Here is a 57,671-nt window from a genome sequence, read left to right on the forward strand (position 1 = left end):
ATCTTCCCCTTATATGGTATAAGGTTTCCTATACAATTTATGAGGGTAGACTTACCTGCGCCATTTGGACCTACCAGGCCTAGGATTGTAGGCTTTTCTAAATCAAAAGAAATGTTTTTTAAAACCTTGTTTTTGCCATAAGATTTTTCTAAATTTTTAATAGATAGGATCATAAACCCTCCTTTACAAATCCTAATACGTTAGTATAGTAATAATATATCGTATTATTATCTTTTGTCAATATTTATCTCGTAGATAGGTCTATGCCCTACACAATTAGGAGAGATTATGAATAAAATAAGAAAAATAATAATGATTGTACTAATGTTTGCATTATTACCTTTAGTAAATGTTAATGCTGAAACTGAAGTTAAAAAAGATACAGAATTTACAACAGGTTATAAAGCTGAAAAAGCTTATAGGTCAAAAATAGTTAGAGCAATGACACGTATGGCTCCTGATAAAGTCTATTATAAAAAACTTGAAGGAAACTATCTTTATGAAGGCTGGCTTTACTATGAAAGCTTTATTGGTATAGAGGAGAGCAGTGGATTAGGGTTATTTGTATATGGCGGCTATGTAAATGCTTACCCAAAGAATGATGTAATGAATTTGACCGTTGATAGATAGTTAGATTAAGGGCATAGACTTTTCTAATATAGGAAGGAAAAATTATGAAATTTGAATTAAAAAAGATTATAAAAAATAAAATTTTCCTTATTTTTATCCTCGCTAGTCTTATCTTTGTCCTTTTTATCAATTTTATCAAAAAAGCAGATATTGATTATTTTTTAATTGACGGTTTGGAAGATGTGAATGTACTTGATAGGGTTTTAGAAAAAGATAATGATCTTAGCTTTAAACTTTCTGACACTTACCCACCTACTACGATTTGGCAAGGAGTGACAGATAATTTTAATAAAGATTACCAAAAGATTGTTGGGCAAATTGATTATGATGAAATGGTACTTTCAAGTGATGAATACCTAGGAGAAAATCCTCCTATTATGAGAGCATCTTTTTTCGAGGATATCTTAAATTTTATTGATAAGTACAAGCTTAAGACAAGTCCTCTAAATGAGCAGAAATTAATATTCTTAAGGGATTTTTATAGAAATATTGAAAGTAGAGACTTAAGCCCAGAATCTTTTATAAAAAATATAAGAAAGTCAAGTCAAAATATTTTTTATTCTAATATAAAAATATATTTCGGCTTAGTTCCTGTCCTGTTAATAAGCCTATTTGTAGGTGCAAGCCTTAGTAGGGATTATGAAAATGGTCAGGCCTTTTTAAAATTAACTTCTATCAAGAAAAGGATTTGGATTTTACTTGATAAGCTTAGTCTAGGACTTTTTCTAGCTTTTATATATTTTCTTATAATTGTACTAACATCACTTTTAATAGGTAAAATTAATGGGGATTATGATTGGATTTTTACTTTACCAATAGGAAGTTTTGGGGAAAATCAAAACCAGGTTGTTTTTGCTGGATTTCTATGGAAAACTTTTCTTATCTTTATGGCAAGAGTGTTTTTCTTTAGTAGTGCCTTTATAAGCTTAGGATTGATTTTTAAAAATACCAATATTTTTCTAGAAACAGTGGTATTTATAAGTGGAGTTTTAGGTGCTTTAACTGAATTTGCTGAAAAATTACAAACCATCTACAATCCATTTTATTTTTCCTATTATGATTTTATTCTCGGCAGCAAAAAATTAATGGGGAATATAAAAGGAAGGGTCGATTTTTCTTACCAAAGCCCAAGTTTTAAATTAAGCCTTATAGGAATTTATCTAATTTTCGGGATATTATTTTTGATAATTGCTTATGGTTTTATAAAATTTGCTAAGGGAAAGATTGGTAGAAACAAAATTAAAAAAGAAAGAATAAAGGTTAAGGATTTACTTTCTTTTGAAAAACTTAAAATAAAATCTTTTAGCAAAAATACAGGCCTAAGCTTCACTCTTATCGCACTTATATTACTAATTTTCTCTATAAATCTAAGGTCAAAAATGACAAGCAAAGATTTTTATGCTTATAAAAATACCTTTATGAAGATTGCCATGATAAGAGATGGGGCAAATTTTATTGAAAACTCTAATACAAGTGATAAAGGTGAGGATCCCAACTTAGCTTCCAAGACTCAGGCTTATATGGATAAGCTTAATGACCTGGACAGGCTAAAGGAAGCATCTGATTCGGAGAATTTTTATAAAATTTTGTCAAAAGCTAGTTTGTTTGCTGAAAGTCTTGGTGATGAATTAAACCCAAATCTTGCCGATGAGCACTTTAAGGTTTCTGAGGGAAATTTGATAAATGGAAAGATATCTGAGTTTTCAAAACAAGCCAGCCATAGTTTCAGAAAAGAGCTAATAAGTAGAGATATCAAGCCTATGAATTTAATTTTTGATAGAAGCCTTACTTATTATGATAAGTTAAAAGATGAAAGGGTTTTGGATGCTGCTATAAAGGCTCAGATACCTAAGGATACTTCTTCTTTTATACTGTTTTTAAAGCTTATAAATGAATATAAACTTCTTATCGTTCTTATAACGATATGCGTATTTATCTATGGAGGAGCTTATAAATATGAATTTATTAATGAAAATTCCTATGATTTGTTAAGGACTCAGCCTCTTGATTTAAGAAAAGTCTATGATAAAAAATTCCTAGCAAGTCTTACTTTTTGCCTTAAATTTTTACTAGTGACAAGCCTTGTGATTGTAATTTTGGGAATTTTCAATGACCCTAGGCATACTTTAAATTTTCCTATTTTAAAATATTTAGGAAGGGTAGCTGATCCGAATCTTGCTACAGACTATTCAAAGGATTTTACCTATATCTCTCTTGGCAGATATCTATTAGATACGATGATTTTAAGCCTATCTTTTCTAATGTTTTTGCTAAGCATTGTTCAATTGCTAAGCCTTATTGTTAAAGATATGTTTAAGACCTATTTATACCTTGCCTTAATAATCTTAATGATGTTTTTAATTTTATACTTGTTTAGGTCCTATTCATATTTAAATCCCCTCACTTATTTCTTAGCTGAAGAAATTGTTGATGGCAGCCTAAGTGTAAAATATGGTATAAATCATTTTGATAGCTATATAGGATCGATTTACCTTATTTTGTTGGGAGTTTTAATCTATTTAATAGGAAGGAAATTGGCAAGGAAAATTTTATAATAAGTTGGCAGCTTTTATATAAGGCTGCCCTTATTTTTTATAGAAAATTAGCCAGTCTTTGAGTATAATGACTTAAGGAATTTAAGAGAGGACTTATGACTGAATTAAAAATACCATCCCATCTTGCTATCATTCTTGATGGCAATGGAAGATGGGCTAAGAAACAAAATAGGCCTAGGACCTTCGGCCATAAGGAAGGTGCGGAAAATGTGATTAGGATTGCAAGGTCTGCCAAGAAGTTTGGCATTAAGACTTTGACTCTTTATGCATTTTCTACAGAAAATTGGAAAAGACCCGCTAGTGAGGTCGGATTTTTGATGGATTTGCTTATTAAATTTGTAAAATCCAAACTTGATGAACTTATTGCAGAAGATTGTAAGCTTAATTTCTTGGGAGATATTTCTAAGCTTCCAGAAAAAACAAGAGAAGCTTGCCTTTATGCCTTGGATAAAACCAAGGATAACAAGTCTCTGCTTATAAATATTGCCCTTAATTATGGGGGTAGGGATGAGCTTGTCCATGCCTTTAGAGAAATTATGGCCAAGGGATATGGTCCTGATGATATTACAGAAGAGATGATTTCTGATAATTTATATACATCAGGTCAATCTGACCCAGACCTTTTGATTAGACCTGGCGGTGAGCTTAGGTTGTCTAATTTTCTAATCTATCAGATGGCTTACACAGAGCTTTATTTTACAGATGTTTTGTGGCCAGATTTTACTGAGGATGATTTAAAGGATGCAATCCTTGATTTTACTAGAAGAGATAGAAGATATGGTGGCCTATGATTAAGTTTTTAAACAGGGCCTTTGGTGGTGCTGTAATATTAACACTTTTGATTTTAATAACTTACTTGGGCAGGATTCCACTTGCTCTTGGAGTGGCAGCTTTTTCTTATATAGCCCTCCATGAGATGGATAAGGCCCTTAGTAAGATTAAACTCCACCTACCAATGAAGTGCCTTTATTTTACTAATGGGATAATCATGCTTGCGGCCTTTATAAATAATTCTGATATTTATATAGCTTCCCTTGTGGTTTCGGTTTTGTATTTATTTATGTACATCATCCTAACTGGTCACTACAGCCTTTATGATGGCTTTGCTGCAGCCTTTGTTATGCTTTATGTATCATTTTTGATCTCCCATATCCTAAGGATAAAAAATGTGTCCTATGTGTGGATGCTTTATATTACAGCCTGGGGATCTGATACCTTTGCCTATCTTGTTGGCAGCCTTTTTGGCAGGCACAAGATGGAATGGATGGCTCACATTAGCCCGAATAAGACCATTGAGGGGTCAATTGGTGGAATTGCTGGAGCTACGATTTTAAATATTGTCTATTGCCATGAATTTGGCCTTGACACTTATGTTAGAGAGATAGTTATTTTTACAATTATTGCTGCGATTATGTCACAAATTGGTGACTTGATTGCATCTTATATTAAAAGACAAACTGGAATTAAAGATTTTGGTAACCTAATACCAGGCCATGGTGGCATCCTTGATAGGTTTGATTCTATCATGTTTATTGCACCTGTCCTTTATCTTTTTTCTAGGATTTAAGGAGAATTGATGAGAATATTAATAGCGGTAGTACTATTTTTGCTACTAATTGTATTTCACGAGTTTGGTCACTTCCTTGTGGCCAAACTTTCTGGAATCAAGGTAAATGAGTTTGCAGTGGGCATGGGGCCCCTTATTTTTTCTAAAGAAAAGGGAGAGACCCTTTATTCTTTAAGGCTAATCCCAATTGGTGGCTACTGTGCCATGGAAGGTGAGGATGAAGAATCGCCAGACCCTAGATCTTTTGATAGGGCACCGGCTTCTAAGAGATTTCTAACAATCTTGGCAGGCCCTGTAGCTAATCTTATTATAGCTGTCCTAGTCTTTATGACTGTGGGCCTTATGGCAGGGATAATTACTACTTCAATAGGGGATTTTACAGAAAATTCACCAGCTAAAGAAGCTGGCATGCAAGTAGGAGATGAGATAAGAAAAGTTGGAGATAAGGATATCAAAGATTTCACTGATATTTCTGCAGGAATTGCTGATTTTTATAAGGATAAGGATTATGATAAGCCTATCACAGTTCAGTATTATAGAGAAAGTTCAGATACCATCACAGCTGTAGATTTGAAGGTAGAAGTAAAAGATGATTCTGCCTATATTGGTATAATGCCAGCAAGAAAGAGGCCAGGATTTTTTGAAGCTATTGGCCTTGGTTTTAGTGAAACTTGGAAAAATATCAAGATGATTTTTACAGTTCTTGGTAGACTATTTACAGGAAAAATTGCCCTAGGAGCCCTATCAGGTCCAATTGGAGTCCTAAAGGAAATGGGCAACCAAGCCAATAACGGCCTTGCCAATCTCTTATACTTTTTAGGTTATATTTCTGTTAACCTAGCAGTTTTTAACCTACTTCCAATACCAGCCCTTGACGGGTCAAAGCTTTTGACAAGTGGGATAGAGATATTGACAGGCAAGAAAATAAACAAAAAAATCGAAGAAAGAATCACCATAGTTGGATTTATCCTCCTAATGGGACTTATAATTTTGGTAAGCATAAAAGATATAATTAATTTATTTTAAAAGGAAGGCAAAATGAGAAGACAAACTAGGAAAATTTTTGTAGGAGATGTTGCTATTGGAGGCGACTCTCCTATTTCTATCCAATCAATGACAACAGCAAAAACATCAGATGTGGATGCGGTAGTAAAGCAAATAAGGGCCCTTGAGGCTGAAGGCTGCGATATATCTCGCTCAGCCATCAATACCATAGAAGATGCTAAGGCCATCAGAAAAATTAAGGAAGCTACAAATATTCCTTTTGTAGCAGATATACAATTTGATTACAAGCTTGCCCTAGCAGCTGTAGAAAATGGCTGTGATTGCTTAAGATACAATCCAGGCAATATTGGCGGCAAGGATAAGGTAGCTCTTTTAGTTGAAGAATGCAAGAAACGCTCAATTCCAATAAGGATTGGGGTAAACTCAGGTTCTGTTTCAAGAGAAATTGTCGATCGCTTTGGGGGAGTTAATAAGGATTCCCTTGTGGCAAGTGCCCTTGAAGAGGTTAAAATCCTTGAAGACATGGATTTTCACGATATAAAAATATCTGTAAAATCATCTGATGTAAATACCATGATAGATGCCTATAGGCTCTTATCTTCAAAGGTTGACTACCCACTTCACCTAGGAGTAACAGAGGCAGGACCTCTCTATCAAGCCCTTGTCAAATCATCAATTGGTATAGGTTCTTTATTAAAAGATGGAATTGGCGATACGCTTAGGGTTTCAATCACAGGTGATATTGTTGAAGAAGTTAAGGCTGGCAAGGCAATTCTAAAGGCCCTTGGCCTAAGACGAGATGGGCTTGATATAGTATCTTGTCCAACTTGCTCAAGAACTACCGTAGACCTTCCAAATATTGTTGCAGAAGTTGAAGAAAAATCAAAGGGCCTTAAGGTAAATACTAAGGTTGCAATCATGGGTTGTCCAGTAAATGGGCCTGGAGAATCAAAGGAAGCTGACTATGGGATTTCTGCAGCAAATGGCATGGGATTCTTGTTTAAAGATGGAAAGACTATCAAGAAAGTAAAGGAAGAAGAAATAGTAGATACCCTAATAGAAGTTTTGAAAGAAAAGCAAGATGAGAATTGATCTGGGCTCTTTAATAAAAATTGAAAAAGAAATTTTTTATATAATTGAAGCTACCTATTACAAAAAAGAAAATAGGCTCCACCTTTTGATAGAAAGCGAAGACCCACTTTTAAGCAACAAGGAGGAAGACCTAAGAGAATATTTTTCTGACATGGACCTTTCTATAAGCTATAAAAAAATAGAGATAGAAGAGCCTCATGAATTAGAAAATATAAATGAAGAAGTTCCTGAAAATTTAGGTAATAATTACGATTCGTTTGTGGATGATTTTGAAGAAGAAATTGACTATATGGATATACCTCCTTATGAAGACTTAAAGCCTAGTAAGGAAGATATGCCAAGTGATAATTTTCAAAATATTGGCCAAAAGCCTGAAAAAGTAGAAGATGAGCCTTTAAATTCAAATAAGGAAGGAACTTCTTCTCAAGAAGAAAAAACAGCAACGGGAGAAATTCCTCAAAAGGAAGAAAATCCTAATGAACAAGACTCGGCAAAAGACCTAAAAAAAGCCAAGGAGGCCAAGCTCCAAAGGCAAATTGCCAATGCAATTTCTATCCAAAACTCAGCCAAGGAAAAAATCCAAAAGCAAAAGCCAGCTGAGGATGGCCTAAATTTTGGTAAAAAGCAAAGGCTAGAGCCTATAAATATAGAAGATCTTTATGATAAAAAGGGCATGGCAAATGGCCTCCTAGGTAGGATTTTTGGACTATCTTGCTTTGAGACTAAAAATGGATATTTTATCTATACCTTTGACCTTGAAGATAAGACCGATGCCATATCTTGTAAGATTTTTGCCAATAAAAATAACAATTATAAGCTTGAAGGCCTAAAAGATGGGATGGCAGTCCAGGTTGAAGGAACTCTTAACTTTGATGACTTTGCCAAGGAAGATGTCTTTACAATCAATTCTGTGAGGGAGGCTCTAATTGGTAAGAAAGTTGACCTAGCAGCTGACAAGCGTTTTGAGCTCCAGCTTCACACCAAATATACCAACCTCGATGGTTTTGTGGATGATGGAGACCTTTTAGGCACTCTTACAGACTGGGGTTGGGATACAATTGGTATAACCGATACGGAGAACCTCCAAGTCCTACCAAATATCTATGACAAGTACAAGTCAAAAGGTATCAAGGTTTTGCCAGGTGCAGAACTCCTTATGGTTGAAGATGACCTTAGGATTCTTACAAATCTATCAGAAAAGGATCCAGCAGATTTTAAAAAGCTTGAAGAAGGCTCTTTCGTAGTATTTGATATAGAGACCACAGGCCTTTTAAGATATAGGGATGCCATTACAGAAATTGGTGCAGTTAGGGTTGAAAATGGAGAAATAACCGAGACTTACAACCAGCTAATAAACCCTGAAAGGATGTTGCCTGAAAAAATTATAGAGATAACAGGCATAACAGATGCCATGCTTGCCGATAAGCCAAAGATAGATGAGGTCTTGCCAGGATTTTTAGAATTTTGTGGGGATGCAATCCTAGTTGGTCAAAATACAGACTTTGACGTTGGCTTTATTAGGGTTAATGCCCAAAAGTTAGGACTTAAATTTGACCCAGTCTACCTAGACACCTTGCCAATGGCTAGGGCACTTTTTGATGATATGGGCAAGTTCTCCCTAGATAAAATAGCTAGAAAGCTTGAAATCCCAGCTTTTAACCACCACAGGGCAAGCGATGATGCTAGGGCTACAGCCCAGATTTTCATTAAGATGTTTGAGATGATTACTAAAGAAGAGGGCATAAGCCTTCTAAATATCAATTCTCTAACGACTAATTATCCAAAGGCCAAGCACAAAACCTATTCAGTTTTAGCCTATGCCAAGGATAAGATAGGTCTTAAAAATCTCTACCAACTAATTTCAGAATCAAGGATGAACCATATAGCAAATGGCGAAGCGAGGACTCCTTTATCTACGATTCTAAAATATAGTGAGGGCCTAATTTTAGGCTCTGGTGGATCTGAAGGAATTCTTGTCGATTATCTAATAAATCAAAGATCTGATAGGGATATAGAAAAATATCTAGGGCTCTTTGATTTCTACCAGGTTGAGCCCCTATCTATCTATGAAGATATGATAGAAAGTGGGAAAATTGATTCCAAAGACCAGGTAAGGGCCATAAATGAAAAGATAATTGCCTATGGAAATCGCGATAAAAAGCTTGTAGCAGCAACCGGTGGGGTAAGATACCTAAATCCAAGGGACTATAAGCTTAGAAATATCCTAAAGAAGGGGTCCTTCTTCTTCTATAAGGAAAATCGTCCTCTTTACTACCTAAGGACTACAGATGAGATGCTTAGGGAATTTGCTTATTTAGGTGATAAAATTTCTTATGACCTTGTAATAGCTAACCCTAAAAAAATTGCAGACCAGATTGAAGATTTAAGGCCGATTCCACCTGGCACTTTCCCTCCAAAAATCGAGGGGTCTGAAGAGATGCTTAGGGAAACTTGTTTTAGAAAGGCCCACTCAATCTATGGAGACAAGCTACCAGAAATTGTCGAGGCAAGGCTTGAAAAAGAGCTTAACTCCATTATTTCAAATGGCTATGCGGTCCTTTATATCATAGCCCAAAAGCTAGTTAAAAAATCTAACGACGATGGCTACCTTGTAGGATCTAGGGGATCGGTCGGTTCATCTTTTGCAGCGACAATGGCTGATATTACAGAGGTAAACCCACTTTGCCCTCACTATGTGTGCCCAAATTGCAAGCACTCAGAGTTTTTCCCAGAAGACCTCTTGGGTTCAGGTATAGATTATCCAGATAAAGCTTGTCCAGAATGCGGGACAGAGATGAAAAAAGATGGGCACAACATACCTTTTGAGGTATTTTTGGGCTTTGAAGGAGATAAGGAACCAGATATAGACTTAAACTTCGCTGGTGAATACCAACCTACAATCCACAAATATACAGAAGAGCTCTTTGGTAGGGGCCATGTATTTAGGGCAGGAACTATCGGCAAAATCCAGGACAATACAGCCTTTGGTTATATCAAAAAATACATGGAAGAAAATAATCTAAACCTAACCAATGCTCAGATTAGAAGCTTTCAAAGGGGGCTAAAGGATGTCAAAAGATCAACTGGCCAGCATCCGGGTGGCCTTATAGTTGTGCCAAATGATATAGATGTCTTTGATATAACCCCAATCCAGTATCCAGCAGACGATCCGAGGGGAGATATAAGGACGACTCACTTCCCATATTCAGTAATGGAAGAAACCCTCCTTAAGCTTGACCTTCTTGGCCACGATGTGCCTTCAATTATAAGGGCCCTCCAGGATTTAACAGATACAGATCCCTTAAATATAAAGATGGATGATGCCAATGTCATGAAGATATTTTCATCTACAGAGCCTCTTAAGATTAAGCACGATTTTTCAAATAATGACATAGGAACCCTTGGCATACCTGAGTTTGGTACAAACTTTGTAAGGGGGATGTTAAAGGATACCTATCCTAAGAAATTTTCAGAGATGGCTAGGATTTCTGGTCTCTCCCACGGAACAGACGTGTGGCTTAATAATGCCCAAGACCTTGTAAAATCAAATACAGCATCCTTTGACGAAATAATTTCAACTAGGGATGATATCATGAATGCCTTAATCACTGAAGGCCTTGATAAGAAAAAATCCTTCCAAATCATGGAAAGGGTTCGTAAGGGAAAGGGCCTTGATGATGAGACTATTGCTTATATGAAGGAAAATGGGGTCAAGGATTGGTATGTGGAATCCTGCCTAAAGATAAAATATCTTTTCCCAAAGGCCCACGCCGTTGCCTATTGTCTGATGTCTTATAGGATAGCCTATTATAAGGTTTATTACCCAGAAGCTTTTTACGCTTCATATTTTAATTCCAAGCTAAATGACTTCTCCTATTCGACAATTCTATCCGGTTTTGATGCTGTAAGGCTTGCTCTTGATTCCTACAAGGATAGGTTTGACCTTACCCAAAGGGACAATGCCCTAAAGACAGTCTTAGAAGTGGCTGAAGAGATGCATGCTAGGGAGATAAAAATCAAAAAGGCTGACATCTACAAGTCAGATTCTAGGAAGTTCTTGATAGAAGATGGGGCAATTCTCCCACCACTTGCGGCAGTGGATGATGTAAGTGAAGCTATGGCAAAGGACATAGTAGAAGAGCGTGAAAAGGGCAATTTTATATCAATAGAAGATCTAAGGTCTAGAACTTGCCTAAATAAAAACGCCATCAAAAGCCTAAAAGACTTGGGAATCATAGATGGTATCCAAGAAGAAAATCAAATGAGCCTATTTGATGGCTTGTTCTAAAAAAAGCTGACCCTAAAGCTATTTTAGGGCCAGCTTTTTTATTTATTCTATATGGTTAAAGATAAAAGATATCTCAAGGCCAGGCTTTTTATTTGCAATAAGAAAAGCTCCGTCATGCAATTCGGCGATTTGCTTTGAAATAAAAATCCCCAAACCGTGTTTGGTTATATTGGTCAAATCTTCCTCATTAATTCTCCTTATAAGGTCATAAGAAATCCCCCTTCCTTGATCACTTATTGTAATAATCAGCCTACCATCAGGATTTGTGAGCCTAACAAGAATATTCCCTTCTGTATAAGTGAGGGAGTTTTTTAGGATATTTTCAAGCATTCTATAAAATAAATTAGCATCCATTCTAATCTTTAAATCATTTTTTTCTAGCTTATTTTCAAAAATAATTTCCCTATCAGGATTCTCATTTAGCTTATCGACAATTACTTTTCTAATAATTTTGACAGGATTTTGAGACTTAAAGTCTTTCTTATCAATATTTGAAAGGGACATGGTAAGGTTTAGGCCTTCTAGGATATTTGAAATTTTTAGGACTTGGTCTTGGATATTTTGGATATCGAGGTCATTTTTATTGTTTTTGCTAACTTCCCAAGAAATCTTAGCAAGAGGAGTTCTTACATCGTGGCTAAGGCCTCTAATCCACTTGCCTTGGGCAATTTTTAGATTGTTGAACTTTTCATTAGCCTTGTTTACAGAAACAGCAAGGTCTTTCAAGTCTCCATATTCATCTAGCCTTTCAAAATCATCTTCGTAGAGCCTATCAAGAGCATTTTGAAAGAGAAGGGTATTTTTTAAGATGTTTTTGATATCAATCATATAAAAAATATAGACAAGGGCTAAAAATAAAATTACAAATCCTATAAAGAGTTTTACATTAAAAATCAGATCCTTATAATTGTAATAATTAAAGGGAAGCTTGTCTAAGGAATTTTTAGGATAAGCAAAAAGGATTAACCCATCATCTAGGATGTAGGTAAATACAGGATAATCAGCTAGATAATATCTTGTAAAGCCTGCCACATCAGTGATTTCAAATTTATCCTTAACTTCCTTTGGCTTGGAAAAAGATTCTATGACCTTTCCATCTTTATTTATTCTTATAGCCCAAATATCATTTTCTTTTAGGAATTCCTTATTTGTATCATTAAGGTAGGTCCTAGTTTTATTAGTTTCTACATATGAAAAAACATCGTTAGGATTTGGGTATTTATTGTTAAGCCTGTAGTTTAGGTAGAGGAAGGTCATAAATAAAAATATTAGGAAAAATAGCAAGACCAATATTCTGATTACAATTTTCTTAAATCTTTTTAAAATATAGTCAAACATCTAATCCTCTTTAACAAGCTTATAACCAAGGCCCTTTATGGTTATCAAAATCTTTGGCTCTCTAGGATTATCCTCAAGCTTTTCTCTTAGTCTATAGATGTGGGTTATTAGAGTGTTTTCATAACCATAGGAATCTTCCCGGATGTGGTCTAAAATCCTATCTATAGAGACAATCATATTTATATTTTCAGATAAATAGGCTAGGATTTTGTATTGGGTGGCTGTAAGGGCGATTTCCTCGCCATTTTTGATGAGGACACCCTTGGACATATCAAAAATTACCTTGCCTAAATTTATTTTATCAACAGATTTAACTTTTTTACTTCTTCTTAAGATAGCATCTACTCTCCAAAGGAGCTCTTCAGGGAAGAAGGGCTTGACTAGATAGTCATCGGCCTTATTTTCAAAGCCTTCTTTTCTGTCATCAAGGCCATCTAGGGCAGATAAAATTATAACAGCCATGTCTGAAGTCTTTCTAATTTCCCTTAACAAATCAAAACCACTCCCATCTGGAAGCATCAAGTCTAAAACAACCAGGTCAATTTTTAAATTTGAAATTTTAAATCTAGCTTCCTTTAAGTTTTTGGCAGTATAAACTTTTTTAAATCCCTTATCTTTCAAAAAATTATATAAATTTTCTAGTAAGGTCTTTTCATCATCAACCACTAATATTGAAAAATTACTCCTTATATCCATCTAAGCCTCCTTGTTATCCTTATTATACACCAGACTCGAGCCTTATTTGCTTTTGTGATGTAAAAGTGACCTAACTAAAACTTTATCTTTATCAGGTCTTGGTATTATGGTTTTAGGAGGAATGATTATGAAAAAAATACTTGAAGTTAAAAATTTACAAAAATCATATAACAACAAAAAGGTCTTAGATATCGACTCTTTAGAAATTGAAGAGGGTGCAATTTATGGCCTAATAGGAAAAAATGGAGCAGGAAAATCTACTTTAATGAAGAGTATCTTGGGTCTTGTCAAAAAAGATGGAGGCCTTGTTAAGGTTTTTGGTCAGGAAGTAAATCCCAAGAACCAAAAAGATTTAAACAAAAATCTAGGTGCTTTAATCGAAAATCCATCCTTTTATGACCACCTAACAGGCTATGAAAATCTTGAAATAATATGTAAGCTTAAGGGGATAAAAATAGAGGAAATCCCAAAAACCTTAGCTATGGTTGGTCTTAATAATGTAGGCAAAAAGAAAGCAAGAGAATATTCACTTGGTATGAAGCAAAGACTAGGCATTGCTATGGCCCTAATCGGAAGTCCTAAACTTTTAATCCTTGATGAGCCAATAAATGGACTTGATCCTCAAGGAATAGAGGAGATGAGGAACTTATTTAAAAATCTTGTCAAAAACACTTCTACAAGCATCTTGATATCTTCACACATTCTTGATGAAATGGAAAAAATAGCTACTCACATAGGAATCCTAATAAATGGAAAATTGACCTACAATGGAAGCCTAGAAGATTATAGGAAGCTTCATCCACCATTTATATCCTTACTAACCTCAGATAATAAGAAGGCCCTAGGGCTTTTGGGCCTTGGCCAAGATAGGATGATGGATAAAAAAATTATTTTAGGTAAGATTTCAAATCAAGACATAGGAGATATTGTGAATTTCCTCCATGGCAAGGTTGATATTTACAGGATAGAGGAAGAAAAAGAAAGTCTTGAAAAGCTATTTATAGAAGAAAGTAGGTCATAAGATGGCAAACTTAGAAAGAAAAAAATATAAAAGGCTTGGAATAAATTTCTTGATGCTAATAGTATTTTTAGGTCAGATGTTAATAGTCCTAGGAGCAAGTTTTAATAAGTCTTTTCCTCAAAGCTCTTATCCACTGGCTTACATTTTAGACACCTATTTATTTATTTCCTTGCTGATAAATCCAATACTAATATCATCATTAGTAAAAAAAGTAATAGAGATTGAAGAAAAAAATAAGATGTGGCAAATGCAGATAATCCTTGGAGAAAAAGTTAATTCCATACTTTTTGATAAATTTAAGATTTTAGCTTTAAGGCTAGTTTTCTTACAAATAATAGAAGGACTAGTATTTTTAAGCCTAGCAAAAAGATCAGCTAATTTTAATTTTAGTGGTGACATGGTCTTAAGATTTGTACTTGTAAACCTAACAGCCCTTATAATAAATTTATTTTTCGTAAGTTTATTTATGATTATAGAAATGAAGAGTAAAAAAGTCTACACCCTATCATTTTTATCAATAATAGGAGGTCTTACTGGCATAATAACAATGCTTAGTTCAGAAACTTTATCTTTTGTAAATCCCTTTGCCTGGATGGCAAGTCTACTAAATATTTCTTATGTAAATGAGGGAGGTAAATTTATTCAGGTATTAAATCCGATAAATTTCTATACGTTAATCATCTCCCTAATATTTCTGCTAGGAAGTCTTTATTATTTAAAATCCATGAAATCTTATAGCTTATACAAGGACTAGGAGGAAAAATGTTAAAATTAGAAATTAAGAAAATAAAATTTGTAAATATTTTGTTAGTAAGCTTAATAATCCCCTTACTAGCCAATGCCTTTGGTCTTATAAATTATTTGGGCAATAAAGGGGCCTTAACTAAGGGGTGGCAATCTTTGTGGACTCAAGTAAGTTTGTTTTACTTTTCCTTTTTCTTCATCCCTTTAATTGCAATAATAATTGCAAGCCTATGGGCAACAGAACACAAGGCAGGCCTTAAATTTATCAGACTAAGCCCAAAGAAAAATATAGACTTTGTAATAGCTAAGTTAGGTCTAGCCTTTATCCTAGTAAGCCTTTGTCAAATATATTTCCTAGGTCTATTTTACCTTTCTGGCAAATTCATAGCAGGCTTTGCAAGTATTGACTTTAGCATATATCTTTACTATATGATCCTGTCCATACTTTTATCCCTTCCTATAATTGGGATATTTGGAGCCCTTGCTATAAGGATTAGGTCCTTTGGGATAATAGTCCTCTTATCAACTATCTTTACAATCTTTGGCTTTGCCACAGCCTTTAAGTCTTTAAAAATTGTAGGACTTAGCTTTTTGGCAATTGAAGCCAATAATTTAAGATATATCGGTATCAATGATTTGGCCTTATTAGCTCTTTTTGGCCTTGGGGAGATAATTATTTCCCTATACCTATCTGATAAATTTTTAAAATTTGAAAATAAATGATTTCAAAATAAAACTGCCCTCCTTAAGGAAATTTAGGGGGCAGTTTCATATTTTTCACAATTCTTTATCCATTAATAACTTTTAATTCCTTAACCATATCAATTTTTGAAATCTTAATCTTTTCCAGTAGTTGAACTATTATAAATATAATTAGGCTTAGAGCGATTGCTTTTATGAAGTTAGATAGGGGAATATTTACTTCTACATAGGCATCTAGTTTAGTAAGGGCATAGCTTGTCATGAGTCTAATTAAAAAGTCCATGACAGGTATCATTACGATTTCAAATAATATAAGGATTAGAAAAATAGGATTAGTATAAATAGCCGCATTTTCTTTATCTCTTATTCCAAAAACTTTAAGATAGGATATATTTGTCTTAGATTTATCTATTATTAGGCTTGTTACAAGATAAGAAATTATTAGGTAAAAAGCTAGGGAAATAAATAGCAGACTATCAAAGACTCCGCCAAAGGAATCTAGGAAATGAGTCATAAATTTATTCATTTCTTTTTTATCAATTTCGTTAACCAAGAGATTTTTGTCGATATTTAGGATTTTATCAGACCCATAGGCATTAAAATATTCCTTTTCTTGACCTATTATTTTATTTAAGTCCTCTCTTTTACCTATGATTTGGAATTTAGTATTGTTTTTTTCTATAGCTTTTACCTTTAATTTTACTTTTTTATTATTGAAGTTTTCTACAGCCTTGATTTCATCATCTATTTTTAGTTTATATACCTTAGCAAGACCATTTGAAATTATTATATCATTAGGACTAAGGTCTTTTATATTTAGGTCCTTATATTTAGAATCAGGATCTACTCCCAGACATTGGATTTTTTTCATATTAAAATCTGCTAACTCAAAACTCATCATAGAGATTTTATCGGCTTTGATGTTTGGATCAGGAGCTTTTATGAGGTAAGTATGTTCGTATTTCATCGAATCCTTCACTTTTTGTGCATAATTTGTAAAGACAGGTTTAACTCCTAGAGAATAAATTAAAAGTATATTTGCTAGGCCTATTCCAAAGATTAGACTAATAATATTTGCTTTATTTGCAAGTAAAACTCTAATTCTAAACTTGTTAATGAAGGAGAACTTATCAAGTTTTATCCTCATTTTTGCTTTAGGTGATTTTATTGTATTTCTAAGAAAGTCAATAACCTTGCCTTTAAGTGCCCTTCCAATTACAAGGTAATTGATTATTAAATATATCAAAAGTGGGATAAGACTTGTAAGGAAAAACGACCTTAAGTTAAATGAAACTACAAATTTTGGCAGGTCATAGGACTTGTAATAAAGATCTGTATAGGTCTTGTATGTATGGCTATAGGCGATTAAATTACCGATAAGGGATGAGATTAAGCTAATGAAGATTGGCATTAGCATATAGTTTTTTTCTAGCTCTCGTTTTTTATAGCCTGAAGCAAGTAGGGTACCAATTATTGGAGCTTCTTCTTCAATCATACTTTTAACCTGGATTGCACTTATAAAGGCAATGGCTAAAACCAAAACTACCATAATTGCAGTCATCATAGGCACATCGCCACCCATATCTTCTATGAAATATCTAATGCAGTGATTATCATAGTTTAATAGAGCATCTATAACCATATTTTTTTGATTAACAATTTTAATGATATCTTTCTGCTTATCTCTAGCCTTAGACTTTGGTAAATTTTCTTGGTCTTTGTAGGAATATTGGTAAGAAATTTGTTCAGATAAATCTTTTAGTCCATCTTTGCAAACAAGACCTACACCAAAATAGCCTGTATCCATTACTAGGTCGGAGTTATTTTTAAGAAGGGTTGAATAATCAGGAAGTGCTATAAGACCAACTATCTTAAAACTTTTTCCTTCAAGTTTAACCATATCTCCTACTTGTATTTTATTTGCCCTGGCATAGTTTGCAGAAATAGCTAATTCATTTTTTTCCTTAGCCAGTCTTCCATCAAGTATAGATGGAATATTTATCCTATCTCTATTTTCAAAAACTCTTATTTTTTTATTATCTGTAGACTTGGCGTTAACATAAAAATTTTCATAAAGACTGATATTTTTAGTTTCTATTTCTATTTTTGTATCTTCATCTAATTTTTCAAGGCATGTAAAGTTACCATCTTCGACCTTTCCATTTTCTATAAGTTTGTAATAGATTTTTTTTGTTGAATCTTGTGCTATAAAAAATGATGAAGAAAAAATTATTATAAAGCAAAGAGCAAGGAAAATCGGCAAGACTCTTGATGGGTGAAAGTAAATTTGCCTGTAGGCTCTTTTATAAATTGGGTTTTTCATTACCAGGTCACATCCTTTGCTAGAATTTTTTCATCATTTTTAAGGTAAGATTTAACCTTGCCATCGTGGATTTTTAGAATATAATCGCACATTTTGCTTATCTGAACGTTGTGGCTAGCAATAAGAATTGTTGATTTATATTCCTTGTTCATTTTTTCAATCAAATTCAAAACGTCTTTTGCACTTTCATAATCAAGGGCGCCTGTAGGCTCATCACAGATTAAAATCTGTGGACTTTTGATGAGGGCTCTAGCAATCGAGGTTCTTTGGGCCTGCCCACCTGATATTTCATTAGGATATTTGTATAATTGATCCTTTATTCCCAAATCTTCAACAAGCTTATCTATATCAAGGGGATTTTTTGCTAAATACTTGCCTAATTCAATATTTTCTAATACATTTAAGTCGCTGATTAGGTTGTAAAATTGAAAAACAAAACCTAACTTATCTCTTCTATAGGATTCCAAATCTTTCTTGGTCATATTAGAAAGGTTTTCCCCATAGATATCAACTTGGCCTGAATCAATTGTTTCAATACCACCTATAATATTAAGTAGGGTAGACTTGCCTGAGCCTGAAGGTCCTAAAATACAAATTATTTTACCATCTTCAATTTCAAGGTCAATATTTTTTAAAACGTCAATTTTCGATTGGCCTTGCCCATAACTTTTACATAAATTTTTAATTTTTATCATAAGACCTCCTTTGAATATGATAATCTTTATCATAATTATATCACCATTGGAATATCCCTACAATATGTAAATATATATTTTTTAATTAAGAATTTTTCGACTAAAAAAGCTATTAAATTTTACCATGTATATATAAACCGGAAAGGTTTATATGATAAGGCATTTAATTTAATAGCTTATTTTTCTACTTTTGATATTTGTTTTTTGATAAATTTGCCGGCAGCAGACGATATTCCAGCTGGATCATCTATTTTTATAAAATTGTTGCGATAAAGGACTTTAGCATTGTCTAGCTTATTGCCATTTATGATAGCCGCTATACTAAGGCCCTTTTTTCTCAGATGGGCCAAACTTTTTTTGGTATCATCAAGGGCAGGCTCTTCTTGGTAGGGTTTATTTAACTTAAAGCCATCGCTAATTAAAGGTTTTAGGTCTTGGGGATTGGCATCTGTTAGTATTAGGCTTAGGGTGTTTTTGATATCCTTATCTAAAATTGCCCTGTAGGCCCTAAAGATAAGGCCGTCCCTATTCCAACCCATGGCCTTAAAACGAAAGATTTTTTTCATCTCTGTTTTATCATCATAATCCTTGAGTATGGATAAAATAGTAAAGTCATTTACAGTTTGAAAGGCTATGACTCTGTTTAGGATATTATTATTTTCTAGAGATTTTGCTAAAATATAGGCTTCTATGGCAACCTCTGATTCCTTATCAAGGAGGGAGGCAGACCCATCTATTAGTAGATCTACCTTCATAGAAGGATTAGCCTTGAGTGTATTTTTCTTAAAAATTTTCGCCCTGTCACTAATTTCTACCTTATAGGCGAGCTTTGGCACGAGCCTTCCTCTTTGGCTTAGGTCTTGATCAAGTGAGCTGGTTAGATTTAATTTTAACTTTATTTCCTTAGATAAGACAGATATGGCCCTATTGTAGGATGCCTTATGAGCCTTAAATTTTAAAAGGTGTCTTGCTATGGTCTTTTTATTGAGGTCTTGGTCAAGGTCCTTGTCATTTTCATCGATGCCTCTAGAAAAGTAAAGTTTTGATCTTTTGTGGGAACCTGTGCACAAATCTCTTTCAATGCCAAGTCTAATCTCTTCATCAAATATTGACTTGCCAAAAGTCTTTTCTATAAATTTTAGACTTGCCTTACGTTTTTTGTTTCCATAGGCAAGGACTAGGCTAGCAAATCCGTGAGATTTTTCTCCTTTGGCCTTAAAATCAGCTGGCAAGTTTGATCTTTCAAGGCTCAGCATTCCTGCATTTTCAAAGAGAGAAATGTTTAGGGCTGGGAGGTTTTTAAGGATGTTATTTTCTTTATATCCTAAATATTTTTCAAATAAATCTTTGACCCTAGCTTCAAGATTTTCTTTATTTGTATCAGCTTCTAACCTTAGGGCCAGGTAGAGGTCCCTATCTTTTTTGGAAATTGTGGCCTTCTTAAGATTTAGAATTTCCCTCATTCTTATTTCTTCTAGGCGGTAGATTTTGTTTTGCCTTAGGGCAAGATTTCTTCTTTGCAAATCATACTTATCATCAAGAAATTTTTTGGCATAGGATTTTCTAAGAGATTCTAAAACTGGCCTTATTACGACTTCTTTATTATAGGTGAAGTCTTCTATTATATAAATAAAGGCAAGGTCGTACTTATCTCTTTTAATATTATAGGCCCAAGAGTCAAAGAGCTTTTTAATTTCAATATAACCTAGGTATTTAATTGCAAGGCCAATTATTAAATTTAGGTAGAAGTCAGGGTTTCCATCTATATTTGAACCTGAAATAAAATTATCAAAGTCATAAGACTCTGCTCCTGCCCATTGAAGGTTGTTTATTCGGTTTTCATTTATCTCTTCGTTATATTTATTCATTGGTCATATCTTTGTGATAAATATCATCCTTAAATCTTGCCTTTAGTAAATCTTCGATAAGTTCTGCTTCATAGTCATCAAAGACTTTATTTACTAGGCAGAGCCTCATAGCTTCTTTTAATTCAAGGCCTTCTTTAACTAGGTCAAGGCCATCGAACATTCCCCTTAAATCTGGAGCACTTTCAGAAATTTCGTGTGCCTCTGCCTTATCTTTTAGGTCCCTAAAAAAGTTTGTGAGGTCTTTAAGGTAGGATTCTCTTAGGTAAGGATAATGGGTTTTTATAAGATATTTTAGGTCATCATCAGATATCCTTGGCATCTTTATGATGACAAATCTTGATAAAAGGGCCTCATTTAGGTCGCGAGTTCCTTCGTAGCCGTAGTTCATGGTTGCTATAAAGCGGGTGGCAGGGTGGACTTTTATTAGCTTATAGCCAGGTATGTCAATCATTCTCCTGTAGTCTAGGATTGAGTGGAGGACTGCCATAGCCTCGTTTTTAGCCATATTTATCTCATCAAGAACCGCAAAGCCTCCATGAGTACTTGCAAGGCTTATTGGCCCTTCCCTAAACACAACATTACCTGATTTTAAAGTATCATCGCCGATTAGGCTTGAGGCATCAAGGCTTAGGTGGAAGGAAACATTCCACATAGGCCTATTAAAAAGATAGGCCAGGTTTTCTGCAAGGACATTTTTGCCTGTAGACTTCTCACCAACAAGCAAGATATTTTTGCCTGAAAGTATGGCAGAAATTGCCTGGGTTAAGACCTTATTTCCCATATACCTAAATTTAGGATTAGGAATTCTAGATTCAAGGTCATCTGCAAGAGGGTATTTGTTTTTAAAGTTTTCTATTTTTTTATAAATCTCATCCATTTTATCTCTCGATTGTGTTTATTTCATTTTTTATATAAAATTTTTTAAAAGATCCTAGGCCAAAGGCTGATATTTCAATTTCCTCATCGTCTTTTATAAAGGCATAGATATTAGGATTGACATAAATTTCAATATTTTCATCATCATATTTATGGTAGCTTTCAAGCTTGCCTACTTGCTTTGTGCTTACATCAAAATCTACAGTTCCAATTGTGCAGCAGGATTCCTTGCTATCTAGGTCAGGATTAATAAATAAGGCCTTAATGTCTTTTTTAGCTGCGAATTCTCTTCCTTTTTTATCTAATTTTATTTTCATAAGTCTCCTTTTTGAATAGAAAAAAGGTGGCCTAAGCCACCTTTAAATTTATCTTAGTCTAAAACTATTGATTCAATTCTAGATCTATTCTTCTTTCCACATCTTACTACAAACCATGCATAAGCAACGGTAATGACAGCTGCTATTGGATAAGCAATTGTGTAAGGTTGTCTAAATCCTATTGGGTCAGCATTGATTATAAATGAGAATACTATGAAGCAGTAGAACATTCCTGGTATAAGTGTAATAAAGTAGTTTTTGTTATTATACATTAGGTAAATTGTTGCAACTGCTAGGGCAAAGATTGCTACGAATTGGTTAGTAAATCCGAAGTATCTCCAAAGAATGTTAAATCCATTAGGATTTGATTTTGCAAAGTATAGGATAGCTGATGCTGGAATAAATAGACAAGCAGCTAGACCAGCTCTTTTTGAACCATTTCTTTGGTCTATATTTAATTCTTCTGAAATTATTAGTCTTAGAGATCTAAATGCTGTATCACCTGATGTGATAGGAAGTGCGATTACACCTACTACTGCTAGTAGACCACCGATATTACCCATAAAGAATTTAGAAATATTACCAACCATGATTGTACCAGCTGTATCTAGTGGAGCTTCTCCTGTTGAGAAAAGAACCATAGCACCTGCTGCCCATATCATAGCTATAAAGCCTTCTGCTATCATTGTAGAATAGAAGGTTGTCCTTGCTTCTCTTTCACTTTTTACAGTTCTAGATACAAGGGTTACTTGTGAGCCGTGGAAACCTGATAGGATACCACAAGCTACAGTAATGAAGAATGCTGGGATGAATTTTTGTCCCTTTGGATGTTGAGCTAGAAGTCCTTGGCCTTCAAAAGATAGGTGAGCTGAACCTTTCATAAAGATACCGATTAAAACACCAATAGCTGATATGATTAGGAAAGCACCAAAGATTGGGTAAATTCTACCGATAAGCTTATCGATAGGCATTACTGTTGATAGGATATAATAAGCAAATATTACAGCATATATAATCCAAATTACAGTGCCTTCTGGTTCTTTACCAAGTACAAATTTAGCAATTAAGTCACCAGGTGTATAAACAAATACAACACCAGTTAGGAGTAAAAGAACAGCAATAACAATATTGTAGAATTTTCTAACTCCATCGCCTATGTATTTACCAACTAATTTTGGAACTTGGCTACCACCATTTCTCATTGAGATAAAGCCTGTCATGAAATCATGAACTGCACCTGCAATAACACAACCTACTGGAATAGCGATAAAGGCAATAGGTCCAAATAAGATACCTTGGATAGGTCCAAGAATAGGGCCTGTACCTGCTATGTTAAGTAAGTTGATAAGCCAGTTTTTAGCCTCACTCATTACTACAAAGTCGACACCGTCGGCTTTTTTAACTGCTGGAGTTTCTCTATCGTCAGGTTCTAGTTGACTTTCAACATATTTTGAATATAGAAATCCTCCTCCAAATAAAATTATAAGTCCAATAATAAATAATGTCATAATATCCTCCTTCATTTATTATCTTATATTTATTATAAAACATTATTTTTAAAAAAGCAATAGTCTATTGTAAAATGGACCTTACAATCATTTTCATAATAATATAGAATAATGTAATATAATTCATTAATGGTCTTATAAATTATGTATAATGAATAAATTAAAATATTGAAATCATCTTGATTTAAAGTATAATTATCTTAGTAAGAAGTGGGGCGCAAATTCCACTTTTTTTTAATGTTAGGGGGAGTGGTATGAATTTAACTGAAAAATTAAAAGAATTACTAAATGATGATATAGAAAATTTAGGCTATGAACTCGTTGATATAGAGTTTATAGGACCTAAGAATGAAAAGAGACTGATTTTCTATATATATAATGAAAGCGGCATAAACATAGACGACTGTGAAAAAGTAAGTACTTTTTTGGATGAGAAGCTAGATCAACTAGATTTAATTTCTACTTCATACTACTTAGAAGTATCCTCTCAAGACTTATCAAGGCCACTAAAGACTGACAGAGACCTAATTAGAAATATGAATGAGCTACTTAAGGTAAAACTTAAAGATGGCAGCGAGTTTATAGCCTTCACAAAAGAGGTCAATGCTGATAATATTTTATTTATAAGTCAAGATGACGAGGAAATTAAAATAGATAAGTCTGATATCAAAGAAATTAAAATTGAGATAGTATTTTAAAAGGAGAAGTTATGAACAAAGACTTTATGGCAGCCCTTGATGAGCTTTGTAAGGATAAAAATATTGAAAAAGATGTAATCCTTGAAGCCCTAGAAAAGGCGCTTGTAAAAAGTTATCAAAAGAATTATGACAATCAAGAAAATGTTGATGTAGTCATAGACCACGAAACGGGTGAGATAGGGGTATTTGCCCTAAGAGAAGTAGTTGATGAAGTAGAAGATAAGGTAAGCCAAATCAGTCTAAAAGATGCAAAGGAAGTAGACCCTACTCTTAGCATAGGTGATGTGGCCAGGATAAAACTTGTGCCTAAAAACTTCGGCAGGGTTGCAGCCCAAACAGCAAGAAATATCGTAATACAAAAGATAAGAGATGCCCAAAGAGAAACCCTATTTGGGGATTATCTAGACAGAGAAAATGAGCTTATAACAGGCTCTATCCAAAGACAAGATAAATATAATGTCTATGTTAACCTTGATAAGATAGAAGGAATTGTTCCACTAAAAGAGCAAGTTCCTAATGAGGTCTATGCTCCAAATGAGAGAATGAAATTTCTTATAAAAGAAGTAAGAAACTCCGGAAAAGATCCTCAAATAGTCCTATCTAGAGCAAGCGAAAACCTAGTAGTAAGACTTTTTGAGCTAGAAGTACCTGAAATAACTGATGGTATAATAGAAATTTACTCTATAGCAAGAGAAGCAGGCTCTAGGACAAAGATGTCTGTATATTCAAATGACGAAACCATAGATGCTGTAGGAGCCTGCATTGGCTATAAGGGAGCTAGGGTAAATTCAATAGTAGAAAGTCTTCAAGGCGAAAAGATTGATATAATCAATTATTCAAAAGATGCAGAAACTTTCATATCAAATGCCCTATCACCTGCTGATATAATCAAAGTCCTAATAAATGAGAAAAATAGACAATCTCTTGTAGTAGTAGATGATAGCCAACTTTCACTTGCCATAGGCAAGGAAGGTCAAAACGCTAGACTTGCAGCAAGGCTTACAGGTTGGAAAATCGACATAAAATCAGAGTTAGAATTTGATAGCCTAAGCCAAGAAGAAATTGATGATATCTTAGGATTAAATGATGAAGAAGAAATCACTGAAAATAATGATGAAGTAAGTGATGAAAGCCTAGCTGAATCTGCCGCAGATGCTGAAGAAGATATAGTAACAGAAGAAGCTAACACAGATTTGGAAGAATCTGATGAAGATGAGGCTGATGAGGAAGATTTTTTAGAAAATATTAACCAGGCTGATGAAAGCCTTGAAAACTAGGCCTTATGCTAAAAACTTTATAAATGAATAATAAATATTCAATTTGAGGTTAAAAATGAAAAAAACTCGAAAGATACCACAGAGAAAATGTATAGTATGTGGTTCTCTAAAAGATAAAAAAGACCTTCTTAGAATAGTAAATAACAAAGAAGAAGGAATCTTGATAGATGAAAGTGGAAAAGTAAATGGAAGAGGCGCTTATGTATGCAAAGATGAAGCATGCCTAAAGGGCCTTAGAAAGTCTAATAAGCTAAACCAAGCCTTTAAAATGAAAATAGATGATGATATTTATGAGGAGTTAGAAGCTTATGAAGTAAAATGAGGTGATTAAATGGCTGACAAAATAAGAGTATACGAATTGGCTAAAGAAAATGGGATGGAATCAAAGGAAATGATTAAGATTTTAAACGAAGAGTTTAATCTAAATATCAAATCCCATATGTCAATGATTAGCGGAGAAGACCGCAAATTAATAAATGAATATCTTACAGAATTAAATGAAGATTCTTCAGAAGAAGCAGAAATAATTGATCAAAAGCCTAAGGCTAAGAAACCAGTTGAGAAGAAAAGGGAAAAGAAAAAGATTGACCCTAAGATGATAGCAAATGAAGATGACGAAGAAGCAAGACCAACTGGCAAGAATAGAAAAAAGAAAAATAAGAAGAGAAAATCAAAGAAAAATAATAGGCAAGAGAAAAATATGAAAGCTAAGAATGAATCAAGAATAGAAATACCAGAAACTGTAAATGTAAAAACTTTTGCAGATAAACTTGGAGAAAATCCAAATTCTGTAATAGGAAAACTTATAGGTCTTGGCATAATGGCAGGACTTAATGATCAAATAGACTTTGATACAGCAAATCTAATAGCCATGGATTTTGGCAAGGAAATCTTTAAAGAAGAAGCTTATGACGCCCTAGAAGAGCAATCATACGACCTGGATTATGAAGATAAGCCTGAAGATTTAGTGGAAAGACCACCAGTTGTATCAGTAATGGGTCACGTTGACCACGGCAAGACAAGTATACTAGATGCCATAAGAAATACATCTGTAACACGTGGAGAGGCCGGAGGAATAACCCAACATATAGGTGCTTACACCGTTGATATAGATGGTAAGCAAATTTCCTTCCTAGATACACCAGGCCACGAAGCTTTTACAGAAATGAGAATGAGGGGAGCTCAGTCAACAGACGTAGCAATCCTAGTAGTAGCAGCAGATGATGGCGTAATGCCACAGACCATAGAGGCTATAAACCACGCTAAGGCTGCTGAGATTCCAATAATAGTAGCAATAAACAAAATAGATAAGGACACAGCAGATCAAAATAGGGTTATGCAAGGACTCATGGAACATGGACTTGTACCTGAAGAATGGGGTGGAGATACCATCATGGTACCAGTATCAGCTCATACTGGCCAAGGCATAAAAGAACTTCTAGAAATGGTACTTTTAGTAGCTGAAGTTAGAGAGCTTAAGGCAAATCCAAACAGGGCGGCAGTAGGTATCATAATCGAAGCAGAACTTGATAAATCAAGAGGACCAGTAGCAACAGTTCTTGTTCAAAAAGGAACCCTTCATGCTGGAGATTATGTAGTAACAGGATCTTCATCAGGTAGAATAAGGGCAATGTTTAACTCAAAGGGTAAGCCAATCAAAGAAGCTGGTCCATCAATACCTGCACAAATCCTAGGCCTATCAGATGTAGCAGAAGCTGGAGATAAGATTTATGCTGTAGCTGATGAAAAAGTCGCACGTGAATATGCTGACAGGGCAGCAGAATTTAAACGTGAAGAGCGCCTAATAGCTAAGGCTAATACAAATCTAGAAGATATGTATTCAGACATAGCTGAAGGCGAACTAAAAGAGCTAAACATCATAGTTAAGACAGATGTAAAGGGTACTGTAGATGCGGTAAGCACATCCCTAACAAAACTATCAAATGAAGAAGTCAAAGTATCTGTAATAGCAGGAGCTGTAGGTGGTATAACCGAATCAGATATACTCCTTGCCCAAGCATCAAATGCTATAATCATAGGATTTAATGTAAGACCAACCCAAGGAGCCTTAGAAAGAGCAAAGGATAATAACATTGAAATTAGAACCTATAGCGTAATCTATGAAGCAATCGAAGATGTAGAAAAAGCTATAAATGGTATGCTCGAACCTGAATTTAAGGAAAATGTACTTGGTAGGGCAGAAGTAAGAGAAACCTTCAAAATACCAGGAGCAGGCACAATTGCAGGTGTAATGGTAACAAACGGCCTTGTAACAAGAAAATCTAAAATCAGACTTCTTAGAGATAATATCGTAGTATTTGATGGTGAAATCTCATCAATGAAGAGATTTAAAGATGATGCAAGTAAACTTCAAAGTGGCTATGAAGGCGGTATAGGTCTTGAAAGATTTAACGATGTTAAGGTAGGCGATGTAATGGAAGCCTACGAAATGGTTGAAGTAGAAAGAAGTTAATAGATGAATAGTAAAAGAACCGCAAGGATATCACAGGAAGTCAAAAGGGAAGTCTCTAAAATACTTAGAGATGACCTTTCTGATCCTAGACTATCAACTGAAGCAATGGTATCAATTACAGATGTCGAAGTAACAAATGACTTATCATATGCAGATGTTTATGTATCTGTTCTTGGAGATAGCAAAAACAAGGAAGATGCCATGCTGGCTCTAAACCAAGCAAAAGGATACATCAAAATCCTAATAGGTGAGAGGATGAGATTAAGGTCCATGCCTGAATTTAGGTTTAAATTTGATGACTCAATCGAGCGTGGTGCCTATATGAATAAGCTAATTGAAGAAACAATCGCAAAGGATAAAAAAGCAAATGAAAATAGACAGGATTAGTAAAGATAAATTAGAAGAATTTATCAAAATGGTAGATGAGGCAGAAACAATCGCTATAGCAAGCCATGTCAACCCAGATGGAGACAATCTGGGTTCAACCCTTGCCCTAAGAAGGTCCTTAGAATTATATGGCAAGGATGTTGAAGTAATCGCCATAGACACAATAGATGATTACCTACTCTTCCTACCAGAAATAGAAAATTATAAGGAAGCAAGCAGAGATTCTTATGATCTTTTCATAATAATGGACTGCTCAGAATTTGATAGGATAGGAAGTGCAACACCTATTGCTAGAGCTTCAAAGAAAACTATAGTAATAGACCATCACGTAGGCGGTAAAATCAATTGTGATTTAAACCTAATCTATGACACAGCGCCAGCTACATGTGAGCTAGCTTATGAAATCATAGATAAGCTTGACCTACCAATGGATGAAACCATAGGAACCTTACTATTTACAGGTCTTTGCACAGACACAGGTAGGTTTATGTATGCAAACATCAACGAATACACCTTTAATGTTGCTGGTAAGCTCATCACAGCAGGTGTAGACTATGAATATATCTACAGAAATCTTTACCAATCACAACCAGTAAAGGTAATGCAATTTCATAACGAAGTTATATCTACAGCTCAGTTTTTCGACAAAAAGGCCTTTGCTATTGCAAGCAAGGATTTAGTTGAAAAATACCATGTTCAAATGGGGGATGCTGAGTCAATTGTAAATAAATTAAGGGACCTAAAGGAAGTAGAAATATCCATGATAGTAAAAGAATATGATGATGGAGAATACAAGGTATCCTTAAGAAGTAAGTTTGCAGATGTGTCAAAAGTTGCAAGAGATAATGGTGGCGGTGGCCACATCAAGGCAAGTGGATTTTCAATCTTTGATGATTCTTTAGAATCAGCAGCTAAGAAGGCTTTGGAGATATTAAAAGAAATATGAGTCTTAAGGGAATCCTTAACATAGACAAAGAAAAGGGCATATCATCAGCAAGGGTAGTAAGCCTTGTAAGGCGTGCTTTAGATATGAAAAAGGTAGGCCACACAGGTACCTTGGACCTTGAAGCAAGTGGAGTCCTTCCAATAGTAGTTGGCAAGGCAACCAGGGTATCAGACTATATGATGACCAAGGATAAGGTCTATAAGACAGACCTAATCCTTGGTATTAGGACAGATACCCTAGATGCAGCAGGAGAAGTAACAGCAAGGTCTGATAAACCAATAAATAAAGATGAATTTATAAAAGTAATGGATTCTTTTAAGGGTCAAATAGAACAAATACCACCTATGTATTCAGCTCTAAAAGTAGCTGGCAAAAAGCTTTACGACCTGGCCAGAGAAGGCATAGAAATAGAAAGAAAAATCCGTAAGGTAAAAATCTATGACATCAAGCTCTTATCCTTTGACTTTCCGAAGGCAAGTATAGAAGTTACCTGCTCAAAGGGTACTTATATAAGGACTTTGGTAGATGATATTGGAATAAGACTTGGGACTTTCGCCCATGTAGAAAACCTAGAGAGATCTAGGGTTGGCAAACTTGATATAAAAGATTCGATAAAGAGTGCATATATTTTAGAAATTCCAAAAGAGGAACTAATCAAAAAACTAATTCCCCTAGATATAGCCCTTGACCATTTGGAAAGACTAGACATAGATAAAAAATATCTAGAAAATCTAATAAATGGGCAAAAAATCTTAACAAATAAGCAAATAGATGGGGAAATTAGGATTTATATAGACAATAATTTTATAGGCCTTGCGAAAATTGCAAGCGAAGATGGTAGAAATTTCCTAAAAATGGAGAAGGTATTTTATGAAAGATAAGATAAGAATATATGATTTAAATAGTGACTTGCCAGATCTTGAAAAAAAGGCGGTTGCCCTAGGTTATTTTGACGGAGTCCACCTGGGTCATCAAAAATTAATGGAAAAAAATATATACTTATCTAAAAAGTACGGTTTTACCCCATCTGTCTTACTCTTTAAAGAAGATGGTAAGAGGACTGTAAAAGATGAGGATAAATACCTATCAAGCCTAGAAGATAAGATTGAAATCCTATCAGAAATAGGAATAAAAACTTTCTGCCTGGTTAATTTTGACAAGACCTTTATGGAATTATCCCCTAGAGAATTTATCAAAACTGTGATAGCAGAAAAATTAAACGCAAAGGTTGTAATAGTTGGCAGTGATTACCGTTTTGGCTACAAGGCCAAGGGAACTATTGACACTCTTAGAGAATATGAAAATATCTATTCCTATAAGGCTGAAATTATTGATTTTGAACTAGAAGATGATAATAGTAAGATTTCATCAAAACATATCAGAGAGTTAGTAAAAGAAGGGGAAATTTCAAAGGCTAATAAGTATCTTGGAAGGTACTACAAGATTAGAGGGGAAGTAGTCCATGGCAAACACAGAGGCAGGACCCTAAATTTCCCAACAGCTAATTTAGAGCTTAACTTCCCTTATGTAATACCGAAAGATGGGGTCTATCTTACAAGAATACTTGTAAGAGATAAATATTATTATGCTCTTACAAATATTGGCTCAAATCCAACCTTTGAGACCAGCCAAGATAAGAAAATAGAATCTTATATCTATGATTTTAATCAGCATATATATGGGGAAAATATAAGCGTAGAATTTATAGAATTTTTCAGGCCTGATTTTAAATTTAACTCTGCTGAAGAATTAATAGAGCAGATGGATAAAGACAAGGCCCAAGGCTTAGAATATATAGAAAAACACCTAAAATAAGTTTACAAAAGAAAAATAGGGCGTATAATAGTATAGCTAGCTTTGCTGGGTATATGAAACCTCGACTAATACTCGGTAAGGCCAAATCAAATATACGGAGGAAATTATGAACGCAGAACAAAGACAAGAAATAATCAAAAACTACCAATTAGACGAAAAAGACACAGGCTCACCAGAAGTACAAATCGCTATCCTATCAAAAAGAATAGCTGACTTAACTGAGCACTTAAAAGCAAATAAAAAAGATCACTCTTCAAGACGTGGACTATACAAGATGATTAGACGTAGAAGAGGTATGCTTACTTATCTAAGAGACAATGATATCGAAAGATATAGATCAATTGTTGAAAGACTTGGACTAAGAGGTTAATTACTGGCGGGGATAACCCGCCTTATTTTATAGGAGATTAAATGATCAAAAATTACAACTACACTTCAAAAAACGGATACGAATTAGAAGTAACCATAGGTAAGTTTGCAGAACAAGCCAATGGAGCATGCTACATAAAAAGTGGGGACACCTCCCTTCTAGTAACAGCAGTAGCAAGTGAAAAACCAAGAGATGGTATAGATTTTTTTCCACTTATTTGTGATTTCCAAGAAAAACTATACGCTGTAGGAAAGATTCCTGGAGGCTTTCTAAGAAGAGAGGGTAAGGCAAGCGATGGAGCAACTTTGATCGCTAGACAAATGGATAGGCCTCTTAGACCACTTTTCCCAGAAAATTACTACAATGACGTACAAGTTATAGCTACAGTCCTATCAATGGACCATGACCACCTTCCAGACCCACTAACAACAATAGGTGCATCAATTGCTCTAGGTATCTCAGATATACCATTTGACGGACCAGTTGGGGCTTGTATGGTTGGAAAAGTTGATGGCAAGCTAATAGTAAATCCAAAAGAAGAAGATAGAAAAAAATCTGACCTTGAGTTAACTGTAGCTGGTAAAAAAGGCGCAATCAACATGGTAGAAGCAGGAGCAAATGAGCTTGATGAAGCTGAGATGCTTGAAGCAATGCTACTTGCCCTAGATGAAATAGGTGATATTTCTGACTTTATCCAAACAATCATAGATGACATTGGTAAGGAGAAAAAAGAAGTAGAAGCTCACGAAGAGACAGAACTTGATAGACTAATTTCAGAAAACTTCGAAGAAGAAATCAAAAACTCAATCAGAACAACAGATAAGACTGAAAGAGAAGATAACATCTTTAGGATAGAAGAAGAAGCTAAGGAGAAATTCCTTGAAGCCTATCCAGAAAGCGAAGATGAAATCCATAGAAGAATAGATGATATCATGAAAAAAGAAGTAAGAAGAATGATATCAATCGATAAGATAAGACCTGATGGCAGAGACCTTACTGAAATTAGGCCTCTATCTGCAGAAGTTGAAGTGCTTCCACGTGTACACGGATCAGGTTTATTCCAAAGAGGCCAAACACAAGTTTTATCTGTAGTAACTCTAGGTTCTCCAGCAGATAGTCAAATAATTGATGGCCTAAATGTAGAAGATATACAAAAAAGATACATGCACCAATATAATTTCCCACCATTCTGTGTAGGAGATGTTAGACCATTAAGAGGACCAGGTAGACGTGAGATAGGTCACGGCCACCTAGCTGAAAGAGCCCTTGTCCCAGTATTACCAGATGAAAAAGACTTCCCTTACACAATAAGAGTCGTATCAGAAGTATTATCATCAAATGGTTCAAGCTCTCAAGCTTCAATCTGTGGTTCAACCCTTTCCCTAATGGATGCAGGTGTTCCAATCAAAAAGCCAGTAGCAGGTATTGCTATGGGTCTAATCAAGGAAGATGATTCTATATCAATTCTTACAGATATCCAAGGCCTAGAAGATCACCTTGGCGATATGGACTTTAAGGTAGCAGGTACTCGTGATGGTATCACAGCCCTACAAATGGATATGAAAATATCAGGTATAACAAAAGAAGTTCTTGAACAATCTCTAGCTGATGCAAAGGATGCTAGATTTAGAATACTTGATGTCATAGAAAAAGCTATAGATAAGCCAAGAGCAGAACTTTCAGAATATGCACCAAGACTTTACACAATAGACATAGACCCAGATAAGGTGCGTGAAGTAATTGGTTCTGGTGGAAAGACCATAAATAAGATTATTGATGCAACAGGTGTAAAGATTGACACAGAAGATGATGGTCATATAACAGTAGCAAGTGATAATGGAGCAAGCGGTAAGAAGGCTATAGAGATGATAAAGGCAATAGTTACCGATCCAAAACCAGGAGATATATACGAAGGAAAAGTCGTAAGAATTATGAACTTTGGTGCCTTTGTTGAAATTGCTATCGGTAAGGAAGGTCTCTTACACATTTCACAAATTGCCCACCATAGAGTAGGCAAGGTTGAAGATGAACTAGCTATTGGCGATACAGTAAAAGTTAAGGTTACAGAAATTGACAGACAAGGTAGAATTAACCTTTCAAGAAAGGCCCTTTTAGAAAAGCCAGAAAAAGCTGAAGCCTGGCCAGTAGATGAATCACCTTATAAGAATGATAAAAAAGAACAAAACTAGTAATTAAAAAAATATACTGTCCTCTGGGCAGTTTATTTTTTGCCCTTATTACTATATAATAATAATGAGGTTAATATGACAAATAAAAATCAAGGAAGGGTAAGGAAGAAGTCATCTTCCAGAGCCCCTAACAAAAGTAAACAGAAAAAAATTAGAGAAAAAAATTTCAACCTAAAGACCTTTTCTATTGTTATGATGGGACTTGCGGTATTTTTATTTATCTTTATCATCTCATCAAACACAGGTTTTTTGGGAGATAGGATAGGCGATATATTTGCCAAGCTTTTTGGAAAACTTTCAATATTATTTCCACTTGGCTTATTTGTATCCTTTTTCATGGTTTATAAGGGAATATTTAAGCGAAACTTATCAAGGATGCTTCTCATTTATGGAATATTTCTATTAACCCTTGCCATCCTTTCTAAAGACTTTGTAAGAAATGAATTAGCCTGGTCTGTAGAATACTCAGCCTTCAAAAAAAGCCTAGGAGGTGGATGGTTTGGTGGATTAGTAGGATTCTATATTCTAAACTTCATCGGTCCACTTGGCCTATATATCCTTTATATAACACTTATAGGTTCATTTATAATAAATGTAAGTCCATATTCCTATAGGGAATTTTTCCTCAAAATTAGGGATGGCTTTATTATTCTAGGACTTGGAATCAAACACTTGACTATAAAGACTTATAATAAATTCAAGGTGTTTTTAGCTGATAAGAGAGAAGATAGGCAAATCCAAGCTAAGGAAGAACCAAGAAAAATTCCAAGGCTTGAAAAAAATCCTGATCAAGAACCACGAAAAGCTGTAAAAAGAAGAGTGGCTCAGAAAAAAGAGCCACAAGCTAAAAATATAGAAATAATCAATGATTACAAGTCTAAGCAGGTTGAATTTGCAGACCTTAATGAAGATTTAAAAAGAGAGTTTTCAAACTATTCTTATCCATCAGTTGATTTATTACATGATATTGACACGGATAAGGGAATTGATAATGACGAAATCAGAGAAAAGGCTGAAATAATCGAAGAAACCCTCGAATCCTTCGGCATAGAAGGAGAGGTTGTCCAAATAGATGTGGGACCAACAGTAACCTGCTATGAACTAAAACCACAAAGAGGGGTCAAGGTTTCAAAAATTGTAAATCTTGCAGATGACCTGTCCCTATCCCTTGCAACATCAGGCATAAGGATAGAAGCCCCAATACCTGGCAAATCCCACGTAGGAATAGAGGTGGCAAATGATACAAAGGAAATGGTTGGATTTAAGGAGATAATTTCATCAGCAAGCTTTATTAAAAGCAAGTCAGCCATACCTTTTGCTATGGGTAAGTCCATATCTGGTGAGGTAATTGTATCAGCAATTGAGAAGATGCCCCATCTTTTGGTATCAGGTGCTACAGGATCAGGTAAATCTGTTTGTATCAATACTATAATCATGTCTATTCTATACAAGCATTCACCAGATGAGGTCAAACTTCTTTTGATAGATCCAAAGGTTGTAGAATTATCAGTTTATAATGGGATTCCTCATTTGATAATGCCTGTTATAACTGATCCTAAAAAGGCTGCAAGTTCCTTGTTTTGGGCGATTTCTGAGATGGAAAAAAGGTATAAACTCTTTGAAGAGCACCATGTAAGGGATATAAAGGGTTATAAAAAGGCAAGCGAGACTGACGAATCTATGGAAAACCTACCTTATATAGTTGTTATAGTAGATGAGCTTTCAGATTTAATGATGACAGCTGCAAGTGAGGTAGAAGACTACATCACAAGGCTTGCCCAAAAATCAAGGGCTTGCGGTATACACCTTATTATAGCGACCCAAAGGCCAACAGTAGATGTAATAACTGGTACAATTAAGGCCAACATTCCATCAAGGATATCTTTTGCTGTAACAAGCCAAATAGATTCAAGGACAATCCTAGATGCCCAAGGAGCAGAAAAACTTCTTGGCAAGGGCGACATGCTCTACCTATCATCTGATGCCATGAAACCTGTAAGAATCCAAGGCGCCTTCGTATCCGATGATGAAGTTTTAGATGTGGTTGACTTTATAAAAAATAATTCAAAAGCTGATTATAATGAAGAAGCCATTGAAAAGGTAGAAGAGAAGACCAACACCGAGGAGCTAGAAGATGAAGATGAGCTTTTAGATGAAGCTATAAGGCTAATTATCGAGGATAATACAGCAAGTGTATCCATGCTTCAAAGAAAGCTTAAAATCGGCTATGCAAGAGCTGGTAGGATAATTGATCAATTAGAGCAAAAGGGACTTGTAGGGGGTTATGAAGGAAGCAAACCTCGCAAGGTCTTAGTTGATAGAACATATTTGGAGGAAGATTAATGAATATAGCAAATAAAGTAACTATGGTGAGGTTATTTTTAATACCAGTTTTTGTCATAGTTTACTATTACTATGGCACATCCTATAATGTAGCAGCTATAATATTCATAATAGCATCCCTAACAGATGCCATTGATGGACACTTAGCAAGAAGTAGAAATCTAATTACAAACTTCGGTAAATTTGTAGATCCACTTGTAGATAAGGTATTAACTCTTGCAGCCTTTATAGTACTTGTAGAAAGTAAAATAATTCCCGCTTGGGCAGTAATAATAATTGTAGCAAGAGAGCTAATAATTACAGGTTTTAGGACTCTTGCAGCTGATATGGGTATAACCATAGCGGCAAGTGTATGGGGCAAGGCCAAGACCATAAGCCAGATGGTATCCTTAGTCCTCTTGCTTCTAGAAAGTGAATTTACCCATATGATTGGAATATACGTATTTTACCTAGCAGTAATCCTTACAATTATATCTGGCCTTGACTATATAATTAAAAATAAAAAGGTCCTAGACCTAGAAAATATTTAGAAAAACTATATTTTTTACAAAAAAACTTTAATAAAGAAAAAATAAGTATATAATAGTACTAACGATTAGACATTTAATGTATAAGGAGAAAATATGGATAAAGAAAAACAAAAAGCCCTGGACCAAGCTTTTAAGCAAATAGAGAAAAAATACGGAAAAGGTTCTGTAATGAAGATGGGAGATGCTCCTAAGATTGAAATTGAAGCAATACCAACTGGAGCTATCAACCTTGATATAGGTCTTGGTATAGGTGGTCTTCCACGTGGTAGGGTAATAGAAATCTATGGACCAGAATCATCTGGTAAGACAACCCTAGCCCTTCACGTAATAGCTGAAGCCCAAAAGCTTGGTGATACTTGTGCCTTTGTCGATGCTGAACATGCTCTAGATGCTGAATATGCTGCAAATCTTGGTGTAGATATAGACAATCTTATCATGAGTCAGCCAGATACAGGTGAGGCAGGACTTGATATAGCTGAAAGTCTTGTAAGAAGTGGGGCGGTTGGCCTAATTGTAATAGACTCTGTAGCAGCTCTAGTACCAAAGGCAGAAATCGAAGGAGAAATGGGAGATAGCCATATGGGTCTACAAGCTAGACTTATGAGCCAGGCCCTAAGAAGACTAACAGGTATCATTGCCAAATCAAATACTACAGTTATTTTTATTAACCAATTAAGAGAAAAAATTGGAGTAATGTTTGGAAGCCCTGAGACAACAACAGGCGGCCGTGCCCTTAAATTCTATTCATCAGTAAGACTTGATATAAGAAGGATAAAGACCATCACTGAGGGAGATAACTCAATTGGATCTCGTACAAGGGTCAAAATTGTTAAAAACAAGGTAGCCCCACCATTTAAGGTAGTAGAATTTGATATAATGTATGGTAAGGGAATCTCTAAAGAAGGAGTACTCCTAGATACTGCGGTAGATTTAGATATAATAGACAAGGCAGGATCATGGTTCTCCTACGGTGACCAAAAACTTGGCCAAGGTAGGGAAAATGTAAAGAAAATGCTAGAAGATGATCCAGAATTTGCCAAAGAAATCGATGCTAAGGTAAGAGCGGCCTTCAAAAAGGACGCAAAAGCTGAAGACTCATCAGAAGAAGCCGAAGAAGATAAACAAGAATCATTACTTGAAGATAAAGAATAAAAGAAAAACCAAGTCATCCACAAAAATGGATATGACTTGGTTTTTTTATAAAAAGGTAAGTTGGTCAATGTCCCTATCCGATAAATTTGAAAGGGAAATACCGATAAGCCTTAGATATTCACCTTCAAAAACCTCATCAAAAAGACTTATCGCTTCATTGTAAATATCACTTGCCTTATAAATGGGCTCCTGAAGTGTATAAGACCTGGTTCTGTTTTTAAAATACTCATCTTTAAGTTTGATAGAAACGGTCTTAGCTTGGATTTTCTTATCATCCATCTCTTTTTCAATGAGACTTGCAATCTTTTTAAGATAGGATTTAAGGAGAATTTTATCATTGGTATTCTTACTTAGAGTCCTCTCCTTGCCGATAGACTTTCTAAGTCTTGAAACTTCAATCGGTCTATCATCAATTCCCCTAATTACATGGTAAATATAATCCCCACCCTTGCCAAAAAGGTCTTCTAAAAAGACCCTATCAAGTTTTAGAAGGTCACAAACCTTATAAATCCCAATTTGATTAAGCTTGGAAGCTGCTTTCTTACCAATGCCGTGGACCTTTCCAACAGCAAGGTCTGGTAAAATTTTATCAGCTTCTTCTTTATCAATATACTTTATTCCAAAAGGCTTATTCCAGTCAGAACCGAGCTTGGCAAGAAACTTATTATAGGAAATACCGATGGAAATTGGAATGCCAGTCTTATCTATGATTTCCTTTTGTAAGTCCTTGGCAAAGGAAATTGGGTCATCCAAATAAATTTGTATATAGGACTCATCTATTGAAACTTGCTCGTAGATTCTAGAATAGGACCTAATTATACCAAAGACCTCCCTGGACTTTTTCCTGTAATAATCATGGTCAACAGGGACAAGCTTAAGGTCAGGACAGAGGTCCCTTGCGATAAAAACAGGCATAGCAGAGTGGATGCCATATTTTCTAGCCATGTAATTGGCAGTCGTAATGATAGACTTATTTGTAAGGCCACCCACAGCCATAGGAATATTTTTAAGTTTTGGATTTCTAAGCTCCTCGCAGGATGCGTAAAAAGCATCGCAGTCGATGTGAAATATGTACTTCATACCTATACTATACTAATTTTTGGCTAAATACCTATTATTGAATAAGATATAAGAAAAAGTACAGTTATGTTATGAGAGTAGATAAATTTTTAAAGAATTCAAGAATAATTAAAAGAAGACAAGTAGCAAAAGAAGCTTGTGAAAACGAGAGAGTAAAGATTAACGATAAAATAGCAAAGCCAGGCAGCGAGGTAGAAATAGGCGATATAATTGAAATAACCTTCGGTAAATCTGTTTTAAAGGCAAAAGTTCTAAGCCTGATAGAAGGAGCTAAGAAAAATAATGCCGAGAGCATGTATGAGGTAATAGATGGCGAATAATAGGAGAAAGGCTAGGAAAAATTCCTACCTTAAGCAAAGAGGCAAGAAGAATAAGAGGTTTTTGCTAACAGCCTTTGGTCTTGTGATTTTTTCTGTAATTGGCTTTTATTTTTTAAATTCAAATTTAAATGCTGATATGAATAAACTCGACCAAGATATAGTTTCTAGCAAGAAAAAGCTTGAAAATGTCAAAAAAGAAATCGATAGCCTAAATAAAGACTACGAAAATAGGAATACTGACCAATTTAAGGAAAAAGTCGCTAAGGAAAAACTAGGTATGGTCAAGAAATCTGAAGTCAAGGAAGAAAATTCAGGCGTAATCAATAAAATTGACCCAAATGATAATAAAGAAGGTCAAGAAAATAATGAATTAGTAGCAAATCCTGACCAAGGCCAGGGAGTAGATCCTAATAATGAAGTAGAAAGCCAAGAAAATACAGAAACCAAAGAGAATACAGAAACAAATGAAAATGGAAGATAGGTTTTTAGAAACTATTAGAAAACATCAGCTAATAGAAAAAGGCGACACGATAATTGTTGGAGCAAGCGGTGGACCAGATAGTCAATTTTTAATCTATATGCTAGATAAACTTAGAAAAGAAATTGACTTTGAGATAGTACTTGCCCATCTTAACCACCTCCATAGGAAAGAGGCCGCAAAGGATGAAGACCTTGTAAGAAATACAGCAAAAAATCTTGGCCTTAAATTTTTCTCAGAAGCAAGGTCTATGGATGATTTAGCAAAGAAAGAGAAAATTTCATCAGAAGATGCAGGTCGCAGGCTGAGATATGATTTTTTTAACCGCTTAGCAGGAAAATTTCCGCATTCAAAGATTGCAGTTGCTCATAATAAGGATGATCAAGCAGAAACTGTCCTTATGAGGATAGTAAGGGGAACAGGCCTAGATGGCTTAAAGGCCATGGCTTATAGGTCTGGAAATATTATAAGACCAATTCTAGATATAAAGAAGAAAGATATCTTAACTTATTTAGGTAAAAATAACATCCCCTACGCAATAGACCACACTAATTTTGAAGCAGACTACACTAGAAATAAGATAAGGCTAGAAGTAATACCTCTTCTAGAGGAGATAAATCCTAGATTTATTGACCAAGCAGCAAGACTAAGTGACCTTGCCAAGGATGACCTTACAATCATAGATGATACTATAGGAGAGATTTTTGATAAAATATGTGATAGGTCAGTTAGGGCAATAAAATTTAGAAAAAATGATTTTGAAAGTTTAAGAAAGCCCTACCAAAATAGGCTCATAAGACTTGGGATTGAAAAGTTAAAAGGGACTATCAAGGATATTTCAAAAGATAATATAGATGAATTTTTATCTCTAATTACTCTTGCCAATGGCAAGGAAATAATAAAGGATGATCTAAGATTTAGAAAGTCTTACGACTATTATATTTTAGAAGATGCCAAGGACTTTAAAAATGAAAGCGTCTATGATTTATACGCCGAAGATGAGATTGACTTTGATGGTAAAATCATAAAATCAAGTATAATTAATAGTAAGATTTACACAAGGGATAGATCAAAGGCTTACTTTGATTATGATAAGCTTAAATTTCCCCTAAAAGTTAGAACTAGGCGAAATGGCGATAGGTTTATCCCCTTAGGAAGTAAATCTAATAAGAAGCTTAAGGACTTTTTTATCGACCAAAAGATAGATAGGGCTAAAAGAGATAGACTGCCAATAATTTTATCGGATGATAAGATTATATGGATAACAGGTCTAAGGATGAGCGGAGAATTTAAGGTCACAGACCTTACGAGCAAAATACTACAAATCGAGGTATATGATGAAGATTGACAGCAATGATCTTATAGAGAAAGTACTCATTGATGAAGAAAGTTTGAACAAAAAGATAAGAAAATTAGCTAATACTCTAAATGAACATTACGCAGACAAGGACGAACTAATTCTAGTTTGCATCCTAAAGGGATCAGTGATGTTTGTAAGCGAGCTAGCTAAATATCTAAATGTAGAATGTAAGATGGAATTTATGTCAGTTTCATCCTATGCTGACAATACTTATTCTTCAGGCAATGTTAAAATCTTAATGGATTTAGACATGGATATAAAGGATAAGGAAGTACTTATTATAGAAGATATAATAGATACTGGCTACACCCTAAAGAAGGTTAAGGAGAACCTACTTCAAAGAGGTCCAAAGGATTTAAAGATTATAACACTTTTAGACAAACCTGAAAGGCGTGAAGTTGACTTAAAATCTGACTGGGTTGGCTTTAAGATACCAAATGAATTTGTAGTAGGTTTTGGTCTTGACTATAACCAATTATATAGGAATCTTCCTTATATTGGCGTAGTTAAAAGATCAGTATACGAAGACATAGAAGAGATGAAATAGGTCGCTTGGCCTATTTTATTTTGAAAGAAAGGAGAATATATGGGAAGTTTTGACAATATGATACTAATTTTATACGGGGTAATAACTGTATTTTTTATCTATAGGATTTTTAAGCAACAAAGAGATAAAAAACACCTTGGGAGTGATATAAAGTCCTTCAAAAGACCAATATCAAGCATGGAAGCAATTTTATTTTCCATTCTAATTGTAACAGCCATTGTAAATTTATACCAAGGTTATAAGGTTTCAAACAAAAACTCAATGATGGTAGCATCCATAATGATAGTTCTTGCTCTAGTATTTGCAATTTATTCAACCACAAAGCTTTATATAGCAGATAACGGTATGCTCATAAATACAGGCTTTGTAAGCTTTAAAGAACTTAAAAAATGGGGCTTTGACCAAGAAAGAGGAGACCTTGTTATGGCTATCAAAAAAGATGGCAATACAAATAGGGAATCCACAAAGGTAAGAAAAGAAGATATAGAAGAGATAAACGACCTAATAAGAAAGCATAAATTAGGCAAATAATCTTGAAAAAACGTCTAAAAACCGTATCATATAAGAGTTAAACAAGTAAAAAGGGGATTATATGTTACTGGTTATAGATATTGGCAACACAAACACTGTAATAGGTGTCTATGATGATGAAAATTTAAAGGCTAGATTTAGAGTGGCAACTGACTTGAAAAGCACCAGCGATCAATTAGTTGCTACTTTATTTAATATGTTTATGATTCATGGCTTTGATATAAAAAATATCAACGACACAATCATATCATGTGTAGTACCAGATGTGCTCTACAATTGGCAATCTGCAAATAGGAAGCTATTTGACAAGGAAGCTAAGGTAGTAGATCATACTACCTACACAGGAATTAGCATAGCCTACGAAAATCCAACAGAGGTTGGGGCTGACAGGATAGTAGATGCTGTAGCAGCCTATGAAAAATACGGCGGTCCATCCATAGTAGTGGATATGGGTACAGCCATAACCTTAGATGTTATAACAGGTGATGGTAAGTATCTTGGTGGATCAATTGCCCCTGGCATAAGGATTGCCCAAGATGGATTATTTGGAAAAACAGCTAAGCTGCCAAAAATAGAGCTTAAACAACCAACTACAGCCATCACAGAATCAACATCAGAAGCCATCAACGCAGGAATTGTAATAGGTTATATAGGAATGATTGATAAGTTAATAGAGACAATAGAAGATGAAATCATAGAAAGACTCGGTATCAAAAGAGAAGATATCAATGTCATAGCTACTGGTGGATTTTCAGAATTAATTTCTCAATCAAGTAAATATATAGAAACCATAGAACCAGATTTAATGCTTGAAGGGCTTAAAATAATCTATGACAGAAATATTAACAGATAAAAAAATAATGCTAGCTCCTCTGGCAGGAGTCACAGATACAGCCTTTAGGATAATATGTGAAAGGCATGGGGCAGATAAGACCTTTACTGAAATGGTATCAGTCAACGCCCTAGTCTATGACAACAAGGCCACAGAGGATATCATGTACATATCAGATTTAGAAAAAAAGGCCAACATTCAAATATTTGGTTCTGATATAGACAAGATTAAAAAGGTAGTTGAGGAAAAAATAAATCCCCTTAAAAATATTGAGGAAATATCCTTTAATATGGGCTGCCCAGCTCCAAAGATTTTTAATAATGGCGAAGGATCAGCCCTTCTAAAAGATCCTAGAAAAGTTTATCAGATTACAAAGGCACTTAAAGAAGCAACTGATAAGAAGATAAATATCAAATATAGGCTTGGCGTAGATGATGACCATATAAATTATCTAGAAAATGGTAAGGCCATGGAAGAGGCAGGAGCTGACTATCTAATCCTTCATGGAAGGACTAGGAAGGCCATGTATTCAGGAAAGGCCGACTGGCATGCTATTGGAAAGCTTAAAGAAGCTGTAAAAATACCGGTAATTGCAAATGGTGACTGCTTCAGCGTAGAAGATTTTATAGAAATTATTAATACAACAAAAGCTGATGGAGTCATGCTTGCCAGAGGTGCAATGGGTAATCCGTTTATATTTTCTTATATAAAAGACTATATAAAAACTGGTTCTTACACAAAAGCAAGTTTTGATGATATAATAAATCAGATAAAAGATCACTACGAACTTGCCCTAAGATTTAAGGATGAAAGACTTGTAATAAATCAAATGCGCAAGCATGTTGGCTGGTATATAAAAGGCCTATATATGTCTAGCGAATACAGAGATAGGGTAAATAAGATATGTACAAGCAAGGAAATTTTTGACCTGCTTGACGAATATAAAGAAAAATTAGGTGAATATAATGACAGAGAAAAAAGAAGTAATATTAACTAAAGAAAAATTAGAAAAATTAGAAGATGAACTAGAGTATTTAAAAACCAAAAAGCGTCCAGAAATGGCAGAAAAAATCAAGATTGCTAGAAGCTTTGGAGACCTTTCAGAAAATGCTGACTACGATGAAGCAAAAAATGAACAGGGTGAAGTAGAATCTAGGATAATGAAAATTGAGGATATGATCAGAAATGCCAAAACTATCGAAGTAGTAGAAAACTCTGATATAGTTGGAGTCGGAAATACTGTAAGGCTTTTTGATGAAGAATTTGAAGAAGAAGTAGAATACAAGATAGTAGGAACAGCTGAATCAAATCCTCTTGAAGGATATATTTCAAACGAATCACCAGTTGGAGAAGCTATTATTGGCCATAAGGTTGGCGATAGGGTAGAAGTTGAAACTCCAAATGGTAAAATGTATTTTGTAATTAAAGGTATTAAATAAGGAGAGAAAATGGCTGATAACACACAAGATTTAAATGAAATGCTTCAGATCAGAAGAGAAAAGCTCCATGATCTAAAAGAAGAGGGCAAAGACCCACACAGAATAGTAAATTTTAAAAACAGAACAGACTCAAAAGAAATCAAGGATAACTTTGATAAATATGAAGATCAAACTGTAAGAGTAGCCGGTAGAATTCTTGCCAAAAGAGGCCACGGAAACATGAGCTTTATGGATGTGCAAGATGAATCTGGCAGAATTCAAGTAGTAAATAGAAAAAATGTTATCGGCGATGACTTCAAATATGTCAAAAAATACGATATCGGTGATATAATCGGTGTTGAAGGAAAGGTATTTAAAACCAACCAAGGTGAAATATCAATAGAAGTAGCAAAAAGCGACCTTTTAACCAAGGCCCTACAAATGCTACCAGAAAAATGGCACGGCCTAAAGGACCCAGATTTAAGATATAGACAAAGATATGTAGACCTAATAGTAAATCCTGAAGTAAAGGATGTATTCATGCAAAGGTCAAAAATCATATCCGCAATCAGAGAATTCTTAGATAATAGGGGCTTCTTAGAAGTTGAAACTCCAATCCTAAATACAATAGCAGGTGGAGCTACAGCTCGTCCATTTATAACCCACCACAACACCCTTGATATAGATATGTACCTAAGAATAGCAAACGAGCTTTACCTAAAAAGACTTATCGTTGGTGGCTTTGATAGGGTATATGAAATAGGCAGGATGTTTAGAAACGAAGGAATGGATGCAACCCATAACCCTGAATATACCGCTATGGAATTATACCAAGCATACGGAGACTATGAAGACATGATGGAAATCACCGAAAACATGGTTGAATTCATTGCTAAAAAGGTAAAGGGCACAACTGTAGTAGAATTTGATGGCCAAGAAATAGAACTAAAGGCTCCATGGAAGAGAATTCCAATGATAGAAGCTGTCAAAGAATATTCTGGTGTAGACTTTAATGAAATTAAAACTGACGAAGAAGCAATAGCTATTGCTAAGGAAAAGGGTGTAGAAGTTAAGGAAACAAGGGGAGAAATCATAGCAGAATTCTTCGATGCTTATGTAGAAGAAAACCTAATCCAACCTACTTTCATAACTGATTACCCAGTAGAAATCTCACCACTAGCTAAAAGAAAGAACGACGACAGAAGCCTAACCTATAGATTTGAGGCCTTTATTTCTGGAGCAGAAATAGGCAACGCATTCTCAGAGCTAAATGATGCTGAAGACCAAAAGGAAAGATTCCTAGACCAAGTTAGAAAAAGAGAAGCTGGCGATGATGAAGCCCAAATGATGGACTATGACTTCGTAAATGCCCTAGAAGTAGGACTTCCTCCAACAGGTGGACTTGGAATTGGTATCGACAGACTAATAATGATCTTAACAGGCCAACACTCAATTAGAGACGTCCTACTATTCCCAACAATGAAGCCAATAGGCTTAGAAAAGGCAGAAAATGGGGGTTTGTCAAAAGAAACTTACGAAATTTACGACAAACTTACGACAGAAGAAATTGACCTTTCAAAAGTGAAAGTTGAACCATTATTTGAAGATATGGTAGACTTTGAAACTTTCTCAAAATCTGATTTTAGAGTTGTAAAGGTTAAAAACTGCGAAGAAGTTCCTAAGTCAAAAAAACTATTGAAATTTACATTAGATGATGGTTCTGAAAAAGAAAGAGTTATTTTATCTGGTATTAAGGAATATTACAGCGCAGAGAGCTTAATTGGAAAGACACTACTTGCGATTTGTAATCTTCCTCCTCGTAAGATGATGGGAATCGACTCAGAAGGTATGATTATATCTGCAATTTGTGAGTACGACGGAGAAGAAAAACTTAACTTAATAGTGTTGGATGATAATATTCCAGCAGGATCAAAATTATATTAAAGAACACGCTAATTATGAAACTGGGGTTTGTTACGAATCCCAGTTTAATTTTTAGGGGTATGTATGAGATGGATAATTAGAATAATTTTATTACCGATAAGATTAGTGTTGAGTTTGCTCATAGCTTTTTTCACTTTTATATTAAGTTTGAGTACTGCGTTGTTAAGCGTAGTTTCTACTTTAATTTTTATAATTGGATTAGCTAGCATATTTCAAGGAGATAAGCAAATTGTAATTGAAGCACTAATATTAGCATTTTTATTTAGTCCATTTGGATTACCTAAATTAGGTATATATGTTATTGGATTATTAGAATTATTAAAATATACAATAAACTCAATTTGAAGAAAAATAAATATTAGACAATCGTAGACGATAGAAAGTAATAATTCTGTCGTCTTTTTTTTATTTCAAAGAAAGGAGGTAAGGATGAATTTTGATTATTTTTATAATAGGCAATCTGAAATGTATAACTTTATTAGGTTACCTATGGTATTAATGGAAGATGAGATTTTTGAGAGCATTTCTATTGAAGCTAAAGTTTTGTATTCATATATGCTTAATCGAATGGGTCTTTCATATAAAAATGGCTGGATAGATGAAGACGGAAAAGTTTTTATTTACTACACAATAGAAAGTATAAAAGATCAATTTAATTGTGCCAGTGAAAAAGCNAAAGTTTTGTATTCATATATGCTTAATCGAATGGGTCTTTCATATAAAAATGGCTGGATAGATGAAGACGGAAAAGTTTTTATTTACTACACAATAGAAAGTATAAAAGATCAATTTAATTGTGCCAGTGAAAAAGCAAACAAATTAATAGCTGAACTTGATATTAAGTCAGGAATAGGACTGATTGAAAAGAAAAGACAAGGACTTGGAAAGCCTAATAGAATTTATGTTAAAGACTTTATGAGCATATTTAATAATATGGAATTAAAAAATCAAGAAGTTCGAAAAACAAAATTCCAGAAGTTCGATAATCGAAATTCAAGAGATTCGAATATCGAAAGTCAAGATTTTCGAAAATCGGAAGGTAACTATAACAATATTAGTAATAATGAGTTAAGAAATAATGATTTTAATAAAGGGCAAAAGCCTTATGGAATATATAAAAATATATTTTTGACTGATGAAGAATACAAGGACTTAACAAATGAGTTAGAAAGCAGAATTAGTGAGTACATTGATAGATTATCATCGTATATGAAAGCAAACAACAGAGTTTATCAAGATCACAAGGCAACGATAATCAATTGGTATCTTAATGATCAAGCGAAAAGCATGAATGACAAATCAACAAGAAAAATGAATTACGATATAGGAGAGAGTTTATGAAAAACTTAAAAGATTTTGTATTAAGAGAAAATGATATTGAAAGAAATGGACATATCTATTGCAAGGTATGCGGTAAAAGAGTTGATGGAGAATTACTTGACCTTGGATTTACAAAGTTTATTCCAAGAATTAAATGTGAATGTGAAATAAAAAGAGATAAGGAAAATGCAGAAAGAGAAATATTAACGAGAATATCATCGCTAAAAAGAGATTGTTTTTCATCGCCAAACCAACACCAATATACTTTTGAGAAATTCCTAAATGAAAAAGGTCAAGCTTACAAGGTTGCTTACAATTATGCTAAAAGTTTTGAACAAATGAAGGAAGACAATGTTGGACTTTTATTTTATGGAGATGTTGGCAGTGGAAAAACTTACCTTGCTTGTGCAATAGCAAATGAATTAATCGAAAGAACACAAGTTAGAGTTAAGATTTTGAATTTATCTCAGGTAATAAATCAAATACAAAAATCTGCATTTAAGGTTGATTCAAACGAAATTATAGATAACCTATCAAATATTCCATTGTTAATATTAGATGACCTTGGAATTGAAAGGGATACATCTTATGCAAGAGAACAAGTATATAACATTATAAACTCAAGATACTTAAAGGGTAGGCCGACAATTTTTACTACAAACTTATCATTGGAAATTATTCAAAATCCAAACATTGACCTTGAGTATCAGAGGATATATTCAAGAATACTTGAAATGACAATACCAGTTAAAGTTACGGGAGAAGATTTTAGAAGAAAAATCCATCAAGAGAAGTTAAGAAAATACAAAGAGTTACTTTTATATGGAGGTGGAATAGATGATTAATGAAGAAGTATCTAGGTCGAGTCTTAATCTTGAAGTCAGGCTTGCAAAAGCAACAAGTAAAGCAATTCTTGATGCCTTAAAGAAAGTACACAAGCAAATAGAAGAACAAGGAGGCTTGAAAAATGTAATAAAAAACAATGGAGAAGAAGTAAAACTAAAAGATATGGTTAAAAAGGGACAGTTAGAAGAAATTAATCTAAAAGATCCTGAGTTAAAAGAACTAAAGAAAATTTTAAATAAACATGGAGTGAAGTTTTCTATTATGAAAGATAAGGAAACTGGCAACCACTCTGTGTTTTTTTAATCTAAGGATATAAAAGTTATGGAACACGCCTTTAAAAAAGCAGTTAAGGCTTCTGAAAGAAAGGCCGATAGAAAAGATTCAATAACGAAGACTATAAATAAGTTTAAAGATATGGCTAAGGATACCATTAGTAAAGATAAAGTTAAAAATAAACATAAGGAGCAAAGCTTATGATAAGTAATTTAAAAACATTTGAAAATAAGAATTTTGGAAGACTCACTGTTATAGAAAAAGACGGTGAGTTTTTCTTTATAGCAAATGAAGTAGCAACTATGTTAGGTTATGTTAATCCAAGAAAAGCTATTTATGACCATGTAGATGAAGAAGATAAGGGTGTAACGAAATGGAACACCCCTGGAGGAATACAGAACATTTCAATAATTAACGAATCAGGATTGTATTCACTTATCCTTTCATCAAAACTACCACAAGCAAAAATATTCAAAGCTTGGGTAACTAGAGAAGTTTTACCGAGCATTAGAAAAAATGGAGGATATATAGCTGGTCAAGAAAAGAAAACTAACGAAGAGCTACTTGCAGATGCAATTCTTGTAGCCAATAGAATTATTGCCGAAAGAGAAGAAGAGATTGAAGAATTAAGACCAAAGGCAGATTATTATGACAAATTAGTAGATTATAACCTACTTACAAACTTTAGAAATACTGCCAAAGAGTTAGGAATACCACAAAATCAATTTATAAGTTTTCTAATGGATAAGGGATTAATTTACAGAGATAAGAAAAAGAAACTCTTACCTTATGCAGATAAGAACAAGGGATATTTTGAAGTAAAAGAATGGATTGATCCACTAGGTACACTTGTAGGAATACAAACATTAATAACACCAAAGGGAAGACACTACCTACTAATTTTATTAGATAGTGAAGGTTTCTACGATGAATAAGATATTAGAAGCCATTCTTTCTGATATTAAAAACCTAATTAAAATAGACAACCCAAAGAAATTTATATTATCAAACATTCCCTATCTATCATTCTTCTACATTGGAAATATTTTTTCTAAGCACATCAATTCTTATGTAGGAGGAGATATTATTGATAGAATAATGGTGGGAATTTCTGATATAGGAACTTTATCCTATATACCAAGTATTAATCCAAGGGACTTATTAGTAGGTATTTCAGTTGCTGCCATTGTTAAGCTAATAGTATATAGCAAAGGTAAAAACAAAAAGAAATATAGGCAAGGCAAGGAATATGGATCTGCAAGATGGGTTGCATAATATTAACTGAACAGGAGTGATATATAGACACGAGAAAAGGAGGATAATGCCATGATAGAATATCACAATAAAATTACAGCACTATACTCCCGCCTTTCAGTTGGTGATGAAGATAGAGACGGTGGCGAGAGTAATAGTATTGTAAATCAAAAAGCCTTTTTAGAAAGGTATGCAAGAGATAAAAAGCTGATAAACATTCGCCACTATATCGATGATGACGAAAGCGGTAGGTTCTTTGACCGTTCAGCCTATACACAGATGATAAACGATGTAGAACAAGGCAAAATCGGTATTGTCATCATGAAAGATATGACAAGATGGGGAAGAGATTATCTTCAAGTCGGAAACGCTATGGAGATATTTCGAAGAAACAATGTACGCTTTATCGCCATCAACAACGGTATAGATAGCATAGACCAAAATACATTGGAATTTGCTCCCTTTATCAACATCATGTCAGAGTGGTATGCAAGAGACATCAGCAAGAAAGTAAAGACGGGAATTAAGACCAAAGGAGCAAACGGAAAGCCTGTTGCAACAGAAGCCCCATACGGCTATATAAAAGACCCTGAGAACAAAGATTATTGGATAGTCGACAAAGAAGCTGCCGAAGTTGTAAAACTCATTTTTAGGCTATTTATGGAGGGAAAAAACAGAAATCAGATAGCTGTTTACCTGAAAGAAAAAGAAATACTAACCCCAACCTTTTATATGAAACAACAAGGCAGAGGAACAGCAAAAAACAAACCATTAAACGAAGAAAATAGATATAACTGGAACAAGGCAACTTTAACACGCATACTGAAAAGACAAGAGTATTGTGGCGATGTAGTCAACTTCAAGACCGAAAAGCATTACAGAGATAAGAGAAACCATTATGTAGATAAAAGCAAATGGCAGATAACAGAAAATGTGCATGAGCCGATAATAGATAGAACTACCTTTGAAAATGTAGAGCGTATGTTAAAAAACGCACCTGTAAAAAGACCAAACGGAGACGGAGAAATTCACGCACTTTCAGGCTTGATGTACTGTAAAGATTGCGGAACAAAAATGCACATTCGCACCATACACAAAAACGGAAAAGTACAGCATGTAACCTATTGCAGTGAATATGCCAAAGGAAAAGCAAAGCACCCTAAATGCAACTCCCCACATCGTATTGATGTAGATGAAGTTATGGAAAACATCGCAGAAGTCTTGCGAAAAATAGCACAGTATTCCTTAGAAAATAAAACAGAGTTTGAGAAACTTGTAAAGAAAAGTCTGTATAAAGAGCAGACCGAGGAAGTCAAGAAAAATCAAAAGCGTATGCCACAAATCACAGATCGAATGGAACAGATAGAAAGAGTGATGAATAAACTCTATGAAGATAATGCACTTGGAAATATGGATACAGAACGCTATGAGCAGTTATCAAGAAAGTATGCAGAAGAATACTACACCTTAAAAGGAGAAAAAGAAGAAATCAAAGAACGCTTATCCGAATGTGAAAATGCAAGTCAAAGGGCAAAGAAATTTATCAGACTTGCAGAAAGCTATTCAAACTTTGAAGAACTTACCCCTACCATTATCAATGAGTTTATCAGTAAAATCGTAGTGCATGAAAGAGATGTAAAAAGAGCAAAATATGTAGTTCAGCGAATAGAAGTTTATTTTAACTATATCGGCAAATTTGAAAATGAACTCACAAAACAGATAGAGCCTACAGAAGAGGAAATGCTACAGATGAGGGAAGAAATTGAAGAAGCAAAGAAAGAAAAATCACGAGCCTATCATAGAGAATATTCAAAAGCATACCGAGCCAAAAACCTTGAAAAGTGCCGAGAGTATGAGAAATTAAAAGCAAGAGAATACAGAGCAAAAAAGAAGTTACTACAGGCAACAACTTAAAACTAAATATCAACCAATCGCAAAAAAGATTTCCTAATCACAGGAAATCTTTTTTTGTGCAAGTCGAGAGGAGGAACTAAATGGCAGAAAATACGAACACTCAAGTAAACGAAACACACGAAGAAGAACAAGAAGAATCCCAAAAGCCTGACGGCATTCTTACAAAAAAGATAAATGGAAAGACCTTTGTAACAGAGATATATTTTGACAAAAAGAGCAAGGAAACTTTTCAAGATAAGTTATTCAAAGTAATACATTCTAAAGGGGATAGTAACGAGTAAGTGGGAAATATGGCAGTAGAAAAAATGCCTAAAAAATGATATAATATTAATAATTGTATTTGAAAAGGAACTTGATTTAAAAACGATGGAAAATGTAAAAACAAAAAAAATAGTAATTTTAATGTTATCTCTTTTATTAGTAGTAAATATTTTTGGTGGATGTTCAAATAAACAGAATTTAGCTAACGAAACGAATAATGAAAATCAGATACTTGAAGAAAAAAACATATCTAAAATTGAGGACAAAACTAATAAAGGGTTAACATATTCAAATTTAAATAGTGAAATGGCACTTAACGAAATTAAATCGGTATTTAAAAATTCAGGGATTGATAATAAATCTGTTGATAAAGTTTTGGAATGGGTGAACGATTATAATGCAGTAATGAATAATTGCGAAGCCTTTTCTTTAGTTGGAGATTTTACTACAATACAAGATAAAACTGTCTATTATAGCGATTATCCTACAATGTCAAGAGAGTGGTTTAGAAAAAATAATAGAGATTATTTTGATGTGCTATGTAGAATTGTTGCTTTTGAATTAAATAAAGAAAACATTACGATAAATAAAACATTGCCAAGAGAAAATTTTGCTTGTTGGAATGAAGATGAATCGTGGCTGTATAGTGATGGAGTGACTATTTTTGGCAGAGAACCTGTTGAGGGTGATAATACAAAATTGGAGCCGTTTCCGCTGTTAGATTGGAATAATGAAGATATAGAAAAGTATTTTACACTTTTTAATCCCATAGAAATTAAAAATAATTGTACTGAAGAGGATATGTCAGAAGCAATAAATAAAAGATTTGAGGAGTACGGTGTTTTATTTAAAGAAAATTCTTATTCTCTTGTAGGGCTTTGGATTCAGTCTGGAAATCAAATCGCTATGGCTCATTCTGCAACACTATTTGAAATGAAAAATGGTTTTCTCTTATTTGAAAAGGTCAATCCTGAAGAACCATATGTAGCAGTAAAATTTTCTAATATAGATGAAATGAAAGTATATTTATATGAAAGAGTTAAACTGCAAGATAAGGAATATGGTGATGAAATCACAGATAAGTATGTTATAACAAAAAATAATAAAGTTATATGATTAAAAAAGTTTTTTCTTATCACTAACGAATTAATAAAAAGCTAACACAGAAACAGTAAATCGAAAAAGGTTTACTGTTTTTTATTGCCCAAAATTAGAAAGAGAGGAAACGAGAAAATGAAAAACATAGAAGAAAAAATCTTAATGGCAGATGAAGAAATCAAGCAGTTGCAAAACAAAAGAAAAAAGCTCATCAGTCAGCAGAAACAGGAAGAAAGAAAAAAGAGAGATAAAAGGATATATGAAAAAGGAGCAGTTTTTGAAAGTATATTTACAGAAAGCAAGAACTTAACCAAAGATGAATTTTATCAGCTCATCACATCTCTAATTCGTAAAGAAGAAGCCAATCTCAAAATACAAAAAATCATAGAAAGCAGAGAAGAAACAGAAACTCAAAACATAGAAAACCAAGAGGAAGAAACGGAGATAGAGGAATAGTCCCTTGTTTACAAGGGCGCACATATACACCTTAACAGGTGTGTGCGTTCTCCGAAGGCTCTTAGCAGAGGGCATATCAGCTCACGCTGATAAAGGGGAACTACATTCCCCTACGGAAATAAATTTCCTACCCCTTGTGTACTTCCCAAAAGAAATCGGATAAAAAGCTATCCGATTTTTTTAGGAAGTCTTATCTATCGCCACCGTAACCATATCGAAAAATGGAAAGGAGGTTTTTTCTTATGGCGATATATCATCTTTGTATAAAGATTATTTCAAGAGGTAAAGGCAAAAGTGCAGTAGCAGCTTCCGCCTATCGAAGTGGCGAAAAAATAAAAAATGAATACGATGGCGAACTGCATGACTTTACAAGAAAAGGCGGAATAGCACATACTGAAATTCTTTTACCACAAAATGCACCACAGGAATTTTTAGATAGAGGGACATTGTGGAACAGTGTTGAGAAAATAGAAAAAAGTAAAAACTCACAGCTTGCAAGAGAAATTGAAGTAGCCTTACCTAAAGAATTAGACCGAGAGAAACAAATAAATCTTGTACGAGAATATGTAAAAGAAAATTTTGTAAAAGTAGGTATGTGTGCCGACATTGCCCTACATGATAAAAATGATGGAAACCCACATTGTCATATATTACTTACCATGCGACCACTAAACGAAGATACAACATGGGGAGCAAAATCAAAAAAGGAATATATCCTTGATGAAAATGGAGAAAAAGTAAAACTTAAAAATGGTAATTACAAAACAAGAAAGATAAATACAACAGATTGGAACGAGCAAGACAAGGCAGAAGAATGGCGAAAAGCATGGGCAGATATTACAAACAAATATCTTGAAGAAAACAGCATACAGGAGAAAGTAGATCATCGTTCTTATCAAAGACAAGGGATAGAACAAATACCGACCATTCATTTAGGAGTGTCAGCAACCCAAATGGAGAAGAAAGGCATAGCCACAGACAGAGGAAATATCAACCGAGAAATCAAACATCAAAATATGATTTTAAGAGAAATTTCAAGAAGAATAAAGGCATTACTAAATTGGATAAGAGGAATAGGAAAAGAAGAAAAAGCAGAGAGCGAAAATACAAAATCCATCCTCCCACCCAAAGAAAATTTACAATCAATCTTTGAAAATCTTATCCGTAAAAATGCAGATAAGAATAATGCAGACATAGAAAAATATATTGAAAGTTATCAGCTACTCAAAGAGAAAAACATCACTTCATTATCCGAGCTTAAAGAAAATATAGTTATCCTTAGAGATAAGAATTATAAGACAACACGAGCCTTAAAAGATACCGAGAAGAAGATTGATGAAAAAACAAAGCTCATCGACCAATCAGAAAAATATTTGAAGTACAAGGATACCTACAAAGCTTATACCAAGACAAAGAAAAGCAAACAGGGGAATTTTTATAATGAGCATACAGCAGAACTCATTTTATTTGAAAGTGCTAAGAAATATTTGAAAGACCATTTAGGAGAAAGTAAAACCTTAGCCATCAGTAAATGGAAATCAGAAGTTGCCACTTTGAAGAAAGAGAAAAAGAGCCTATACAATCAAATATTAGAGATACGAGAAGAAGTAGCACAGGCAGAAAAAGTTAAAACCTGTATGGAGCAGTTACAGGAGCATTCAAAGGAACTATCACAGGTAAAAAGTAACGAGATAGGGTTATGATTTTTTGTAAAGGAAACTTGACAATATGAAGAAAAGAAGTTACAATTATAATGTAAAGGAAACTTGACAAAAGGAAGGTGGTGTGTTTGAAAAACAATTTAGATGAACTGAGAAAACTGAATGGTTTAACTCAAGAAGAATTTGCAAAAGAATTAAGAGTTTCAAGGCAGACTATTAGTGCGATAGAAAATGGTAAATATAATCCATCTTTAGATTTAGCATTTGAAATAGCACTTTATTTCAACAAGACAATAGAGGAAGTATTTACTTATGAAAAGGAGGAAAATCATGAAAAAAAGTAATCTAATTTATGGTCTAATTTACATTATATTAGCCGGAATATCATTGTATGTAGCTATTGCTTTTGACAATAAGATGTCAGGGATATTTTATGGTATGACAGGTGCTTTGGGAGGTAGTGGCATAGTTACTATAACTCGATATTTTTATTGGCAAAAGAATAAGGAAAAGTATCAACAAAAATTGGAGATTGAAGAAATAGAACAGCAAGATGAACTAAAACAAAAATTGAGGGATAAAGCAGGAAAATATACTTATTGGATTGGAATGTTGATTATAGCTATTTCTATCATGGTGTATTCAATTCTTGGTGTATTAGATATTATGGATACCGAACACATTGTAGTATACTTAGGAGCATATTTAATTAGTCAAATTTGTATAGGAGTAATTGTATTCAACAGCTTATTAAAAAAATATGAATGAGAAATAATAGTCAAGAAAATATGTTTTATGAAAACAGTAAATCAAAAAAGGTTTACTGTTTTTCTTTCACTAAAAGTTAAAATTCCGTATAGGACAAGCGTCCATAAATATAAAAAGGTACTTGACAAAACGCTTCCTGGGGAGAAATCAAGGATATTGCTCCATACATTGACCCTAAGTTTGAAAACAATGTTCTTATAACTAATACCGAAAGACTAACAATGAACTCAAGACCTAAAAACCCTAAATACGCTAGAAATAAAAATGTATTAGTAATAGGTGGTTCTGGATCAGGTAAAACAAGATTTTATGTAAAGCCAAATCTAATGCAAATGCATTCTTCCTATGTAGTAACAGATCCTAAAGGAACACTTGTGTTAGAGTGTGGAAAAATGCTTTATGAAAATGGATATAACATAAAGATATTAAACACAATAAACTTTAAAAAATCTATGAAATACAATCCCTTTGCTTATTTGAGAAGTGAAAAAGATATTTTAAAGCTTGTTCAAACAATTATTGCCAACACCAAGGGAGATGGAGAAAAGGCAGGAGAAGATTTTTGGGTAAAGGCTGAAAAGCTATATTACGCTGCTCTCATCGGTTATATCTATTATGAAGCACCAGAGGAAGAAAAGAACTTTAAGACGCTTTTGGATATGATTGACGCAAGTGAGGTCAGAGAAGATGACGAAACCTATATGAACCCCATTGATAGGCTTTTTGAGGCTCTTGAAAAGAAAGACCCAAGTCATTTTGCAGTTAAGCAATATAAGAAATATAAGCTGGCAGCAGGAGTAATAGAATTAAGGAGAACACTTAATCACTGTTTTAGTGAAATATGTACTTCTTAATTCTTTTTTATTTAAGAAATTAAGAGAAAGGAGGAAAAAGTGAGGAATTTTGAAAAGATAACAGCACTCTATGAGAGATTAAGTCGAGATGATGAACTTGAAGGAGAAAGTAACTCAATCGTTAATCAAAAGAAAATCCTTGAAGAATATGCAAGTAAGAATAATTTAACTAACATCATCCATTTTACAGATGACGGAATAAGCGGGACACAGTTTGATAGACCAGGCTTTATGGATATGATGAATGGAGTAAATACTGGAAATATCGGTTGTATCATCGTAAAGGATATGAGTAGACTCGGCAGAGATTATCTTAAAGTCGGTCAATGTATGGAGATATTAAGACAAAAGGGCGTAAGACTGATTGCTATCAATGACAATGTAGACAGCTTTTACAGAGAAGATGATTTTACCCCTTTTAGAAATATTATGAATGAATGGTATGCAAGAGATACTTCAAGAAAAATACAATCTACATTTAGATCAAAAGGAGAAAGTGGAAAGCATACGGCAAGCACTCCACCTTATGGCTACATCAAAGATGAAAAAGACAAAGATAAGTGGGTTGTAGATGAAAAAGCAGCCGAGATAGTAAGACGAATATTTAATCTTACAATGGACGGAGCAGGACCATACAAAATAGCAAAGATACTGGAAGCAGATAAGATAGATATACCCGCTTATCATCAGCAAAAAATGGGATATGGATTACATCAAAGCAAAAACTTTGAATATCCTTATCGTTGGTGTAGTTCCACAATTGCCAGTATCTTAAAGAAAAAAGAATACTTAGGGCATACAGTTAACTTTAAAACAAGAAAGCATTTCAAGGATAAGAAAAGTAAATATGTATCCGAAGATAAATGGCTCATCTTTGAAAATACTCACGAAGCAATCATAGACCAAGAAACCTTTGATAATGTGCAAAGGATAAGAGGAAATGTAAAAAGGTATCCTGACGGTTGGGGCGAATATCACCCACTGACAGGACTAATGTATTGTGCTGATTGTGGTAGTAAGATGTATGTTCATAGAACAAGCAATTACAAGA

53 protein-coding genes and 5 pseudogenes (2 of these 58 running past the window's edge) are annotated in these 57,671 nt (G+C 34.2%); 48 read left to right on the forward strand and 10 right to left on the reverse strand.

The genetic code is table 11. From position 1 onward, the window contains the following. Positions 1-173, reverse strand: the start of a protein-coding gene (locus tag C8269_RS00465; protein ID WP_106459930.1) for an ABC transporter ATP-binding protein. Its footprint begins 715 nt before the window's first position; only the first 173 of its 888 coding nucleotides appear in the window; it begins with the start codon at positions 171-173; its stop codon lies off the left edge, out of view. A 115-nt stretch (positions 174-288) separates the two neighbouring features. Between C8269_RS00465 and C8269_RS00470 the strand changes: the two genes are divergently transcribed. The 7 genes from C8269_RS00470 (at position 289) to C8269_RS00500 (ending at position 11,137) form a co-directional block, all read left to right on the forward strand. After that, entirely contained in the window at positions 289-630 is a 342-nt protein-coding gene (locus tag C8269_RS00470) for a hypothetical protein (protein ID WP_106459931.1), read from the forward strand. A gap of 44 nt (positions 631-674) precedes the next feature. Beyond that, a complete protein-coding gene (locus C8269_RS00475; protein WP_106459932.1) occupies positions 675-3,185 on the forward strand; it encodes a hypothetical protein in 2,511 nt (836 codons plus the stop codon). Between the two features lie 95 nt (positions 3,186-3,280). After that, positions 3,281-3,976, forward strand: a complete 696-nt coding sequence (locus tag C8269_RS00480) for an isoprenyl transferase (protein WP_106459933.1) — start codon at positions 3,281-3,283, stop codon at positions 3,974-3,976. After that, the gene (locus tag C8269_RS00485) at positions 3,973-4,752 is read left to right on the forward strand and encodes a phosphatidate cytidylyltransferase (RefSeq protein WP_106459934.1); all 780 of its coding nucleotides are present in this window, start codon (positions 3,973-3,975) and stop codon (positions 4,750-4,752) included. The genes C8269_RS00480 and C8269_RS00485 overlap by 4 nt, the downstream gene beginning before the upstream one ends. 6 nt (positions 4,753-4,758) lie before the next feature. Then, positions 4,759-5,778, forward strand: coding sequence for an RIP metalloprotease RseP (rseP, locus tag C8269_RS00490; RefSeq protein ID WP_106459935.1), 1,020 nt, complete (start codon positions 4,759-4,761; stop codon positions 5,776-5,778). 12 nt (positions 5,779-5,790) lie between these two features. Continuing rightward, positions 5,791-6,849: a flavodoxin-dependent (E)-4-hydroxy-3-methylbut-2-enyl-diphosphate synthase gene (ispG, locus tag C8269_RS00495; RefSeq protein ID WP_106459936.1), complete on the forward strand. Its 1,059-nt coding sequence runs from the start codon at positions 5,791-5,793 to the stop codon at positions 6,847-6,849. Beyond that, the gene (locus tag C8269_RS00500) at positions 6,839-11,137 is read left to right on the forward strand and encodes a PolC-type DNA polymerase III (protein ID WP_106459937.1); all 4,299 of its coding nucleotides are present in this window, start codon (positions 6,839-6,841) and stop codon (positions 11,135-11,137) included. The genes ispG and C8269_RS00500 overlap by 11 nt, the downstream gene beginning before the upstream one ends. 42 nt (positions 11,138-11,179) lie before the next feature. On the opposite strand, the gene C8269_RS00505 is transcribed toward C8269_RS00500, so the two are convergent. Then, positions 11,180-12,475 (reverse strand): sensor histidine kinase, encoded by a 1,296-nt coding sequence (locus tag C8269_RS00505; RefSeq protein ID WP_106459938.1) that lies wholly within the window; start codon positions 12,473-12,475, stop codon positions 11,180-11,182. Continuing rightward, positions 12,476-13,171: a response regulator transcription factor gene (locus C8269_RS00510; protein WP_106459939.1), complete on the reverse strand. Its 696-nt coding sequence runs from the start codon at positions 13,169-13,171 to the stop codon at positions 12,476-12,478. It abuts the gene before it with no gap. Between the two features lie 127 nt (positions 13,172-13,298). Here C8269_RS00510 and C8269_RS00515 point away from each other — a divergent pair, with 127 nt between their 5' ends. The 3 genes from C8269_RS00515 to C8269_RS00525 are packed head-to-tail and all read left to right on the forward strand — an operon-like array spanning position 13,299 to position 15,659. Then, entirely contained in the window at positions 13,299-14,192 is an 894-nt protein-coding gene (locus C8269_RS00515; RefSeq protein WP_106459940.1) for an ABC transporter ATP-binding protein, read from the forward strand. A 1-nt stretch (position 14,193) separates the two neighbouring features. After that, positions 14,194-14,946: a hypothetical protein gene (locus C8269_RS00520; RefSeq protein ID WP_106459941.1), complete on the forward strand. Its 753-nt coding sequence runs from the start codon at positions 14,194-14,196 to the stop codon at positions 14,944-14,946. A gap of 8 nt (positions 14,947-14,954) precedes the next feature. After that, positions 14,955-15,659, forward strand: a complete 705-nt coding sequence (locus tag C8269_RS00525; protein ID WP_106459942.1) for an ABC transporter permease — start codon at positions 14,955-14,957, stop codon at positions 15,657-15,659. 64 nt (positions 15,660-15,723) lie between these two features. Here C8269_RS00525 and C8269_RS00530 read toward each other — a convergent pair whose 3' ends face one another. From C8269_RS00530 to C8269_RS00555, 6 genes are all read right to left on the reverse strand, one after another. Then, positions 15,724-17,961: an FtsX-like permease family protein gene (locus C8269_RS00530; RefSeq protein WP_106459943.1), complete on the reverse strand. Its 2,238-nt coding sequence runs from the start codon at positions 17,959-17,961 to the stop codon at positions 15,724-15,726. Then, entirely contained in the window at positions 17,961-18,656 is a 696-nt protein-coding gene (locus tag C8269_RS00535) for an ABC transporter ATP-binding protein (protein ID WP_106459944.1), read from the reverse strand. Before C8269_RS00535 ends, C8269_RS00530 begins: the two co-directional genes overlap by 1 nt. Positions 18,657-18,832: 176 nt before the next feature. Further along, a complete protein-coding gene (locus C8269_RS00540) occupies positions 18,833-20,524 on the reverse strand; it encodes a vWA domain-containing protein (protein WP_106459945.1) in 1,692 nt (563 codons plus the stop codon). Continuing rightward, positions 20,517-21,401 (reverse strand): AAA family ATPase, encoded by an 885-nt coding sequence (locus C8269_RS00545; protein WP_106459946.1) that lies wholly within the window; start codon positions 21,399-21,401, stop codon positions 20,517-20,519. Before C8269_RS00545 ends, C8269_RS00540 begins: the two co-directional genes overlap by 8 nt. 1 nt (position 21,402) lies before the next feature. Further along, positions 21,403-21,717, reverse strand: a complete 315-nt coding sequence (locus tag C8269_RS00550; RefSeq protein WP_106459947.1) for a hypothetical protein — start codon at positions 21,715-21,717, stop codon at positions 21,403-21,405. A 53-nt stretch (positions 21,718-21,770) separates the two neighbouring features. After that, positions 21,771-23,225 (reverse strand): carbon starvation CstA family protein, encoded by a 1,455-nt coding sequence (locus C8269_RS00555; protein WP_106459948.1) that lies wholly within the window; start codon positions 23,223-23,225, stop codon positions 21,771-21,773. A 254-nt stretch (positions 23,226-23,479) separates the two neighbouring features. Here C8269_RS00555 and rimP point away from each other — a divergent pair, with 254 nt between their 5' ends. The 13 genes from rimP (at position 23,480) to recA (ending at position 37,405) form a co-directional block, all read left to right on the forward strand. After that, entirely contained in the window at positions 23,480-23,923 is a 444-nt protein-coding gene (gene rimP / locus C8269_RS00560) for a ribosome maturation factor RimP (RefSeq protein ID WP_106459949.1), read from the forward strand. A gap of 11 nt (positions 23,924-23,934) precedes the next feature. After that, complete coding sequence (gene nusA / locus C8269_RS00565; protein WP_106459950.1) at positions 23,935-25,200, forward strand: transcription termination factor NusA; 1,266 nt, start codon at positions 23,935-23,937, stop codon at positions 25,198-25,200. A gap of 55 nt (positions 25,201-25,255) precedes the next feature. Continuing rightward, a complete protein-coding gene (gene rnpM, locus C8269_RS00570) occupies positions 25,256-25,522 on the forward strand; it encodes an RNase P modulator RnpM (RefSeq protein ID WP_106459951.1) in 267 nt (88 codons plus the stop codon). A gap of 9 nt (positions 25,523-25,531) precedes the next feature. Beyond that, a complete protein-coding gene (infB, locus tag C8269_RS00575) occupies positions 25,532-27,673 on the forward strand; it encodes a translation initiation factor IF-2 (RefSeq protein WP_106459952.1) in 2,142 nt (713 codons plus the stop codon). A 3-nt stretch (positions 27,674-27,676) separates the two neighbouring features. Further along, positions 27,677-28,060 (forward strand): 30S ribosome-binding factor RbfA, encoded by a 384-nt coding sequence (gene rbfA / locus C8269_RS00580; protein ID WP_106459953.1) that lies wholly within the window; start codon positions 27,677-27,679, stop codon positions 28,058-28,060. Beyond that, positions 28,041-29,006: a DHH family phosphoesterase gene (locus tag C8269_RS00585; RefSeq protein ID WP_106459954.1), complete on the forward strand. Its 966-nt coding sequence runs from the start codon at positions 28,041-28,043 to the stop codon at positions 29,004-29,006. The genes rbfA and C8269_RS00585 overlap by 20 nt, the downstream gene beginning before the upstream one ends. Continuing rightward, positions 29,003-29,887: a tRNA pseudouridine(55) synthase TruB gene (gene truB, locus C8269_RS00590; protein ID WP_106459955.1), complete on the forward strand. Its 885-nt coding sequence runs from the start codon at positions 29,003-29,005 to the stop codon at positions 29,885-29,887. The genes C8269_RS00585 and truB overlap by 4 nt, the downstream gene beginning before the upstream one ends. Continuing rightward, a complete protein-coding gene (locus tag C8269_RS00595) occupies positions 29,877-30,821 on the forward strand; it encodes a bifunctional riboflavin kinase/FAD synthetase (RefSeq protein WP_106459956.1) in 945 nt (314 codons plus the stop codon). Before truB ends, C8269_RS00595 begins: the two co-directional genes overlap by 11 nt. A 106-nt stretch (positions 30,822-30,927) precedes the next feature. Then, the gene (rpsO, locus tag C8269_RS00600) at positions 30,928-31,191 is read left to right on the forward strand and encodes a 30S ribosomal protein S15 (protein WP_199792137.1); all 264 of its coding nucleotides are present in this window, start codon (positions 30,928-30,930) and stop codon (positions 31,189-31,191) included. 41 nt (positions 31,192-31,232) lie between these two features. Further along, positions 31,233-33,380, forward strand: coding sequence for a polyribonucleotide nucleotidyltransferase (locus C8269_RS00605; protein WP_106459958.1), 2,148 nt, complete (start codon positions 31,233-31,235; stop codon positions 33,378-33,380). Positions 33,381-33,455: 75 nt separating this feature from the next. After that, positions 33,456-35,723, forward strand: a complete 2,268-nt coding sequence (locus C8269_RS00610; protein WP_106459959.1) for a DNA translocase FtsK — start codon at positions 33,456-33,458, stop codon at positions 35,721-35,723. After that, positions 35,723-36,253, forward strand: coding sequence for a CDP-diacylglycerol--glycerol-3-phosphate 3-phosphatidyltransferase (pgsA, locus tag C8269_RS00615; protein WP_106459960.1), 531 nt, complete (start codon positions 35,723-35,725; stop codon positions 36,251-36,253). The genes C8269_RS00610 and pgsA overlap by 1 nt, the downstream gene beginning before the upstream one ends. Positions 36,254-36,346: 93 nt before the next feature. After that, positions 36,347-37,405, forward strand: coding sequence for a recombinase RecA (gene recA, locus C8269_RS00620; protein ID WP_106459961.1), 1,059 nt, complete (start codon positions 36,347-36,349; stop codon positions 37,403-37,405). 45 nt (positions 37,406-37,450) lie between these two features. Here the strand turns inward: recA and C8269_RS00625 are convergent, their stop codons facing one another. Then, positions 37,451-38,485: a DNA polymerase IV gene (locus C8269_RS00625; RefSeq protein ID WP_106459962.1), complete on the reverse strand. Its 1,035-nt coding sequence runs from the start codon at positions 38,483-38,485 to the stop codon at positions 37,451-37,453. Between the two features lie 71 nt (positions 38,486-38,556). Between C8269_RS00625 and C8269_RS00630 the strand changes: the two genes are divergently transcribed. The 25 genes and pseudogenes from C8269_RS00630 to C8269_RS00745 form a co-directional block, all read left to right on the forward strand. Next, entirely contained in the window at positions 38,557-38,805 is a 249-nt protein-coding gene (locus tag C8269_RS00630) for an RNA-binding S4 domain-containing protein (RefSeq protein WP_106459963.1), read from the forward strand. Then, entirely contained in the window at positions 38,795-39,286 is a 492-nt protein-coding gene (locus C8269_RS00635; protein WP_106459964.1) for an FtsB family cell division protein, read from the forward strand. Before C8269_RS00630 ends, C8269_RS00635 begins: the two co-directional genes overlap by 11 nt. After that, positions 39,270-40,631: a tRNA lysidine(34) synthetase TilS gene (gene tilS / locus C8269_RS00640; protein ID WP_106459965.1), complete on the forward strand. Its 1,362-nt coding sequence runs from the start codon at positions 39,270-39,272 to the stop codon at positions 40,629-40,631. The genes C8269_RS00635 and tilS overlap by 17 nt, the downstream gene beginning before the upstream one ends. Beyond that, positions 40,621-41,190: a hypoxanthine phosphoribosyltransferase gene (gene hpt / locus C8269_RS00645; protein ID WP_106459966.1), complete on the forward strand. Its 570-nt coding sequence runs from the start codon at positions 40,621-40,623 to the stop codon at positions 41,188-41,190. The genes tilS and hpt overlap by 11 nt, the downstream gene beginning before the upstream one ends. A gap of 39 nt (positions 41,191-41,229) precedes the next feature. After that, a complete protein-coding gene (locus tag C8269_RS00650) occupies positions 41,230-41,721 on the forward strand; it encodes a DUF986 family protein (protein WP_106459967.1) in 492 nt (163 codons plus the stop codon). A 61-nt stretch (positions 41,722-41,782) separates the two neighbouring features. After that, a complete protein-coding gene (locus tag C8269_RS00655) occupies positions 41,783-42,574 on the forward strand; it encodes a type III pantothenate kinase (protein ID WP_106459968.1) in 792 nt (263 codons plus the stop codon). Next, on the forward strand, positions 42,552-43,550 hold the full coding sequence (gene dusB, locus C8269_RS00660) for a tRNA dihydrouridine synthase DusB (protein ID WP_106459969.1): 999 nt from the start codon (positions 42,552-42,554) through the stop codon (positions 43,548-43,550). The genes C8269_RS00655 and dusB overlap by 23 nt, the downstream gene beginning before the upstream one ends. After that, the gene (gene greA / locus C8269_RS00665) at positions 43,519-43,992 is read left to right on the forward strand and encodes a transcription elongation factor GreA (protein ID WP_106459970.1); all 474 of its coding nucleotides are present in this window, start codon (positions 43,519-43,521) and stop codon (positions 43,990-43,992) included. Before dusB ends, greA begins: the two co-directional genes overlap by 32 nt. A 9-nt stretch (positions 43,993-44,001) precedes the next feature. Next, a complete protein-coding gene (gene lysS, locus C8269_RS00670; RefSeq protein WP_106459971.1) occupies positions 44,002-45,915 on the forward strand; it encodes a lysine--tRNA ligase in 1,914 nt (637 codons plus the stop codon). 63 nt (positions 45,916-45,978) lie between these two features. Continuing rightward, a complete protein-coding gene (locus C8269_RS00675) occupies positions 45,979-46,260 on the forward strand; it encodes a CD1845 family protein (RefSeq protein WP_094208758.1) in 282 nt (93 codons plus the stop codon). Positions 46,261-46,344: 84 nt separating this feature from the next. Next, positions 46,345-46,452 (forward strand): annotated as a pseudogene (locus C8269_RS11130) (replication initiator protein A); the annotation flags it as partial. 81 nt (positions 46,453-46,533) lie between these two features. Beyond that, positions 46,534-47,256, forward strand: coding sequence for a replication initiator protein A (locus tag C8269_RS00680; RefSeq protein ID WP_442778137.1), 723 nt, complete (start codon positions 46,534-46,536; stop codon positions 47,254-47,256). Then, entirely contained in the window at positions 47,253-48,080 is an 828-nt protein-coding gene (locus tag C8269_RS00685; RefSeq protein WP_106459972.1) for an ATP-binding protein, read from the forward strand. The genes C8269_RS00680 and C8269_RS00685 overlap by 4 nt, the downstream gene beginning before the upstream one ends. Beyond that, positions 48,073-48,558: pseudogene (locus tag C8269_RS00690) on the forward strand (PcfB family protein). Before C8269_RS00685 ends, C8269_RS00690 begins: the two are co-directional and overlap by 8 nt. Continuing rightward, on the forward strand, positions 48,555-49,289 hold the full coding sequence (locus C8269_RS00695; protein WP_106459973.1) for a BRO family protein: 735 nt from the start codon (positions 48,555-48,557) through the stop codon (positions 49,287-49,289). Before C8269_RS00690 ends, C8269_RS00695 begins: the two are co-directional and overlap by 4 nt. Continuing rightward, a pseudogene (locus C8269_RS00700) lies at positions 49,282-49,620 on the forward strand (VirD4-like conjugal transfer protein, CD1115 family); the annotation flags it as partial. The gene C8269_RS00695 and the pseudogene C8269_RS00700, both read left to right, overlap by 8 nt. A gap of 60 nt (positions 49,621-49,680) precedes the next feature. Then, positions 49,681-51,522: a recombinase family protein gene (locus C8269_RS00705; protein WP_106459974.1), complete on the forward strand. Its 1,842-nt coding sequence runs from the start codon at positions 49,681-49,683 to the stop codon at positions 51,520-51,522. An 80-nt stretch (positions 51,523-51,602) separates the two neighbouring features. Next, a complete protein-coding gene (locus C8269_RS00710; RefSeq protein ID WP_106459975.1) occupies positions 51,603-51,803 on the forward strand; it encodes a transposon-encoded TnpW family protein in 201 nt (66 codons plus the stop codon). An 85-nt stretch (positions 51,804-51,888) separates the two neighbouring features. Next, positions 51,889-52,899, forward strand: a complete 1,011-nt coding sequence (locus C8269_RS00715) for a DUF4300 family protein (protein WP_106459976.1) — start codon at positions 51,889-51,891, stop codon at positions 52,897-52,899. Between the two features lie 117 nt (positions 52,900-53,016). Continuing rightward, entirely contained in the window at positions 53,017-53,337 is a 321-nt protein-coding gene (locus C8269_RS00720) for a DUF3847 domain-containing protein (protein WP_106459977.1), read from the forward strand. 242 nt (positions 53,338-53,579) lie between these two features. Further along, entirely contained in the window at positions 53,580-55,040 is a 1,461-nt protein-coding gene (gene mobQ / locus C8269_RS00725; protein WP_106459978.1) for a MobQ family relaxase, read from the forward strand. An 80-nt stretch (positions 55,041-55,120) separates the two neighbouring features. After that, a complete protein-coding gene (locus C8269_RS00730) occupies positions 55,121-55,342 on the forward strand; it encodes a helix-turn-helix transcriptional regulator (RefSeq protein ID WP_106459979.1) in 222 nt (73 codons plus the stop codon). After that, complete coding sequence (locus tag C8269_RS00735; protein ID WP_106459980.1) at positions 55,329-55,766, forward strand: hypothetical protein; 438 nt, start codon at positions 55,329-55,331, stop codon at positions 55,764-55,766. The genes C8269_RS00730 and C8269_RS00735 overlap by 14 nt, the downstream gene beginning before the upstream one ends. A 128-nt stretch (positions 55,767-55,894) precedes the next feature. Continuing rightward, positions 55,895-56,563, forward strand: a pseudogene (locus C8269_RS00740) (type IV secretory system conjugative DNA transfer family protein); the annotation flags it as partial. A 96-nt stretch (positions 56,564-56,659) separates the two neighbouring features. Next, positions 56,660-57,671: pseudogene (locus C8269_RS00745) on the forward strand (DUF4368 domain-containing protein); it runs 778 nt beyond the window's last position.

It is taken from the genome of Anaerococcus sp. Marseille-P3915 (genome assembly GCF_900258475.1).
In the GTDB taxonomy this organism is placed as follows: domain Bacteria; phylum Bacillota; class Clostridia; order Tissierellales; family Peptoniphilaceae; genus Anaerococcus; species Anaerococcus kampingae.

Excerpts from the sequence above, each read along its gene's own strand:
- C8269_RS00470 (WP_106459931.1), top strand. The coding sequence starts at position 289 with ATGAATAAAATAAGAAAAATAATAATGATTGTACTAATGTTTGCATTA.
- C8269_RS00475 (WP_106459932.1), top strand. The coding sequence starts at position 675 with ATGAAATTTGAATTAAAAAAGATTATAAAAAATAAAATTTTCCTTATT.
- C8269_RS00480 (WP_106459933.1), top strand. The coding sequence starts at position 3,281 with ATGACTGAATTAAAAATACCATCCCATCTTGCTATCATTCTTGATGGC.
- C8269_RS00485 (WP_106459934.1), top strand. The coding sequence starts at position 3,973 with ATGATTAAGTTTTTAAACAGGGCCTTTGGTGGTGCTGTAATATTAACA.
- ispG (WP_106459936.1), top strand. The coding sequence starts at position 5,791 with ATGAGAAGACAAACTAGGAAAATTTTTGTAGGAGATGTTGCTATTGGA.
- C8269_RS00500 (WP_106459937.1), top strand. The coding sequence starts at position 6,839 with ATGAGAATTGATCTGGGCTCTTTAATAAAAATTGAAAAAGAAATTTTT.
- C8269_RS00505 (WP_106459938.1), bottom strand. The coding sequence starts at position 12,475 with ATGTTTGACTATATTTTAAAAAGATTTAAGAAAATTGTAATCAGAATA.
- C8269_RS00510 (WP_106459939.1), bottom strand. The coding sequence starts at position 13,171 with ATGGATATAAGGAGTAATTTTTCAATATTAGTGGTTGATGATGAAAAG.
- C8269_RS00515 (WP_106459940.1), top strand. The coding sequence starts at position 13,299 with ATGAAAAAAATACTTGAAGTTAAAAATTTACAAAAATCATATAACAAC.
- C8269_RS00520 (WP_106459941.1), top strand. The coding sequence starts at position 14,194 with ATGGCAAACTTAGAAAGAAAAAAATATAAAAGGCTTGGAATAAATTTC.
- C8269_RS00525 (WP_106459942.1), top strand. The coding sequence starts at position 14,955 with ATGTTAAAATTAGAAATTAAGAAAATAAAATTTGTAAATATTTTGTTA.
- C8269_RS00530 (WP_106459943.1), bottom strand. The coding sequence starts at position 17,961 with ATGAAAAACCCAATTTATAAAAGAGCCTACAGGCAAATTTACTTTCAC.
- C8269_RS00535 (WP_106459944.1), bottom strand. The coding sequence starts at position 18,656 with ATGATAAAAATTAAAAATTTATGTAAAAGTTATGGGCAAGGCCAATCG.
- C8269_RS00540 (WP_106459945.1), bottom strand. The coding sequence starts at position 20,524 with ATGAATAAATATAACGAAGAGATAAATGAAAACCGAATAAACAACCTT.
- C8269_RS00545 (WP_106459946.1), bottom strand. The coding sequence starts at position 21,401 with ATGGATGAGATTTATAAAAAAATAGAAAACTTTAAAAACAAATACCCT.
- C8269_RS00550 (WP_106459947.1), bottom strand. The coding sequence starts at position 21,717 with ATGAAAATAAAATTAGATAAAAAAGGAAGAGAATTCGCAGCTAAAAAA.
- C8269_RS00555 (WP_106459948.1), bottom strand. The coding sequence starts at position 23,225 with ATGACATTATTTATTATTGGACTTATAATTTTATTTGGAGGAGGATTT.
- rimP (WP_106459949.1), top strand. The coding sequence starts at position 23,480 with ATGAATTTAACTGAAAAATTAAAAGAATTACTAAATGATGATATAGAA.
- nusA (WP_106459950.1), top strand. The coding sequence starts at position 23,935 with ATGAACAAAGACTTTATGGCAGCCCTTGATGAGCTTTGTAAGGATAAA.
- rnpM (WP_106459951.1), top strand. The coding sequence starts at position 25,256 with ATGAAAAAAACTCGAAAGATACCACAGAGAAAATGTATAGTATGTGGT.
- infB (WP_106459952.1), top strand. The coding sequence starts at position 25,532 with ATGGCTGACAAAATAAGAGTATACGAATTGGCTAAAGAAAATGGGATG.
- rbfA (WP_106459953.1), top strand. The coding sequence starts at position 27,677 with ATGAATAGTAAAAGAACCGCAAGGATATCACAGGAAGTCAAAAGGGAA.
- C8269_RS00585 (WP_106459954.1), top strand. The coding sequence starts at position 28,041 with ATGAAAATAGACAGGATTAGTAAAGATAAATTAGAAGAATTTATCAAA.
- truB (WP_106459955.1), top strand. The coding sequence starts at position 29,003 with ATGAGTCTTAAGGGAATCCTTAACATAGACAAAGAAAAGGGCATATCA.
- C8269_RS00595 (WP_106459956.1), top strand. The coding sequence starts at position 29,877 with ATGAAAGATAAGATAAGAATATATGATTTAAATAGTGACTTGCCAGAT.
- rpsO (WP_199792137.1), top strand. The coding sequence starts at position 30,928 with ATGAACGCAGAACAAAGACAAGAAATAATCAAAAACTACCAATTAGAC.
- C8269_RS00605 (WP_106459958.1), top strand. The coding sequence starts at position 31,233 with ATGATCAAAAATTACAACTACACTTCAAAAAACGGATACGAATTAGAA.
- C8269_RS00610 (WP_106459959.1), top strand. The coding sequence starts at position 33,456 with ATGACAAATAAAAATCAAGGAAGGGTAAGGAAGAAGTCATCTTCCAGA.
- pgsA (WP_106459960.1), top strand. The coding sequence starts at position 35,723 with ATGAATATAGCAAATAAAGTAACTATGGTGAGGTTATTTTTAATACCA.
- recA (WP_106459961.1), top strand. The coding sequence starts at position 36,347 with ATGGATAAAGAAAAACAAAAAGCCCTGGACCAAGCTTTTAAGCAAATA.
- C8269_RS00625 (WP_106459962.1), bottom strand. The coding sequence starts at position 38,485 with ATGAAGTACATATTTCACATCGACTGCGATGCTTTTTACGCATCCTGC.
- C8269_RS00630 (WP_106459963.1), top strand. The coding sequence starts at position 38,557 with ATGAGAGTAGATAAATTTTTAAAGAATTCAAGAATAATTAAAAGAAGA.
- C8269_RS00635 (WP_106459964.1), top strand. The coding sequence starts at position 38,795 with ATGGCGAATAATAGGAGAAAGGCTAGGAAAAATTCCTACCTTAAGCAA.
- tilS (WP_106459965.1), top strand. The coding sequence starts at position 39,270 with ATGAAAATGGAAGATAGGTTTTTAGAAACTATTAGAAAACATCAGCTA.
- hpt (WP_106459966.1), top strand. The coding sequence starts at position 40,621 with ATGAAGATTGACAGCAATGATCTTATAGAGAAAGTACTCATTGATGAA.
- C8269_RS00650 (WP_106459967.1), top strand. The coding sequence starts at position 41,230 with ATGGGAAGTTTTGACAATATGATACTAATTTTATACGGGGTAATAACT.
- C8269_RS00655 (WP_106459968.1), top strand. The coding sequence starts at position 41,783 with ATGTTACTGGTTATAGATATTGGCAACACAAACACTGTAATAGGTGTC.
- dusB (WP_106459969.1), top strand. The coding sequence starts at position 42,552 with ATGACAGAAATATTAACAGATAAAAAAATAATGCTAGCTCCTCTGGCA.
- greA (WP_106459970.1), top strand. The coding sequence starts at position 43,519 with ATGACAGAGAAAAAAGAAGTAATATTAACTAAAGAAAAATTAGAAAAA.
- lysS (WP_106459971.1), top strand. The coding sequence starts at position 44,002 with ATGGCTGATAACACACAAGATTTAAATGAAATGCTTCAGATCAGAAGA.
- C8269_RS00675 (WP_094208758.1), top strand. The coding sequence starts at position 45,979 with ATGAGATGGATAATTAGAATAATTTTATTACCGATAAGATTAGTGTTG.
- C8269_RS00685 (WP_106459972.1), top strand. The coding sequence starts at position 47,253 with ATGAAAAACTTAAAAGATTTTGTATTAAGAGAAAATGATATTGAAAGA.
- C8269_RS00695 (WP_106459973.1), top strand. The coding sequence starts at position 48,555 with ATGATAAGTAATTTAAAAACATTTGAAAATAAGAATTTTGGAAGACTC.
- C8269_RS00705 (WP_106459974.1), top strand. The coding sequence starts at position 49,681 with ATGATAGAATATCACAATAAAATTACAGCACTATACTCCCGCCTTTCA.
- C8269_RS00710 (WP_106459975.1), top strand. The coding sequence starts at position 51,603 with ATGGCAGAAAATACGAACACTCAAGTAAACGAAACACACGAAGAAGAA.
- C8269_RS00715 (WP_106459976.1), top strand. The coding sequence starts at position 51,889 with ATGGAAAATGTAAAAACAAAAAAAATAGTAATTTTAATGTTATCTCTT.
- C8269_RS00720 (WP_106459977.1), top strand. The coding sequence starts at position 53,017 with ATGAAAAACATAGAAGAAAAAATCTTAATGGCAGATGAAGAAATCAAG.
- mobQ (WP_106459978.1), top strand. The coding sequence starts at position 53,580 with ATGGCGATATATCATCTTTGTATAAAGATTATTTCAAGAGGTAAAGGC.
- C8269_RS00735 (WP_106459980.1), top strand. The coding sequence starts at position 55,329 with ATGAAAAAAAGTAATCTAATTTATGGTCTAATTTACATTATATTAGCC.